Source organism: Mesorhizobium sp. WSM4850, assembly GCF_055811735.1.
The window spans coordinates 1-54,284 of record NZ_JBVVPV010000030.1; the positions used below are offsets into that span (position 1 = coordinate 1).

At 63.4% G+C, this 54,284-nt stretch carries 57 protein-coding genes; 30 read left to right on the plus strand and 27 right to left on the minus strand.

Annotated elements, in window-relative coordinates; translation table 11 throughout:
• Window positions 1–367 precede the first annotated feature (367 nt).
• Complete coding sequence (locus tag AC0L2Z_RS23730) at window positions 368–1,042, plus strand: DUF805 domain-containing protein (RefSeq protein ID WP_287173057.1); 675 nt, start codon at window positions 368–370, stop codon at window positions 1,040–1,042.
• A 60-nt stretch (window positions 1,043–1,102) separates the two neighbouring features.
• On the opposite strand, the gene leuB is transcribed toward AC0L2Z_RS23730, so the two are convergent.
• The 4 genes from leuB to AC0L2Z_RS23750 form a co-directional block, all read right to left on the minus strand.
• The gene (leuB, locus tag AC0L2Z_RS23735; RefSeq protein WP_473629472.1) at window positions 1,103–2,206 is read right to left on the minus strand and encodes a 3-isopropylmalate dehydrogenase; all 1,104 of its coding nucleotides are present in this window, start codon (window positions 2,204–2,206) and stop codon (window positions 1,103–1,105) included.
• A gap of 231 nt (window positions 2,207–2,437) precedes the next feature.
• Complete coding sequence (locus AC0L2Z_RS23740) at window positions 2,438–2,815, minus strand: RidA family protein (RefSeq protein ID WP_473629473.1); 378 nt, start codon at window positions 2,813–2,815, stop codon at window positions 2,438–2,440.
• 150 nt (window positions 2,816–2,965) lie between these two features.
• Window positions 2,966–3,274, minus strand: a complete 309-nt coding sequence (locus AC0L2Z_RS23745; protein ID WP_473609742.1) for a hypothetical protein — start codon at window positions 3,272–3,274, stop codon at window positions 2,966–2,968.
• A 151-nt stretch (window positions 3,275–3,425) separates the two neighbouring features.
• Window positions 3,426–4,649 carry an argininosuccinate synthase gene (locus AC0L2Z_RS23750; RefSeq protein WP_287307724.1) on the minus strand — a complete coding sequence of 408 codons (1,224 nt, stop codon included), beginning with the start codon at window positions 4,647–4,649 and terminating at the stop codon, window positions 3,426–3,428.
• 231 nt (window positions 4,650–4,880) lie between these two features.
• Between AC0L2Z_RS23750 and AC0L2Z_RS23755 the strand changes: the two genes are divergently transcribed.
• Window positions 4,881–5,522 carry a LysE family translocator gene (locus AC0L2Z_RS23755; protein WP_287173053.1) on the plus strand — a complete coding sequence of 214 codons (642 nt, stop codon included), beginning with the start codon at window positions 4,881–4,883 and terminating at the stop codon, window positions 5,520–5,522.
• Here AC0L2Z_RS23755 and AC0L2Z_RS23760 read toward each other — a convergent pair.
• From AC0L2Z_RS23760 to AC0L2Z_RS23780, 5 genes are all read right to left on the minus strand, one after another.
• Window positions 5,494–5,973: a hypothetical protein gene (locus tag AC0L2Z_RS23760; RefSeq protein WP_287173052.1), complete on the minus strand. Its 480-nt coding sequence runs from the start codon at window positions 5,971–5,973 to the stop codon at window positions 5,494–5,496. The genes AC0L2Z_RS23755 and AC0L2Z_RS23760 overlap by 29 nt on opposite strands.
• Window positions 5,970–7,205 (minus strand): dual-specificity RNA methyltransferase RlmN, encoded by a 1,236-nt coding sequence (rlmN, locus tag AC0L2Z_RS23765; protein WP_287075192.1) that lies wholly within the window; start codon window positions 7,203–7,205, stop codon window positions 5,970–5,972. The genes AC0L2Z_RS23760 and rlmN overlap by 4 nt, the downstream gene beginning before the upstream one ends.
• A gap of 177 nt (window positions 7,206–7,382) precedes the next feature.
• Window positions 7,383–7,886, minus strand: coding sequence for an invasion associated locus B family protein (locus AC0L2Z_RS23770; protein ID WP_091592451.1), 504 nt, complete (start codon window positions 7,884–7,886; stop codon window positions 7,383–7,385).
• Between the two features lie 234 nt (window positions 7,887–8,120).
• The gene (locus AC0L2Z_RS23775) at window positions 8,121–8,483 is read right to left on the minus strand and encodes a YkvA family protein (protein ID WP_023803329.1); all 363 of its coding nucleotides are present in this window, start codon (window positions 8,481–8,483) and stop codon (window positions 8,121–8,123) included.
• A 115-nt stretch (window positions 8,484–8,598) separates the two neighbouring features.
• Window positions 8,599–8,940 carry a 4a-hydroxytetrahydrobiopterin dehydratase gene (locus tag AC0L2Z_RS23780; RefSeq protein ID WP_473629474.1) on the minus strand — a complete coding sequence of 114 codons (342 nt, stop codon included), beginning with the start codon at window positions 8,938–8,940 and terminating at the stop codon, window positions 8,599–8,601.
• Window positions 8,941–8,958: 18 nt separating this feature from the next.
• Here AC0L2Z_RS23780 and AC0L2Z_RS23785 point away from each other — a divergent pair, with 18 nt between their 5' ends.
• On the plus strand, window positions 8,959–9,477 hold the full coding sequence (locus AC0L2Z_RS23785) for a low molecular weight protein-tyrosine-phosphatase (RefSeq protein WP_473629475.1): 519 nt from the start codon (window positions 8,959–8,961) through the stop codon (window positions 9,475–9,477).
• On the opposite strand, the gene thpR is transcribed toward AC0L2Z_RS23785, so the two are convergent.
• Both thpR and AC0L2Z_RS23795 read right to left on the minus strand, forming a co-directional pair.
• The gene (gene thpR / locus AC0L2Z_RS23790) at window positions 9,381–9,977 is read right to left on the minus strand and encodes an RNA 2',3'-cyclic phosphodiesterase (RefSeq protein ID WP_027153691.1); all 597 of its coding nucleotides are present in this window, start codon (window positions 9,975–9,977) and stop codon (window positions 9,381–9,383) included. The two genes, AC0L2Z_RS23785 and thpR, sit on opposite strands and share 97 nt — an antisense overlap.
• A 139-nt stretch (window positions 9,978–10,116) precedes the next feature.
• Window positions 10,117–10,761 (minus strand): arylesterase, encoded by a 645-nt coding sequence (locus tag AC0L2Z_RS23795; RefSeq protein ID WP_473629476.1) that lies wholly within the window; start codon window positions 10,759–10,761, stop codon window positions 10,117–10,119.
• An 85-nt stretch (window positions 10,762–10,846) separates the two neighbouring features.
• Between AC0L2Z_RS23795 and AC0L2Z_RS23800 the strand changes: the two genes are divergently transcribed.
• The 4 genes from AC0L2Z_RS23800 (at window position 10,847) to AC0L2Z_RS23815 (ending at window position 15,817) form a co-directional block, all read left to right on the plus strand.
• Window positions 10,847–11,557, plus strand: coding sequence for an ABC transporter ATP-binding protein (locus AC0L2Z_RS23800; protein WP_473629477.1), 711 nt, complete (start codon window positions 10,847–10,849; stop codon window positions 11,555–11,557).
• Window positions 11,557–14,106: an ABC transporter permease gene (locus AC0L2Z_RS23805; RefSeq protein ID WP_473629478.1), complete on the plus strand. Its 2,550-nt coding sequence runs from the start codon at window positions 11,557–11,559 to the stop codon at window positions 14,104–14,106. Before AC0L2Z_RS23800 ends, AC0L2Z_RS23805 begins: the two co-directional genes overlap by 1 nt.
• 241 nt (window positions 14,107–14,347) lie before the next feature.
• The gene (locus tag AC0L2Z_RS23810) at window positions 14,348–15,127 is read left to right on the plus strand and encodes a Bax inhibitor-1/YccA family protein (protein ID WP_128245809.1); all 780 of its coding nucleotides are present in this window, start codon (window positions 14,348–14,350) and stop codon (window positions 15,125–15,127) included.
• A 117-nt stretch (window positions 15,128–15,244) separates the two neighbouring features.
• Entirely contained in the window at window positions 15,245–15,817 is a 573-nt protein-coding gene (locus AC0L2Z_RS23815) for a GNAT family N-acetyltransferase (RefSeq protein WP_091592173.1), read from the plus strand.
• Here the strand turns inward: AC0L2Z_RS23815 and AC0L2Z_RS23820 are convergent, their stop codons facing one another.
• Complete coding sequence (locus tag AC0L2Z_RS23820) at window positions 15,818–16,201, minus strand: DUF2794 domain-containing protein (RefSeq protein ID WP_473629479.1); 384 nt, start codon at window positions 16,199–16,201, stop codon at window positions 15,818–15,820. It abuts the gene before it with no gap.
• A gap of 589 nt (window positions 16,202–16,790) precedes the next feature.
• Complete coding sequence (locus AC0L2Z_RS23825) at window positions 16,791–17,585, minus strand: DUF1223 domain-containing protein (protein ID WP_091592176.1); 795 nt, start codon at window positions 17,583–17,585, stop codon at window positions 16,791–16,793.
• A 178-nt stretch (window positions 17,586–17,763) separates the two neighbouring features.
• Here AC0L2Z_RS23825 and AC0L2Z_RS23830 point away from each other — a divergent pair, with 178 nt between their 5' ends.
• Entirely contained in the window at window positions 17,764–18,459 is a 696-nt protein-coding gene (locus tag AC0L2Z_RS23830) for a ceramidase domain-containing protein (RefSeq protein WP_473629480.1), read from the plus strand.
• Window positions 18,460–18,536: 77 nt separating this feature from the next.
• Here the strand turns inward: AC0L2Z_RS23830 and acnA are convergent, their stop codons facing one another.
• The gene (gene acnA / locus AC0L2Z_RS23835) at window positions 18,537–21,227 is read right to left on the minus strand and encodes an aconitate hydratase AcnA (RefSeq protein WP_473629481.1); all 2,691 of its coding nucleotides are present in this window, start codon (window positions 21,225–21,227) and stop codon (window positions 18,537–18,539) included.
• Window positions 21,228–21,512: 285 nt separating this feature from the next.
• Here acnA and ccmA point away from each other — a divergent pair, with 285 nt between their 5' ends.
• The 4 genes from ccmA (at window position 21,513) to AC0L2Z_RS23855 (ending at window position 23,725) form a co-directional block, all read left to right on the plus strand.
• Window positions 21,513–22,121: a heme ABC exporter ATP-binding protein CcmA gene (gene ccmA, locus AC0L2Z_RS23840; RefSeq protein WP_473629482.1), complete on the plus strand. Its 609-nt coding sequence runs from the start codon at window positions 21,513–21,515 to the stop codon at window positions 22,119–22,121.
• 46 nt (window positions 22,122–22,167) lie between these two features.
• The gene (gene ccmB, locus AC0L2Z_RS23845; RefSeq protein ID WP_023803343.1) at window positions 22,168–22,833 is read left to right on the plus strand and encodes a heme exporter protein CcmB; all 666 of its coding nucleotides are present in this window, start codon (window positions 22,168–22,170) and stop codon (window positions 22,831–22,833) included.
• Between the two features lie 149 nt (window positions 22,834–22,982).
• Complete coding sequence (ccmD, locus tag AC0L2Z_RS23850) at window positions 22,983–23,150, plus strand: heme exporter protein CcmD (protein ID WP_023803344.1); 168 nt, start codon at window positions 22,983–22,985, stop codon at window positions 23,148–23,150.
• Window positions 23,147–23,725: a DsbE family thiol:disulfide interchange protein gene (locus tag AC0L2Z_RS23855; protein ID WP_023803345.1), complete on the plus strand. Its 579-nt coding sequence runs from the start codon at window positions 23,147–23,149 to the stop codon at window positions 23,723–23,725. The genes ccmD and AC0L2Z_RS23855 overlap by 4 nt, the downstream gene beginning before the upstream one ends.
• 89 nt (window positions 23,726–23,814) lie before the next feature.
• Here AC0L2Z_RS23855 and AC0L2Z_RS23860 read toward each other — a convergent pair whose 3' ends face one another.
• Window positions 23,815–23,964 carry a hypothetical protein gene (locus AC0L2Z_RS23860; RefSeq protein ID WP_473629511.1) on the minus strand — a complete coding sequence of 50 codons (150 nt, stop codon included), beginning with the start codon at window positions 23,962–23,964 and terminating at the stop codon, window positions 23,815–23,817.
• A 292-nt stretch (window positions 23,965–24,256) separates the two neighbouring features.
• Here AC0L2Z_RS23860 and AC0L2Z_RS23865 point away from each other — a divergent pair, with 292 nt between their 5' ends.
• The gene (locus AC0L2Z_RS23865) at window positions 24,257–25,171 is read left to right on the plus strand and encodes an SMP-30/gluconolactonase/LRE family protein (protein ID WP_473524083.1); all 915 of its coding nucleotides are present in this window, start codon (window positions 24,257–24,259) and stop codon (window positions 25,169–25,171) included.
• A gap of 211 nt (window positions 25,172–25,382) precedes the next feature.
• On the opposite strand, the gene AC0L2Z_RS23870 is transcribed toward AC0L2Z_RS23865, so the two are convergent.
• The 8 genes from AC0L2Z_RS23870 to AC0L2Z_RS23905 form a co-directional block, all read right to left on the minus strand.
• On the minus strand, window positions 25,383–25,916 hold the full coding sequence (locus AC0L2Z_RS23870) for an NADPH-dependent FMN reductase (protein ID WP_473629510.1): 534 nt from the start codon (window positions 25,914–25,916) through the stop codon (window positions 25,383–25,385).
• Window positions 25,917–25,956: 40 nt separating this feature from the next.
• Complete coding sequence (locus AC0L2Z_RS23875) at window positions 25,957–26,577, minus strand: pyridoxamine 5'-phosphate oxidase family protein (RefSeq protein WP_473629483.1); 621 nt, start codon at window positions 26,575–26,577, stop codon at window positions 25,957–25,959.
• A gap of 18 nt (window positions 26,578–26,595) precedes the next feature.
• Complete coding sequence (locus tag AC0L2Z_RS23880) at window positions 26,596–27,270, minus strand: septation protein A (protein ID WP_023803351.1); 675 nt, start codon at window positions 27,268–27,270, stop codon at window positions 26,596–26,598.
• Between the two features lie 62 nt (window positions 27,271–27,332).
• Entirely contained in the window at window positions 27,333–29,189 is a 1,857-nt protein-coding gene (ftsY, locus tag AC0L2Z_RS23885) for a signal recognition particle-docking protein FtsY (RefSeq protein ID WP_473629484.1), read from the minus strand.
• Between the two features lie 11 nt (window positions 29,190–29,200).
• Window positions 29,201–30,520, minus strand: coding sequence for a tRNA (N(6)-L-threonylcarbamoyladenosine(37)-C(2))-methylthiotransferase MtaB (mtaB, locus tag AC0L2Z_RS23890; RefSeq protein WP_473629485.1), 1,320 nt, complete (start codon window positions 30,518–30,520; stop codon window positions 29,201–29,203).
• Complete coding sequence (gene dapF / locus AC0L2Z_RS23895; protein WP_287248237.1) at window positions 30,520–31,404, minus strand: diaminopimelate epimerase; 885 nt, start codon at window positions 31,402–31,404, stop codon at window positions 30,520–30,522. The genes mtaB and dapF overlap by 1 nt, the downstream gene beginning before the upstream one ends.
• A 176-nt stretch (window positions 31,405–31,580) precedes the next feature.
• Window positions 31,581–31,742 (minus strand): DUF1328 family protein, encoded by a 162-nt coding sequence (locus AC0L2Z_RS23900; RefSeq protein ID WP_023803355.1) that lies wholly within the window; start codon window positions 31,740–31,742, stop codon window positions 31,581–31,583.
• Window positions 31,743–31,837: 95 nt separating this feature from the next.
• On the minus strand, window positions 31,838–32,848 hold the full coding sequence (locus AC0L2Z_RS23905; RefSeq protein WP_473629486.1) for an MBL fold metallo-hydrolase: 1,011 nt from the start codon (window positions 32,846–32,848) through the stop codon (window positions 31,838–31,840).
• A 293-nt stretch (window positions 32,849–33,141) separates the two neighbouring features.
• Between AC0L2Z_RS23905 and AC0L2Z_RS23910 the strand changes: the two genes are divergently transcribed.
• Window positions 33,142–33,681: a protease inhibitor Inh/omp19 family protein gene (locus AC0L2Z_RS23910; protein WP_128170462.1), complete on the plus strand. Its 540-nt coding sequence runs from the start codon at window positions 33,142–33,144 to the stop codon at window positions 33,679–33,681.
• A 140-nt stretch (window positions 33,682–33,821) separates the two neighbouring features.
• Window positions 33,822–35,024 (plus strand): cell division protein ZapE, encoded by a 1,203-nt coding sequence (gene zapE / locus AC0L2Z_RS23915; RefSeq protein ID WP_473629487.1) that lies wholly within the window; start codon window positions 33,822–33,824, stop codon window positions 35,022–35,024.
• Between the two features lie 239 nt (window positions 35,025–35,263).
• On the opposite strand, the gene AC0L2Z_RS23920 is transcribed toward zapE, so the two are convergent.
• Window positions 35,264–35,596 (minus strand): GNAT family N-acetyltransferase, encoded by a 333-nt coding sequence (locus AC0L2Z_RS23920; protein ID WP_473629488.1) that lies wholly within the window; start codon window positions 35,594–35,596, stop codon window positions 35,264–35,266.
• A gap of 335 nt (window positions 35,597–35,931) precedes the next feature.
• Between AC0L2Z_RS23920 and mdh the strand changes: the two genes are divergently transcribed.
• The 11 genes from mdh (at window position 35,932) to lpdA (ending at window position 47,111) form a co-directional block, all read left to right on the plus strand.
• Entirely contained in the window at window positions 35,932–36,900 is a 969-nt protein-coding gene (gene mdh, locus AC0L2Z_RS23925) for a malate dehydrogenase (RefSeq protein WP_473629489.1), read from the plus strand.
• A 47-nt stretch (window positions 36,901–36,947) separates the two neighbouring features.
• Window positions 36,948–38,141, plus strand: coding sequence for an ADP-forming succinate--CoA ligase subunit beta (sucC, locus tag AC0L2Z_RS23930; protein ID WP_473629490.1), 1,194 nt, complete (start codon window positions 36,948–36,950; stop codon window positions 38,139–38,141).
• Window positions 38,142–38,145: 4 nt separating this feature from the next.
• The gene (locus tag AC0L2Z_RS23935) at window positions 38,146–38,517 is read left to right on the plus strand and encodes a cupin domain-containing protein (RefSeq protein ID WP_091592200.1); all 372 of its coding nucleotides are present in this window, start codon (window positions 38,146–38,148) and stop codon (window positions 38,515–38,517) included.
• 16 nt (window positions 38,518–38,533) lie between these two features.
• Window positions 38,534–38,764: a hypothetical protein gene (locus AC0L2Z_RS23940; protein WP_473629491.1), complete on the plus strand. Its 231-nt coding sequence runs from the start codon at window positions 38,534–38,536 to the stop codon at window positions 38,762–38,764.
• Complete coding sequence (locus tag AC0L2Z_RS23945) at window positions 38,754–38,948, plus strand: hypothetical protein (protein ID WP_473629492.1); 195 nt, start codon at window positions 38,754–38,756, stop codon at window positions 38,946–38,948. Before AC0L2Z_RS23940 ends, AC0L2Z_RS23945 begins: the two co-directional genes overlap by 11 nt.
• Before the next feature lie 15 nt (window positions 38,949–38,963).
• Window positions 38,964–39,866 (plus strand): succinate--CoA ligase subunit alpha, encoded by a 903-nt coding sequence (gene sucD, locus AC0L2Z_RS23950; protein WP_023803366.1) that lies wholly within the window; start codon window positions 38,964–38,966, stop codon window positions 39,864–39,866.
• Window positions 39,867–40,014: 148 nt separating this feature from the next.
• Window positions 40,015–42,999 (plus strand): 2-oxoglutarate dehydrogenase E1 component, encoded by a 2,985-nt coding sequence (locus tag AC0L2Z_RS23955; protein WP_473629493.1) that lies wholly within the window; start codon window positions 40,015–40,017, stop codon window positions 42,997–42,999.
• Between the two features lie 50 nt (window positions 43,000–43,049).
• Window positions 43,050–44,357, plus strand: a complete 1,308-nt coding sequence (gene odhB, locus AC0L2Z_RS23960) for a 2-oxoglutarate dehydrogenase complex dihydrolipoyllysine-residue succinyltransferase (protein ID WP_023803368.1) — start codon at window positions 43,050–43,052, stop codon at window positions 44,355–44,357.
• Window positions 44,358–44,425: 68 nt separating this feature from the next.
• Window positions 44,426–44,914 (plus strand): hypothetical protein, encoded by a 489-nt coding sequence (locus tag AC0L2Z_RS23965; RefSeq protein ID WP_091592210.1) that lies wholly within the window; start codon window positions 44,426–44,428, stop codon window positions 44,912–44,914.
• The gene (locus AC0L2Z_RS23970) at window positions 44,911–45,666 is read left to right on the plus strand and encodes an SDR family oxidoreductase (RefSeq protein WP_473629494.1); all 756 of its coding nucleotides are present in this window, start codon (window positions 44,911–44,913) and stop codon (window positions 45,664–45,666) included. The genes AC0L2Z_RS23965 and AC0L2Z_RS23970 overlap by 4 nt, the downstream gene beginning before the upstream one ends.
• 38 nt (window positions 45,667–45,704) lie before the next feature.
• The gene (gene lpdA / locus AC0L2Z_RS23975) at window positions 45,705–47,111 is read left to right on the plus strand and encodes a dihydrolipoyl dehydrogenase (RefSeq protein ID WP_128175390.1); all 1,407 of its coding nucleotides are present in this window, start codon (window positions 45,705–45,707) and stop codon (window positions 47,109–47,111) included.
• A gap of 708 nt (window positions 47,112–47,819) precedes the next feature.
• On the opposite strand, the gene AC0L2Z_RS23980 is transcribed toward lpdA, so the two are convergent.
• On the minus strand, window positions 47,820–48,902 hold the full coding sequence (locus tag AC0L2Z_RS23980) for a TraB/GumN family protein (RefSeq protein WP_473629495.1): 1,083 nt from the start codon (window positions 48,900–48,902) through the stop codon (window positions 47,820–47,822).
• A 113-nt stretch (window positions 48,903–49,015) separates the two neighbouring features.
• Entirely contained in the window at window positions 49,016–49,954 is a 939-nt protein-coding gene (locus AC0L2Z_RS23985; RefSeq protein ID WP_128187221.1) for a tyrosine recombinase XerC, read from the minus strand.
• A gap of 132 nt (window positions 49,955–50,086) precedes the next feature.
• On the opposite strand from AC0L2Z_RS23985, the gene rimM reads away from it, so the two are divergent.
• Window positions 50,087–50,686: a ribosome maturation factor RimM gene (gene rimM / locus AC0L2Z_RS23990; RefSeq protein WP_473629496.1), complete on the plus strand. Its 600-nt coding sequence runs from the start codon at window positions 50,087–50,089 to the stop codon at window positions 50,684–50,686.
• A complete protein-coding gene (gene trmD, locus AC0L2Z_RS23995) occupies window positions 50,683–51,381 on the plus strand; it encodes a tRNA (guanosine(37)-N1)-methyltransferase TrmD (RefSeq protein WP_023800593.1) in 699 nt (232 codons plus the stop codon). The genes rimM and trmD overlap by 4 nt, the downstream gene beginning before the upstream one ends.
• Here the strand turns inward: trmD and AC0L2Z_RS24000 are convergent.
• The gene (locus tag AC0L2Z_RS24000; protein ID WP_473629497.1) at window positions 51,363–52,115 is read right to left on the minus strand and encodes a sulfite exporter TauE/SafE family protein; all 753 of its coding nucleotides are present in this window, start codon (window positions 52,113–52,115) and stop codon (window positions 51,363–51,365) included. The genes trmD and AC0L2Z_RS24000 overlap by 19 nt on opposite strands.
• A gap of 333 nt (window positions 52,116–52,448) precedes the next feature.
• Between AC0L2Z_RS24000 and rplS the strand changes: the two genes are divergently transcribed.
• Entirely contained in the window at window positions 52,449–52,988 is a 540-nt protein-coding gene (gene rplS, locus AC0L2Z_RS24005; RefSeq protein ID WP_023800592.1) for a 50S ribosomal protein L19, read from the plus strand.
• 257 nt (window positions 52,989–53,245) lie between these two features.
• Window positions 53,246–54,043, plus strand: a complete 798-nt coding sequence (locus tag AC0L2Z_RS24010) for a transporter substrate-binding domain-containing protein (protein ID WP_473629498.1) — start codon at window positions 53,246–53,248, stop codon at window positions 54,041–54,043.
• Window positions 54,044–54,284: the final 241 nt, after the last annotated feature.

Here is a 54,284-nt window from a genome sequence, read left to right on the forward strand (position 1 = left end):
GCATCGTTGGCTTATCATGGCCTGCAAGGGCTGGCCCTCGCCAAGGCAATCGATTCAGGTCTGCGCCGCCCCTCATCCGCCTGCCGGCACCTTCTCCCCGTAACGGGGAGAAGCCCGCTGGCCGCAGCCTCGGCGTTCTTTCCGCGATGCCCGCGATTGGCGAAACCGGCGATGACAGCGTCCTTCTCCCCGTCACTATACGGGGAGTGCCCGGCAGGGCGATGAGGGGCGGCGCAGACTTCGACGATTGGTCGTCTCCAACACGAGTGGCGCCCTATCTTTTGTCTGGAGCGATGCTCCCGCGCACGCACCCCTTGCGGTCTGCCGCAACTTTGAACAGTCTGGCCAGCGGGACGAGGGGCAGGACATGCGCGGCGAAGTGCTTCACTATGACGAGGACCAGGGTTTTGGCTTCATCACCGGAGCCGACGGCAACCGCTACACGTTTTCGCGCGAGGATCTGCGCCGTGAGGCGACGATAGGCAGGGGCACAGCCATCGAGTTCCAGCCGGCCGGCGGACGGGCACGCGAGGTTTTTTCGATCCGTGCCCAGGCTGCCAGTCCGCCTGCCGCAACCGCTCAAACCGGCAATGCGCCCGGGGCGCCGCAACAGTTCGGCCGTTTCGCTGACAATGCTCCCGCCACCGACCTTTGGAGCTACTTCCGGCGGGGCCTGACTGAAAATTACTTCAATTTCTCCGGCCGTGCCCGCCGCAAGGAATATTGGGGCTATTGCCTGTTCTGGACGATCGCGCTGATCTTGGTCGTCGGCGTCGGCCTCTTCATCGACGACGTCATGGGCCATCTTGACGATTTGCCGGCAGTGACGGTCGGTCTTTGCGGCGCGTTTGTGCTGGCGACAATCCCGCCTTGGATCGGACTGAACGTGCGTCGCCTGCACGACATCGGCCTGACCGGCTGGCTTTTTCTGGCGGTGCTCATCCCGACCATCGGCTGGCTGATCATCCTGGTCTTCGCGCTGATCCCGACGCAGGCCCGTGAAAATCAGTGGGGCCCGGTGCCGGCGGGGGTCAGGGCCTAGCTGGTCGACACAGCGATTTTGAGGGGCTGGAAGCCAGGCGGACGTCGATCGCCAGCAGGCTTAGCCCAGGAACCTGGCGATGATCGCGTCGCCCATCTCAGCGGTGCCGACCTCGGTCATGCCAGGGGAAAGAATATCCCTAGTGCGCAAGCCCTGGTCGAGCACGGCGGCGATGGCGCTTTCCAGGCGATCGGCCTCAGCCACCATGCCGAAGGAATAGCGCATGGACACGGCGAAGGAGGCGATCATGGCGATCGGGTTGGCGATGCCCTTGCCCGCGATGTCGGGCGCCGAACCGTGCACCGGCTCGTAGAGCGCCTTGCGCTTTTTAGTCTTGGCATCCGGCGCGCCGAGCGACGCCGAGGGCAGCATGCCGATCGAGCCGGTGAGCATGGCGGCGATGTCGGACAGCATGTCGCCGAACAGATTGTCGGTGACGATGACGTCGAATTGTTTCGGCCAGCGCACCAGCTGCATGCCGCCGGCATCGGCCAGCATGTGGTCGAGCTTGACGTCGCCATATCTGGCCTTGTGCGTCTGCGTGACGACCTCGTTCCACAGCACGCCGGATTTCATCACATTGCGCTTTTCCATCGAGGTGACGTGGTTCTTGCGCGTGCGCGCCAATTCGAAGGCAACGCCCGAGATGCGCTCGATCTCGAACGTGTCGTAGACCTGGGTGTCGATGCCGCGCTTCTGGCCGTTGCCGAGATCGATGATCTGCTTCGGCTCGCCGAAATAGACGCCGCCGGTGAGCTCGCGAACGATCAGAATGTCGAGCCCTTCGACCACCTCCTGCTTGAGCGAGGAGGATGCCGCCAGCGCCGGATAGCAGATGGCCGGCCTGAGATTGGCGAACAGCTCCATGTCCTTGCGCAGCCGCAGCAGTCCGGCTTCCGGGCGCACCTCATACGGCACCGCATCCCATTTCGGCCCACCGACGGCGCCGAACAGCACCGCGTCGGCGGCCATCGCCTTGGCCATGTCGGCATCGGAAATCGCCGCGCCATGCGCGTCATAGGCGCAGCCGCCGACCAGCCCCTCATCGGTGACAAAACCGCTGTCGAGCTTGACGTTCATGGCGGCGATCAGCTTCTTCACTTCGGCCATCGCCTCGGGGCCGATGCCGTCGCCAGCGAGCAGAAGAAGATTTTTCGAAGCCATCCGGAACCGTCCTAATTGTGGCGCATGAAATCGGAATCGATTTCGCAAAGCATCATGCGCAGAAACAAAATTCTACAGCGTCCTTTGCGCGTCTAAAGGATGCGCGGCGCTGTCGTGAGCCGCGGCCTTGCTAAACGCCAAGAGGCTCACGCGCAAGCGTTTGGTTCAGAGCATGTTTGTCGATGAACGCGCCTCGACAAGGTCGCGCAAGCTCCTGCACCGCCGTCGAACTCAGCGCTTGAGTGCCGTCACTTCGATCTCGATCTTCATTTCCGGCTTGTTGAGCTGACAGACGATCATCGTTGCCGCCGGCCTGATGTCGCCAAACACCTCGCCCAGGAGCGGAAAGACGATGTCGACGAAAGCCGCGTCGGTGATGTAGTAATGCGCCCGCACCACATCGGCAATCTCAAAACCGCCGTCCTGCAACGCCTTGGCAATCGTCGCCAGGCAATTGCGCGTCTGCGCCTCGACCGTCTCCGGCATTGTCATGGTCGCATAGTCGTAGCCGGCCGTTCCGGAAACGAAACACCAGTCGCCCTGTACCACGGCGCGTGAATAACCGGCGGCCTTCTCGAAGGGCGAGCCGGTGGAGATCAGTTTTCGCATGGTTCCCTCGCATTTTCCTTAGGAAGGTTGAGCCGAAGAAGTGCCTTCCCGCCATAGGCCAGGCAGGGCGGATCGACGGGGCAAAAAACCTTTGATGTGAAACGACGGTAGAGACATCGAGCGCAATGCGCGTAGCCAGCGCCTGACCCGTCACTTCCCCTTAATGACCTTCCAAATCTCGGTCGGTTGATTGAGCTGGAGGCTGTTGATGTCGGACGCGGTAATTCGGCCACTGAGCACCGCATCGCGCAGGCGCTGACAGAAGAGGCTTGGCATGCGTTCCTGGGACACACCCATGAAGGCGGAGGTCTCATGTTTGAGCGTAATGCTCCATACAGCGACAGCGGCGATGCAGCGGTTGTACCCAGCCTCGGGATTCTTCTTCGCGGTGTCCTGCCCAGTCTGGCAACCTGCCAGCGCGCCGACCATCGCCGGCAAAATCAAAAACCCCAATCTCATAGCAAATTCCCCTGCCCATTGCGAAAGCAGTTGGACAAGATCGCCGAGAGGTCAAGCGAGAAAGCGTCTGGTCTAGTCTTTTGATGTCGGTATATTAGGGGATACAAATAAGGAACCCGGCTTTCACCGGGTTCTACATGTCCTATTCTGATTAGCTCTTTCGACTGCGCGCCGCCAGCGTCCTCAGCCTCAGCGCGTTGAGGCGGATAAAACCTTCGGCGTCCTTCTGGTCGTAGGCGCCGCGATCGTCCTCGAAGGTGACCAGCGCGTCGGAATAGAGCGTCTTCTTCGACTTGCGGCCGGTGACGATGACGTTGCCCTTGTAGAGTTTCAGCCGCACCGTGCCTTCCACATCTTCCTGGCTCTTGTCGATCATCGCCTGCAGCATCAGGCGTTCGGGCGCGAACCAGAAGCCGTTGTAGATCAGCTCGGCGTAGCGCGGCATGAACTCGTCCTTGAGGTGGGCGGCGCCACGGTCGAGCGTGATCGATTCGATCGCCCGGTGGGCTGATATCAGGATGGTGCCGCCGGGGGTCTCGTAGACGCCGCGCGATTTCATGCCAACGAAACGGTTCTCGACAAGATCGAGCCGGCCGATGCCGTTGTCGCGGCCGAGATCGTTGAGCGCCGCCAGCATCGTCGCCGGCGACAGTTTTTTGCCGTCGAGCGCGATCGGATCGCCCTTCAGGAATTCGATTTCGATCTCGGTGACCTTGTCCGGCGCGTCCATCGGCGAGATGGTGCGCTGGTGGACGAATTCCGGCGGCTCGCTCCACGGGTCTTCCAGCACTTTGCCTTCGGAGGACGAATGCAGAAGATTGGCGTCGACCGAAAAAGGCGCGTCGCCCTTCTTGTCCTTCGGCACCGGGATCTGGTGCTGCTCGGCGAAGTTGATCAGGTCGGTGCGCGACTTGAACGACCAGTCGCGCCATGGCGCGATGACCTTGATGTCGGGATTGAGCGCATAGGCCGAAAGCTCGAAACGGACCTGATCGTTGCCCTTGCCGGTGGCGCCATGCGCAATCGCATCGGCGCCGGTTTCTTTTGCGATCTCGACCAGGTGCTTGGAGATCAGCGGGCGGGCGATCGAGGTGCCGAGCAAATAGGTGCCTTCATAGACGGCGTTGGCGCGGAACATCGGGAAGACAAAGTCGGAGACGAACTCCTCGCGCACGTCGACGATGCGGATATCCTTGATGCCCATCATCTCGGCCTTGCGCCGCGCCGGCTCCAGCTCGCCGCCCTGGCCGAGATCGGCGGTGAAGGTGACCACCTCGGCGCCAAGCTCGGTCTGCAGCCATTTCAGGATGATGGAGGTGTCGAGGCCGCCGGAATAGGCGAGCACGACCTTCTTGACGGCTTTTGCTTTCGACATTTGGCTGTTCCGCGACAGAGGTTCTCGTCGGGCGAGGTATCACGGCCTTTCCGGGCTGCGCAAGAGACGAACGGTGATCAGGCCGCCGGTGCAGCTGCCGATCTCTCCCCACAAGGGGAGATCGGATGTCCCTGCGCCTTCGCCAACTCCAAGGCGCCGTGCTGGCGAGAAGCTGGTGTCGATAAGGCACCTGCGCTATAGGCTGCGCTTTCTTTATCCAGGGGCCCGCAGATGTCCTTCATTCCCGACACCACCACGCTGATCCAATTCGCCATCGCCACCGTGATCCTGGCGATCACGCCGGGCCCCGACATGACGCTGTTCGTGTCGCGCACGCTGAGCCATGGCCGCGCCACCGGCTTTGCCTCGATGGCCGGCGCGCTGTTCGGCACGCTGATCCACACCACGCTTGTGGTGGTCGGCATCTCGGCGTTGATCGTCGCCTCGCCAGCGGCCTTTTTTGTCCTGAAGATTCTCGGCGCCGCCTATCTCGTCTTCCTGGCGTGGCAGGCGATCACCAAGGGTTCGGCGTTTTCGCCCGAGAAGAAGAGCGGGCCGGAGATTTCGCTGTTTCGCGCCTGGGCGGCAGGGCTCGGCGTCAATCTGCTCAACCCGAAGATCATCCTGTTCTTCATGACCTTCCTGCCGCAGTTCGTCTCGGCCCATGATCCGAACGCGCCCGGAAAACTGTTCTTCCTCGGCGCGATGTTCGTCGTTTTGTCGATCCCGGTAACAGCGCCGATGGTCTTTGCGGCAGAAAAATTCTCGGCCGCGATGAAAGCAAGCCCGCGGGTGACGCGCGCCGTCGACTATCTGTTCGCCGGGGTGTTTTCGGCCTTTGCGCTCAAGATCCTGACCGCCCAGGCGAAGTAGACCTTCCGGCTTGGCGCCAGCTTCCGGCCGAGCGCCCGGCGCTCAGCCAGTAGAAAATGCCGCCGACCATGCCGCTGCCGATCACGGCAGCGACGACGCGCGGGTCGGTGATCTCGAAGTTGGCGTCGGCGGTCTGGTGGGCGAAGCCGAGGAAGACCGCCGCGACCACCGCGCCCGCCAGCGCATAGAACAGCCAGTCGCGCCGTCCGAGGATTTCCGAGACGAGAATCGCCACCGCTGCCGGCATGAAGGCGAAATAGGCGACGAACAGCGCAACGAAGGGGATTGAAAAATACAGCGAAGCCGTCGCCGTAGGGTCCGCGTGCTCCGGCGTATAGCCCAGCGAGGCCAGGAACATGATGTTGAGGAAGGCGCTGGCCGCCAGCGCAGCGACGGCATAGCCGATCAGGATGATGGCGAAGCGGATGAGGTAGGCGACAAGGCGGTTCACGCCTCGCCGTGCCCCGCGATCATCATCGCTTCCAGGGCGAGCCGGTCGACCTTGCGCATGCGCTCGGATTCCGACTTGAGCTGGCCGCAGGCGGCTAGGATATCGCGGCCGCGCGGCGTGCGGATCGGCGAGGCATAGCCGGCATTGTTGATGTAGTCGGCGAATTTCTCGATCGTCTCCCAGTCCGAGCACTGGTAGTTGGTGCCCGGCCACGGATTGAACGGGATCAGATTGATCTTGGCCGGAATGCCCTTGAGCAGCTTGATCAGCCCCTTGGCGTCCTCGATCGAATCGTTGACGTCCTTCAGCATCACATATTCGAAGGTGATGCGGCGGGCGTTCGACAGGCCGGGATAGGCGCGGCAGGCGGCGATCAGCTCTTTCAGCGGATATTTCTTGTTGATCGGCACCAAAAGGTCGCGCAGATCGTCATTGGTGGCGTGCAGCGAGATCGCCAGCATGACACCGATCTCGTCGCCGGTGCGGAAGATCTCCGGCACGACGCCGGAAGTCGACAGCGTGATGCGTCTCTTCGACAGGGAAAGCCCGTCGCCGTCGGACGCGATCAGCAGCGCCTTCTTCACCGCCTCGAAATTGTAGAGCGGCTCGCCCATGCCCATCATGACGATGTTGGACACTTTCCGGCCCTCGGCCGGAACGACGGCGCCATCAGGCGTGTCGCGGTCGGGGAAATCGCCGAGCCGGTCGCGGGCGGTCAGAAGCTGGGCGAGGATTTCCTCTGCGGTCAGGTTACGCACCAGCTTCTGCGTGCCGGTGTGGCAAAAGGAGCAGGTCAGCGTGCAACCGACCTGTGAGGAGATGCAGAGCGTGCCGCGGCCTTCTTCGGGAATGTAGACGGTTTCGATCTCGACCGGCCGGCCGGCACCGCGCGGCGGAAAGCGAAACAGCCATTTGCGCGTGCCGTCGGAGGAAATCTGCTCCTCGACGATCTCGGGCCTGGCGACGGTAAAATGCTTGCCGAGCTCGGCGCGCAGATCCTTGGAGATGTTGAACATACCGGCAAAGTCGGAGACGCCGCGCACATACATCCAGTGCCAGAGCTGCTGGGCGCGCATCCTGGCCTGGCGCTCCGGCACGATGCCTGATGCAACGAGCGCAGCGCCAAGCTCGGCGCGGGTCAGGCCGATCAGCGACGGTTTTTCCGCCGGCGCGGCGCGGGCGCGCAACGCGTCACGGGCGCCGTCAGTGGTAAGGTCGAATGAGAGGGTCATTGTTGCGCCAATATAAGCGATTTACGGCCGATTACAGCATCGTGCCCGAAATGAAGCGCGGCGCATAGCACAGCTTGACGGCGGAGTCATGCAGGGGCGATCTTTACCTTCTTCCCACAAGGGGGAAGGGAGAGTCGCGCCCGGCCCGGCCCGGCCGCTCACTCAAACCCGGCTTGGCTATTTGCACCTGGCGATGGACGACAGCGCCGCCGAAATGCCTTTCAGCGAAAAGACATAGGTGGTGGTGTTGCCGCGGCCGGACTTCGCCTGCACTTTCATGTCGCTGCCGGTTTTCATCGCGGCGATCAGCACCGGCTCCTCGGCGGCGTTTTCGACCCAGGCCGACTTGCCGCGGGTGAACATCGAAAAGCTCTTGCCGTCGATGGTGACGGTGGCCTTGGAGTTTTCCTGGAAATTGTAGCCGGCGATGAATTGCGGCTCGTAAGACACTTGCTGTCCCGGCCGCTGGCTGACGAAGAAGAACATGTCGCCATGGTCAAGCGTCGGCGGCTGCTTGTCGGTCGGCACGGTCAACACATAGCAAACCTTGCCGCCCGACGCCTGGTAGCTGTAGGTGCCCCAGGCATTGTGCTGGCCGATCTTGGTTGCCGACTGCGCCAGAGCCGGCGCTGTCATGGCCACCAGTGCCAGGCTCGAAATTGTAGCAATCAATCCGCGCATCGCTTTTCCCATATATGGTGCGGAGGCAGGCCGGCTCGGCGTCCTGCCCGTCGCTTCATTTTGATTTAATCTGGGTTACCAAACGGTGAAGTTCCCTCAGGAAAAGGACATCCACCCCAGGAAACCGCCGCCATCCTTGCGCCCGTCGCTCGAAAGCGGCAGTTGCAACGTCCAAATCGCGACTTGGATGCCACGAAAGCGGCAAGAGTTTGACTTTTCTGCCTTATCGCCGGCTCAGCCGTTGTCGGCAATCGCCTGTTTGGCGGCGAGCCGATGCGCCGATGTGATGTGGGCTTTGACGGTGGTGATCGCGGCGGTCAGCACGGCGATGTCGTCGGTAAAGCCCAGTCCGAGGACGAAGTCGGGGATGACGTCAGCCGGCAGCACGAAATAGCCGAGCGCCGCCACCAGGATGCCCTTGGCGCGCAGCGGCGTGTTCTTGTCCATGGCGCAGTAATAGGCGGCGACCAGTTCCTCCATGAACGGGATCTGCCGGGCAGCCCGCTTGGCCGTGCGCCAGAATTTCTCGCGCACTTCGCTCTCGTCGCCCGGCTTGCCGCCAAAGCCGAAGAAATCAAAACCTGATTTTTGCGCCATCAGTCTCTCCTAACGAGGCTGCGCATGGCGTTCCACGCGCGCCTGCCAGCGGAAAATGTGGTGAAAACGCCAGTCCACTACAAGAGCCCGGCCGTTCCGCGGCCTGAAAATCGGGCTACGGCGTCGACAGATCTCCAACGACCTGACCGAAATAGCGGTCCATCGTCCTGGCCAGTTCGAAGTCGAGCGCGGTCAGGCCGCCGGCATCATGGGTGTTCAGCGTCACGTTCACCGTGCTGTAGACGTTCGACCAGTCGGGGTGATGGTCGATCTTCTCCGCCGCCAAGGCGACGCGGGTCATGAAGGCGAAGGCTTCGGAAAAATCGCTGAAGGTGAAGCTGCGCGCGATCGAGCCGCCATCCTCGGCCAGCGACCAGCCGTCGAGCCCGGCCAGCGCCTCCCTGCCAGTTTCTCTCTCGCCATGGTCGCTTCCTGTGCTATCTGGATTTGCAGTCATCAGCATAGTGCCGGATCGATGAGCGCCAAGCCGATAAAATCCATTCTCTTTGTCTGTCTCGGCAATATCTGCCGCTCGCCACTGGCGGAGGGCGTGTTGCGCGCGGTCCTGGCAGAGCGCGGCCTCGACCGGGATATCCTGCTCGATTCGGCCGGGACCAGCGACTGGGAAGCCGGTTCGGCACCCGACCCGCGCTCGATCTCGATCGCCAAGCGGCACGGCGTCGATATTTCCGGACAGACGGCGCGCAAGCTGGCGCCGGACGATTTTTCGCGTTTCGACCTCATTCTCGCCATGGACCGATCGAATCTCCGGGATCTTAAAGCGCTGGTGCCTGCCGCCATGCGCGACCGTGTCCATCTGTTCCTCGAGTTCGCCGAGGGAAAGGTGGGCGACGTGCCGGACCCCTATCATCAGGGGCCGGGGGCGTTTGCCTCGGTCTACCGCATGATCCGCGAAGCGTCGGAGGCGCTGGCGACGCGGCTCGAGGCACGGCTGTCGGCGCCCGACAGCGGCCAGGCCTCCTCGACGATGTAGGGTCCGCCGCCGACCGAATCGCGCGACGACATCAGGACGAAGCGGCCGACACGGAAGGGCAGCGTCGAAAAATTGCCGCGCGCCGAAAGATACTGGGCGACGTCGAGCGGGCTCGAATTGCGCAACCTGGCCAGCGTCACATGCGGCATGAATTTGCGCGGGTCGGCGGGGATGCCGAGGCGCTGGCAGATGCGCTCGATCTCGGCTTGTAGGGCCGCAAGATCGGGCGAGAAGGAGACGCCGGCCCACACCGCGTGCGGTTTTTTCTGGCCGAAGGCGCCGACGCCGGACAGTGTCAGCGCGAAGGACGGGCGGTGGACACGGTCGAGCGCGTTGGCGATCTCGTCGGCGACATGGCCCTCGACATCGCCAATGAAGCGCAGCGTCATATGGTAGTTCTCGACGTCGATCCAACGGGCCCCGGGCAGGCCGCCCCGGAGCAGGGACAGCGAAAGGGCGGCATCACGCGGTATTTCGAGGGCGGTGAAAAGACGCGGCATGGCAAGCCTCCTGTCCTCGAATCGAACTCTGCCCCTAGCGAATCATCGAAAATCGAGCGGGGCAAGCGGTTTGTTGGTTGCACCTGGCCTAAAATCAAATCGTGCGGGGAATGCGTAGCATCATCGAAATCCGGTCCCTTCAAGAGTTGCCCTTAACCACGGCAATGGCTTTCTCGACATCCGGCAGTATGCGCTCGACCATGCGGTCGACGCCCTTGGCATTCGGGTGCAGGCCGTCCTCAAGTTGCATAGCTGGTTCGCCGGCGACGCCGTCGAGAAAGAATGGATAGAGCGGGACGCCGTGTTTTTCCGCCAGTTTCGGGAAGATAGCGTCAAAGCCGTTCTGGTAGTCGGCGCCGAGATTGGGGGCGGCGCGCATGCCGGCCAGCAGCACGGCGATGTTGCGCTGCTTCAGCTTCGCCAGCATGGCGTCGAGATTTTTTTGGGTGATATCGGGAGAAACGCCGCGCAGCATGTCGTTGGCACCGAGTTCGAGAATGACAAGCTGCGTGCCGTCCGGCACCGACCAGTCGAGCCGCGACAGGCCACCACTCGACGTATCGCCGGATACGCCGGCATTGGCGACGGTCACATCGTGGCCCTTGGCGCCGAGTGCTGCCTCAAGTTTCCGGGTGAAGCCTTCGTCCGGTCCGAGGCCAAAGCCTGCCATAAGGCTGTCGCCGAAGCCGACGATCTTGAACGGCTCGGCGCGCGCCGAAGAAATGGCGCCGCAAATTCCGAGGAAAAGGACGAAGGCTACGGCAAGTCGGTGTTTGAAAGCCATGCGGCAGGGCCCCATATGACCGAGAACATTATACTGGCGGTAGGCGGAATTCTGCCCTCCCTTTCCCATATAGGACGATTTTATTTTGACAGAAGCCGTCATCGCGCTGAAAAACGTATCGCTGACGCTCGGCGAAGGAGCGTCTTCCGTCCATGTCCTGAAAGGCGTCAGCCTCGACGTGGCAAATGGCGAGGCGACCGGCATCGTCGGGCCGTCGGGCTCGGGAAAGTCGACGCTGCTGATGGTTTTGGCCGGTTTGGAAAGGGTCGATTCGGGTACGGTACGAATCGCCGGCGAATTGCTGAACGGCAAGAGCGAAGATCAGATCGCATCGTTTCGTGGGCGAAACATTGGCATCGTCTTCCAGTCCTTCCACCTCATTCCCAATATGACAGCGCTCGAAAATGTCGCAGTGCCGCTGGAACTAGCCGGCCATGCCGATCCGTTCGGGGTGGCGGCGCGGGAGCTCGAGGCGGTGGGCTTGAGCGATCGCGTCACTCACTATCCCGGCGAATTGTCCGGCGGCGAACAGCAGCGTGTGGCGATCGCCCGGGCACTGGCGCCTTCGCCGCGCATCCTGATCGCCGACGAGCCGACCGGCAATCTGGACCAGGCGACGGGACGGCAGGTAGCCGATCTTCTGTTCGCCAAAGCGGCCGAGCGCGGCATGACGCTGGTGCTGGTCACCCACGATCCGGCGCTCGCCGCACGCTGCTCCCGGCAGGTGTCGATGCGGTCGGGCCGGATCGAGGATGCGCCAGAACCAGTTCCAAAGTCTGGCAAGGTGCCGGCCTGATGCCGCTGTCGCGCACGCTGAAGCTCGCCTTCCGCTTCTCGCTGCGCGAGATGCGCGGCGGGCTGTCCGGCTTCCTGATCTTCCTTGCCTGCATTGCGCTTGGCGTCGCGGCGATCGGCGGTGTCAATTCGGTGGCCCGGGCGATTACCGCCGGTGTCGCCAACGAAGGCCAGTCGCTGCTCGGCGGCGATCTTCGTTTCCAGCTCAATCAGCGCGCCGCGACGCAGGCCGAGCAGGTCTTTCTTGACGGGCTGGGCACGGTCTCGCACAGCGCCAACATGCGCTCGATGGCGCGGCTCGAGGACGGCTCCGACCAGGCGCTGGTCGAGGCCAAGGCGGTCGACGGCGCCTATCCGCTCTATGGCGCGCTGCAGACCGAGCCGGCGCTGTCGAAGCAGGAATTGTTCGGCGAACAATCCGGTGTTTTCGGCGCCGCCGCACCCGACCTTTTGTTCGAGCGGCTGAACCTTCGGATCGGCGACCGGCTGAAGCTGGGCAGCGCCACCTTCGAACTGCGCGCCCGGCTCGTCAACGAGCCGGACGCGGTATCCGACGGCTTCGGCTTTGCGCCGCGGCTGATGATCTCGACGGACGGGCTTGCCGCTTCCGGTTTGATCCAGCCCGGCAGCCTGGTCGAGAACGCCTACAAGGTGCGCCTGCCCGGCGGCACCGGCGAGACGCGCATAAAAGCCATTCAGGATCAGGCGGCGGAGGAGTTTCCCGAGTCCGGCTGGTCGATCCGCACGCGCAGCAATGCAGCACCGTCGTTGTCCGCCAATATCGAACGGTTTTCGCAGTTCCTGACGCTGGTCGGGCTGACGGCGCTGGTGGTCGGCGGCGTCGGCGTGGCCAATGCGGTGCGCGCCTATCTCGACGGCAAGCGCGGCGTCATTGCCACCTTCAAGAGCCTGGGAGCTTCGGGCGGTTTCGTCTTTGCCGTCTACCTGGTGCAGATCCTGATGATCGCCGTGCTTGGCATCACGCTCGGCGTCGTGCTTGGCGCGCTGATGCCGTTCGCGGCGAGCGCGGCGCTGCAGTCGATCATTCCGGTGCCGGCGGAAGGCGGATTCTATCCCGGCGCGCTCGGCATGGCGGCGCTGTTCGGGCTGCTGGTGACGCTGGCTTTCGCCTTGCTGCCGCTCGGCCGGGCGCGCGACGTGCCGGCGACGGCGCTGTTTCGTGAAATGGGTTTTGAGGGCCGCGGTTTTCCGCGCCCGCTCTACACGGCGGCGGCGCTCGGCATCGCGCTGCTGCTGGCGGCGCTGGCCATTCTGTTTTCCGGCGACCGCTACATCGCCTCGATCTTCGTCGGCGCCACCATTTTTGCTTTTTTGGTGCTGCGCCTTGTCGGCGCGCTGGTGCAGTGGGCCGCCAAAAGGAGCCCGCGCGTTGGCTCGACGGTGCTCAGGCTCGCCATCGGCAACATCCATCGGCCGGGCGCCTTGACGCCGTCGGTGGTGCTGTCGCTGGGACTGGGGCTGACGCTTCTGGTGACGCTGGCGCTGATCGACGGCAATCTCAGGCGGCAGATTTCCGGCAGCCTGCCGGAGCGGGCGCCGAACTTCTTCTTCGTCGATATCCAGAGCAGCGATGTCGATGCGTTCTCGGAGCTGGTCGGCAGGGAGGCGCCGCAAGGCACGCTGGTCAAGGTGCCGATGCTGCGCGGCCGGGTGATGGCGCTGAACGGCGTCGACGTCGACAAGGTCAAGGTCCCGGCGGAAGGGGCCTGGGTGCTGCGCGGCGATCGCGGGCTGACCTACGAGGCCAGAATTCCTGCGAATGCGACGCTGACCGAAGGGACATGGTGGCCGGACAATTATGCCGGCGAGCCGCTGGTGTCGTTTTCGGCCGAGGAAGGCAAAGAGATCGGGCTGAAACTCGGCGATACCGTCACCGTCAACGTGCTTGGCCGCAACGTGACAGCGAAGATCGCCAATTTCCGCCAGGTCGAGTGGGAGACGATGGGCATCAATTTCGTCATGGTGTTTTCGCCCAGCACATTTGCCGGCGCGCCGCACAGCTGGCTGGCGACGCTCACCGAAAAGGGCGCGTCGCCGGCCGACGATGCCCGTCTTCTCAACGCTGTCACCCGTGCCTTTCCCGCGGTGACGACAGTCAGGGTCAAGGACGCGCTCGACATCGTCAACCGGCTGGTGGCGCAACTCGGCACCGCTATCAGGGCCGCGGCTGGGGTGGCGCTGATCGCCTCGGTGCTGGTGCTGGCCGGCGCGTTGGCGGCAGGCAACCGCGCCCGCATCCACGATGCGGTGGTGCTGAAGACGCTGGGCGCCACCAGGAAGACGCTGATCGCGGCCTTTTCGCTGGAATACATGCTGATCGGCCTCGCCACCGCGATCTTCGCGCTGGCGGCAGGCGGCATTGCGGCGTGGTTCGTTGTCGCGCGCGTCATGACGCTGCCGTCGCATTTCATGCCCGATGTGGCGGTGGCAACCATTGTCTTTGCCTTGCTGGTCACGGTCGGCATCGGCCTCGCCGGCACCTGGCGGGTGCTGGGCCACAAGGCGGCGCCGGTGCTGCGCAATCTCTGATCTGCAAGGGTCGGCAAGCTCAACGCGACCGGGATTTGGTTAAATCTTGTTAATGTTGGGCTTCGGACGGCCGATAAATCCGGATTTTTGCTACTTCACGAAGCATTACGCCCGGTTACGGTCTTGTTCTTGACGCCAATAACCATCATATTTCGCGGCAGGCATGCTGGAGCCCCGCCAGCGGCGCCTCGGTCCAAATCGACCGGACACCGGACGGGGCAGAAGCAATATGAGGATTTCCATGGCTGAACCCGCTCGCAATTATCAGACGCGTGCCGTGCCCGGCGTCGGCGTCGATGCTGCTATCGACCAGGGCCTGCGCGCTTATATGATCAAGGTCTACAATCTGATGGGGCTTGGCCTCCTCATCACCGGCCTCGCCGCGGTCGGAACGATCATGCTGGCCACCACCACCGATCCGGCTTCGGCGGTCGCTACGCTGCCGAACGGCGATATGCTGACATCCTTCGGCTACGCGATCTTCGGCTCGCCGCTGAAATGGCTGGTGATCTTTGCCCCCCTGGCAGCGGTGCTGTTCCTGTCGTTTCGCGTCCAGTCGATGAGCGTTTCGGCCGCGCAGACGACGTTCTGGGTCTATGCGGGCCTCGTCGGCCTGTCACTGTCGTCGATCTTCCTGGTCTACACCACCGCCAGCATCTCGCAGACCTTCTTCGCCACCGCCGCCGCCTTTGGCGGGCTGTCGCTCTACGGCTACACGACCAAGCGCGATCTTTCCGCGCTCGGTTCGTTCCTGATCATGGGCCTGGTCGGTCTGATCATCGCAAGTGTGATCAACATCTTCCTGCAGTCGTCGGCGCTTTCCTTCGCCGTTTCGGCGATCGGCGTGCTGATCTTCGCAGGGCTGACCGCCTACGACACGCAGAACATCAAGGAGATGTATTTCGAGGGCGACGAGACTGATGTCGCCGGCCGCAAGGCTATCATGGGCGCTCTCAGGCTCTATCTCGACTTCATCAACCTGTTCATGTTCCTGCTGCAGTTCATGGGCGATCGCCGTTAACAACGGGCCCTTGAGTCTGTGGACCAGCGAATTTGGAAAGGGCGGCCCAACGGCCGCCCTTTCCTTCTGTGCCGGCCTTTGCTGTTATAGAAGGCAGATGAACGGCTTGCATAAATTATGAGCAGCATCACGATACGCGGCGCGACAGCGGCCGATCTCGACCGGATCACCGCCATCTATGCCGATGCGGTGATCCACGGCACGGCGAGCTACGAACTGGAGCCGCCTGATCGTGCCGAGATGGGCGAGCGCTTCGACAGTTTGATAGCGGGCGGCTTTCCCTATCTGGTGGCGGAAAAAGCCGGCATCGTGCTCGGTTATGCCTATGCCGGCGCCTTCCGGGCGCGGCCTGCGTACCGGTTCATCGTCGAAGATTCTGTCTATGTCGCGCCCGAGGCCAAGGGCCATGGCATCGGGCTGAAGCTGATGCAAGGGCTGATCGCGGCGGCCGAGGCGGCGGGCTTCCGCCAGATCATCGCGGTGATCGGCGACGGTCGGCCGGACAGTGCCTCGGTCCGGCTGCATGAAAAGCTCGGCTTTCGCCATTCGGGCCGTCTGGAAGCCTCCGGCTACAAGCTCGGACGCTGGCTCGACACGGTGTTCATGCAACTGCCGATCAATGGCGGGTCTCAGGTTCCGCCCGATCCCAACTCACTGCCGGAACGGAGATTCCGGAAGCACAACAAGTAGTTAGGCCTCGACAAGTTTCAGCGTGCGGTCGAACACGCCAAGCACGCGGCCAAGCTCCTGGCCGCGCTTAAGGATGCGGCCGCCGGCGGCGATGACGGCGAAAGCCCCTTGCCGGCGCGCCAGCTTCGGATCCTTGACGATCTGGAACAGCGGCACCTCGCTGGTGCGACGGAAGACGGAAAAGACGGCGCGGTCGGCAAGATGGTCGATGGCGTAGTCGCGCCATTCATTGGCGGCGACCATGCGCCCGTAAAGCCTCAGGATCTGGTCCAATTCACGCCGGTCGAACCGCACCGGCTGGTCGCGTTCACGTCTTGCCTCATGCAGCGGGATCAGTATTGCGGATGCGTCCCCATCCTCCGTCCCACTGCCGTGATCAGTCATGCCTCGATCCCTTCGAATGAATCTTACATTAATCAAAGTTGGCGCTTTCGCCATGGAATTGCAAGCCCGGCTGGGGAGAGGCTGGCGGCGCAACGTTTCCGCGGTGTCCAGTCACGTTTATAAAAACGCCCGTTGAAATTGGTGATGCTTTGCCACAATCCTGCCTTCATTTAACCGCGCTAAAGCCCCAATCTCCGACGAATTTACGGATGTTGCCTGAGACGGTTCGGTCCGGCACTGGCTCGTAAACCCCAAGCCCCCCGCCCACGGGTCTGCGTCGGATCGAACCAACCTCGGTTTCTCCCTTGGAGAAATCGAGTGCGACGATCCCAAAACCTAAATGACCGGCGTCAGAAGCAAGCTGACGTCGGTTTTTTATTTTATTGGCCGAGTGAATGCGCGGCCTTCCCTTCTCCCCTTGTGGGAGAAGGTGTCGCCGAAGGCGACGGATGAGGGATGTTGCAGCTTGGCAATTTGCTTGAATCGCCGCTGCCTCATTCCTTCGACGTTGCGCGCCGATCCACCACCCGGGGCGAGTCGTGGGCCTCGCCCGCCTTTCGGGCCCCACAAGGGGAGAAGGAGAGGGCGTTCAGGGCTTGTGGATCAGGGCGGCGCCCAGGATGGGACCCGGCATGCCGTCCTTGCCCACCGATTGCAGCAGCACGGCGCAGCCGCCTTTCTTGGCAATCACGCTCATTGGCAATTCGTAGCGCTGCGCCTTGCCGTGCCACATGCCGGCGGTCTGGATGCCGGAGACGGCGTTCCAATAGGTCATGCTGCGGCCGGTGTTCTCGCCCTTGCCGATCTTGATGGTCTGCGGCGGGTCGAAATAGACGATGACGACATGGGCATCGCTGGGGCCGCTCCCGGCATCGCCGGCGTCGATGATGACGCGGTCGCTGGTCCGGCTGACGTCGATGGGGACCTGCATGCCTTCGCCGGACGTTTCCATGCGGGCGAGCGCGCCGTCGACTTCCTCGCGGCGGGCGCCGTTGACATGGCTGCGGCCATTGATGACGGCCTGCGGCGTATAGACCGAGCGGCTGCCGAAGGCACGCATATATTCATACTGCCGCTCGGTGTTCTCCTTGCGGCTCAGCGTGTCCTTCCAACCGAGATAATCCCAGTAGTCGACGTGATAGGCGAGCGCGACGATGTTCTCCTTGGCGGCAAGCTCGGCGAAAAATGCATCGGCCGGCAGGCAGGAACTGCAGCCTTGGCTGGTGAAGAGCTCGACCACGCCCAAGGGCTGGCCGACCAGGGATTTATCTGTCTGGGAGCGGTCGGCCTCGCCGGCAAGCGCATTGGCGGCAAGTCCAGCTCCGGCAAGCACCGAGAGGGCCAGCGCAAACGCCGCAAGCCGCAATGGTCTTCGAGGTGTCATGGCCGTTTCGACTCCCGCCGGTGATGGCCGGCTTTGTTCTGGTTGGCGAAATATGTGGCAGAAGCGGCAGTCAACGGGAAGTCACGTTGCGGTGAAATTCTACCGTTGCGACAAACTGCAAGGGCGCAACGGGATGGGCTACACTTCAAGGTAGTTACCGATTCGGGCGACAATCAGCATGTGGCAAACTCTCCTGACGCCGGTCGACCTGTACTGCGAGCGGGTCGGGCCAGAGTTCTGGGCCGAGCCGGTCAACGCACTGACCAATCTGGCTTTTCTTGTCGCCGGGCTGTGGGGTGTCCGGGAGGTGCGCCGGCGTGGCACAGGCATCTTCGCCGAAATGCTGGCCTGGTGGGTGGTGGCGATCGGCATCGGCTCGGCGCTTTTCCACACCTTTGCCAACCATGCCACGGTCTGGGCCGACGTGCTGCCGATCGCCGGGTTCACGCTGGCCTACACGCTGTTCAACCTGCGCCGTTTCCTCGCTATGCAATGGGGCAAGGCGATCGCCATCTTCTTCGCATTCTATGCCGTCACCGGGTTGTTGACCTGGGCCGTGCCGGACTGGCTGAGCCAGGCATCGAACGGCACGACCGGCTACCTGCCGCCCTTCCTGGCGCTCGCCTCCTTCGGCGCCTGGGTGGCGGCGAGCGGCAACCGCGCCGGCTGGTACAATCTGGCGGGCTCGGCGATCTTCGTCGTGTCGGTCATCTTCAGGACGATCGATCCGCTGGTCTGCGGCAGCTTCCCGCTCGGCACGCATTTCCTGTGGCACATCCTCAACGGGCTGATGCTCGGCGTGCTGCTGGCGGCGGCGGCGCGGTTCGGAGGGCCGAAATTAGGGCAGTATGGCAGTAGGGCAGTAGGGCAGTAGGAGTAGGGAATAGGACGAGGCAGCGGAGGCGACTTTTCCCCTACTGCTTACTGCCCTACTCCCCTATACCCTTCACATTATGCGGCCAGATCGCGCAGCACATATTGCAGGATGCCGCCGTTCTTGAAGTAGTCGAGTTCGTCCAGCGTATCGATGCGGCAGATGATCGGAATGTTCTTCACCGTGCCGTCGCCATAAGTGATCTTCGCGATCATCTTCTGACGCGGCTTGATGGCGCTCAGTCCGTCGATTTCGACCAGTTCGTCGCCCTTGAGGTTGAGCGAGGCCCATGAGGTGCCTTCCTCGAAGACGAAGGGGATGACCCCCATGCCGACCAGGTTCGAGCGGTGGATGCGCTCGAAGGACTGAGCGATGACGGCGCGAACACCCAACAGGTTGGTGCCTTTGGCCGCCCAGTCGCGCGACGAGCCGTTGCCGTATTCCACACCGGCGAAGATGACCAGCGGCACGCCTTCCTTCTTGTACTCCATGGCGGCGTCGTAGATCGATTTCTCTTCCTTCGACGGATAGTGGATCGTGTAGCCGCCCTCGCGGCCGTTCTCGCCCAGCATGTGGTTGCGGATGCGGATATTGGCGAAGGTGCCGCGCATCATCACCTCGTGATTGCCGCGCCGTGTGCCGTACTGGTTGAAGTCGGCGACGCCGACGCCATGGTCGGTAAGATACTTGCCGGCCGGAGAGGCCGCCTTGATCGAGCCGGCCGGAGAGATGTGGTCGGTGGTGATCTTGTCGCCGAACAGCCCGAGCACGCGGGCGCCCTTGATGTCGCCGATCGTGCCGAAGCCCGATGTCATGCCAGCGAAGTAGGGCGGGTTCTGCACATAGGTCGAATTGTTGTCCCAGGCATAGGTCTGGCCTTCCGGCGCCTTGACGTTCTGCCAGTATTCGTCGCCCTTGAAGACGTCGGCATATTTGCGGGCGAACAGTTCGCGCGTCACGTTCCTCTCGATGAACTCCTGGATCTCGACCGAGCTCGGCCAGATGTCCCTGAGGTAGACCGGGTTGCCGTCGCGGTCCTCGCCGAGCGGTTCGGTGGTCAGATCTTTGGTCACGGTCCCGGCCAGTGCGTGGGCGACGACCAGCGGCGGCGAAGCGAGGTAGTTCGCCTGCACGTCGGGCGAGACGCGGCCTTCGAAATTGCGGTTGCCGGAAAGCACCGCGGCAGCAATCAAGCCCTTGTCGTTGATGGTTCTGGAGATCGGCGCCGGCAACGGGCCGGAATTGCCGATGCAGGTGGTGCAGCCGAAGCCGACCAGATTGAAGCCGATCTGGTCCAGTTCCTTCTGCAGGCCGGATTTCTCCAGATATTCGGCGACGACCTGGCTGCCCGGCGCCAGCGATGTCTTGACCCACGGCTTCTGCTTGAGTCCGAGCCGGTTGGCGTTGCGTGCCAGCAACCCGGCGCCGATCAGCACGCTCGGGTTCGACGTGTTGGTGCAGGAGGTGATGGCGGCAATGACGACGTCGCCATGGCCAAGGTCGTAGTCGGTGCCCTCGACGGCATAGCGCTTGTCGATTTCGACCGCCTTCTTGTATTCGGTTTCCATCGCCTTGACAAAGCCGGCCGGAATGCCTTCGAGCGCGACCCGGCCCTCTGGACGCTTGGGGCCGGCCATCGACGGCACGACACTGCCGAGATCGAGCTCGAGCAGGTCGGTGAAGACCGGATCGGCCGACCCGGTATCGCGCCACATGCCTTGCGCCTTGGCGTATGCCTCGACCAGCGCGATGCGGTTTTCCTCGCGGCCGGACATGGTGAGGTAGCGGATGGTTTCGCCATCGACCGGAAAGAAGCCGCAGGTCGCGCCATATTCGGGCGCCATATTGCCGATGGTGGCGCGGTCGGCCAGCGTCATGTTGGACAGACCCGGACCGAAGAATTCGACGAACTTGCCGACGACGCCCTTCTTGCGCAGCATCTGGGTGACGGTGAGCACGAGATCGGTGGCGGTGACGCCTTCCCTGAGCCTGCCGGTGAGCCGGAAGCCGATGACTTCGGGCAACAGCATGGAGACGGGCTGGCCAAGCATCGCGGCCTCGGCCTCGATGCCGCCAACGCCCCAGCCGAGCACGCCAAGGCCGTTGATCATGGTGGTGTGCGAATCGGTGCCGACGCAGGTGTCGGGGTAGGCGGTGGTTTCGCCGCCTTCGGAGTTGGTCCACACGACCTGACCGAGATATTCGAGATTGACCTGGTGGCAGATGCCGGTGCCGGGCGGCACGACGCGGAAATTGCGGAAGGCCTGCTGACCCCATTTCAGGAATTTGTAGCGTTCCTCGTTGCGCTCGTATTCAAGCTCGACATTCCGGGCGAAAGCCAGCGGCGTGCCGAACTCATCGACGATGACCGAGTGGTCGATGACCAGGTCGACCGGCACCAGCGGATTGATCTTTTGCGGGTCGCCGCCGAGCGAGGCCATGGCATCGCGCATGGCGGCCAGGTCGACCACGGCCGGAACGCCGGTGAAATCCTGCATCAGCACGCGGGCCGGGCGATAGGCGATCTCGACCCCGGCGGTGCCCCTGTCGGTCAGCCAGCCGGCGACCGCCTGGATGCTCTCCTTGGTGACGGAACGGCCGTCCTCGTTGCGCAACAGGTTCTCCAGCAGCACCTTCATCGAATAGGGCAGTTGGGCGATGCCGGTGAGGCCGTTCTTCTCGGCCTCGACGAGGTCGTAGTAAACATAATCGGAGCCGCCCGCGGTCAGCGTGCGGCGGCAATTGAAACTATCGAGGGATTCTGACACGTGCGATCCGTCCTTGTCTGTTCAGCCTGAAAGGGAACGGACGCCGATGGCATGCAATCACGCGCAAAGGTGCGGGTACGGCCATTTCCGCTGTCCGTTCCCAGCCAACCCGAGCCGTTCAAGGCGGCGCGTGCGCTGGTTCGGCGCTAATTCGCTTCCCGTGCCGACCGCTGGCACGGATGCCCCGCATATAGAGAATTTCCTGGAATAGTTCTAGACAGTCGAACGGCTATTTTGTGCGATGCGGCAGCTGCCGTGGCGCGATGTTTTCGGGACGGGCATGGAATGCGGCTGATCGCCGAAGATCTGGGCGGCGAACGCGGCGGCGAGGCGGTTTTTTCCGGCCTCGACTTTGCCCTTGGCAAAGGCCAGGCGCTGATCGTCACCGGGCCGAACGGCGCGGGAAAATCGACACTGCTCAGGGTCGTTGCCGGGTTGCTGCCGGTGGTGGCAGGCCGTTTGCTTCTTGAAGGTGGCGGTGAGGATTTTCCGTCGGTCGCCTCGGCCTGCCACTATCTCGGCCACCAGAACGCAATGAAGACGGCGCTGAGCGTGGCGGAAAATCTGCGCTTCTGGCGCGATTTTTCGGGCGCGGATTTCTTGAGCGCCGAAGAGGCGCTGGCAATGGTCGGGCTTGACGGTATCGGCCATCTGCCGTTCGGCTATCTCTCCACCGGACAACGCCGCCGCGCGGCGATCGCAAAACTGCTGGTCAGCCGGCGGCCGCTGTGGCTGCTCGACGAGCCGACGGCCGGATTGGACAAGGCTTCGGAAGAGCGATTCGGCCGGCTGATGCGGGAGCACTGTTCGGAGGGCGGAATCATTATTGCGGCGACGCATCTGCCGCTGGGGTTGGAGGGGGCACAAGAATTGAGGATGGGGGAAACTCGGTAATGTCGGCAGGACAGAGGGGGGTGCCTGGGCAAGGGCATCTAAAACCATGCTAGCCCTCTTCCTGCGCGATATCCGCCTGAGTATCCGGGCCGGCGGCGGGGCGCTGACCGGCGTGATCTTCTTTCTCGCGGTGATCGCCACGATCCCGTTCGGCGTCGGGCCGGACCTCAATCTGCTTGCCCGCATCGGCCCGGCGATCCTGTGGATCGGCGCCTTGCTGGCTTGCCTGCTCGGTCTCGACCGATTGTTCCAGGCCGACCGGGAAGACGGCTCGCTCGATCTGCTGGTGCTCGGCGACGACCGGCAGATGCTGGCGCTGACCGTGCTGACAAAATGCCTGGCGCATTGGGCAGGAAGCGTGCTGCCGCTGGTCATCGCGGCACCCCTGCTCGGCCTGTTCATGAACATGGAGCCGATCGGCATCGGCGCCACGGCGCTGACCCTTCTGGTCGGCACGCCGGCGATTACCTTCATCGGCGCTGCCGGTGCGGCGGTGGCGGTGGCACTGCCGCGCGGCGGGCTGCTGATCTCGGTGCTGGTGCTGCCGCTGACCATCCCGGTGCTGATCTTCGGCGTCTCGGCAAGCTATGGCGCGGTGGCGAACCCTGATCCGTTTCTGCAGCCTTTCCTCATTCTTGCCGCGCTGACCTTGTTTCTTGCCGTGCTGGGGCCGGTTGCGGCAGCGTTGGCGCTGCGCCATGGAACCGACTGATTTGGCCGGCCATGGTGGTGATTACAGGGCGTCAAAGGCTGCGGCGCTGCTGTCGATTGCGAAGCCGATGACGCAGGGTTAAAGGAAGGCATGTTGGAACGAAGCGAAATGGTCCGGCTGAAAGGTTTTGCACCGGAGGAGCGACCCCTATGAGCGCGCATGCGCTCTATGTGACCGCTGCCTATGCCATTACGGCCGTGGTGCTGGCCGGGCTGATCGGCTGGATCCTGCTCGACCAGCGTGCACGCAGACGAGACCTCGCCGAGCTGGAAGCGTCCGGCGTGCGGCGGCGCTCCGATAAGGCGGGGAAATCATGAGCATGGAGACGGAAACGCCGGCGCGCTCACGCCGCCTGATCGTGCTGTTGCCGCTGCTGATTTTCCTCGGGCTGGCGGGGCTGTTCCTGACGCAGCTGCTGTCCGGCCGCGACACTTCGGAAGTGCCATCGGCGCTGATCGGCCTGCCGGCGCCGCAGACCAATCTGCCGGCGCTGGAGGGCATGAATTTGCCGGGGCTCGATTCCAGGCAGTTTGCCGGCAAGGTCACGCTCGTCAACGTCTTCGCGTCGTGGTGCGGGCCGTGCCGCGACGAACATCCGCTGCTGCTGGCGCTGTCGCAGGACAAGCGCTTCGTCATCGCCGCCCTCAACTACAAGGACCAGCCGGAAAACGCCCGCCGGTTCCTCGGCGATCTCGGCAACCCGTTCCAGGCGATCGGCGTCGACACGGCAGGGCGCGCGGCGATCGACTGGGGGGTCTACGGCGTGCCGGAAACCTTCGTCGTTGGCAAGGACGGCAAGATCGCCTACAAGCACGTCGGCCCGCTGACGCCGGGCTCAGCACAAGCGCTGCTGCTGCCGGAGATCGAGAAGGCGCTGGCAGCACCCGGCTGATGGCCCCGCCGTTTCGTCATCCTTGGGTCTTCACTCCGCTTTGCGTCGTTACGCCCAAGGATTACGAACGTGATAGGTCGACCGAAGATTCAGCCGTAGACCTGCTTGTGGACCTGGTAGAGCATTTCGCTGCGGTCGGCGCGCATGTCGGCCAGATCGCGGCTGGAAAACGAATCGATTTCGGCGATGAGGCGGTTGTATTGCCGGCGCTTGGCGATGCTGGTGCGAGCGCGGCTCATTAGACTGTCGAGAATCATAGCGAGGTTCCTTCTGTGCCGCATTGTTGCGGCAGGTTGTTCCTCCCTGATCGATACGCAGCATGACATAGTTATGGTGCATCGCAAAAAGAAGATGTTGCAATGCACCATTGCGCTGGGCGCATAGCCGGTTAACGGCGCATGGGCCCGTCCTTCCATCCGTCACTCGAGCAAGGGCCGCATTGCCTGTCCCGATACAACGATCTTGCCATATCGATCGCCGGCTGGCTTGATCGCGCCGGCACCAACGATTTGCATGACCCGGGAGAAAACCATGGCCGAAGACTACGAAATTCTCGATCCACGCTTTGCGCGGCTGTTCAACGGCAACGCACAGGTGGACAAGCTGTTCACCGGATGCCGGTGGGCGGAAGGGCCGGCCTGGTTTGCGGCCGGCCGTTATGTGGTCTGGTCCGACATTCCCAACAACCGCATGCTGCGCTACGACGAGACCGACGGCAGCGTCAGCGTGTTCCGGCAGCCGTCGGGCAATTCCAATGGCAACACCGTCGACCGGCAGGGCCGGCTGGTCACTTGCGAGCATTCGGGCCGCCGCGTCAGCCGCACCGAGCATGACGGCTCGATCACCACCATAGCCGACAAATGGCGCGGCAAGCGGCTGAACTCGCCCAACGATGCGGTGGTCAGGTCCGATGGTTCGATCTGGTTCACCGACCCGACCTACGGCATCGATACGGATTATGAGGGCGACAAGGCCGAGAGCGAGATCGGCGCCTGCCATGTCTACCGGGCCGACCCCGGCACCGGCGAGATCGAAGCGGTGATCACCGACATGGTCAGGCCCAACGGGCTTGCCTTCTCGCTCGACGAGAGCAAGCTCTATGTCGTCGATACCGGCCGCACGCATGGCGCGCAGAATCCGGCGCATATGCGGGTGTTCGATGTCGACGGGGCCGGCAAGAAGATCTCAGGCGGAAAGGTCTTCGCCGATTGCACGGCCGGCCTGTTCGATGGTTTTAGGCTCGACGACCAAGGCCGGATCTGGACCAGTGCCGCCGACGGCATCCATTGCTACGATCCCGACGGAACGCTGATCGGCAAGATCAAGGTGCCGGAAGTCGTCGCCAATTGCGTGTTCGGCGGCGGCAAGCTGAACTGCCTCTACATCGCCGGCACGACCTCGCTCTACATGGTCCGGCTGATGGTCAACGGCGCAAAGACATTTTGAGCGGTCCTGGGGTCTTCGAAGAGGTTGCTGCGCGTGACTGGTTCGTCGGCGAGACCAATGTCGCGGCGTTGAGACCGAAGGGAAATTTGCGAGAGGCTGCGGGACAGCGCCCCGCTCTGCCCTGCCGGGCATCTCCCCCACTTGGGGGCTTCGTCGCCGACGCGCTTAGCGTTCGCTCCGCCCGGGATAACGAAAGCACGGTGGCCGCCGCTTAACGCGACCGGATGAAATCGGCGAAGGCCGAAATGGCGTTGTGCATTGCCAGTTGGCTTGCCGGCTCCGATAGGATTTTGTCCACCTCCGGTGGCCTCTTGCCGAGCAGGGCGATTTCGAGCGCGGTGTCTTCAAAAAGCGCGAAAGACATGGTGCGCATGATCTCGGCCAGAGCCGCGCGGGCAAACAGCGAGCGCGGCGAGGCGTGCACCAGCATGGCCGGCTTGGCGACAGCGGCGTCGCGCGACACCAGCCAGTCGAGCGCGTTCTTCAGCCCGCCCGGCACGCCATGGGCATATTCAGGGCAGGAGACGATCACACCGTCAGCGGCGGTGACCGCGTCGATCAGCGCGGATGCTTGCGGTGGCGTCCGCTCGCCTTCGTCATCCGGATTGAAAATCGGCAAGCGGCCTAGCTCGTCATAGACGATGACGCGGCAGCCAGTCGGCGCATTTTGCGCCAAACCCGCGGTCAACGCCGAATTGGTCGAGGCGGCGCGCAGGCTGCCAGAGATTGCAAGGATGTTGAGCAAAGGAATGGAGATCAGCTTGGACGATTCGTTGCCGGGCACACTACCACATGGTGTGTTTGTATTCTTCGTCCAGCCAGCGATCGGTCGCCTCGGCCGAATCGGCAAGCGCCAGCTGGTCGCGCAGGATCTGGCCGAGCGTCGGCAGCGTCGCGCGGTCGTACCAGGTTTCCGGCTTCCACAGATCGGAGCGCATGAAAGCCTTGGCGCAATGCATGTAGGCGGCCTTGACCGTCACCAGGACGACGCTTTGCGGTTCCTTGCCGTCGACGGCGAGCCGCTCGCGCAAAGCCGCATCGACGGTGATGCGGGCGTCGCCGTTGACGCGCAGCGTCTCGTTCATGCCCGGGATGAGGAAGAGCAGCCCGACCGAAGGGTTGAGAAGAATGTTCTCCAGCGTGTCGAGCCGGTTGTTGCCGGGCCGGTCGGGGATGGCGATGGTCTTCTCGTCGAGCACGGCGGCAAAACCCGGCCTATCGCCCTTCGGCGTCACATCGGCATTGCCGGCGCAGTCCGAGGAGCCAATCAGCACGAAGGGGCTTTTGCCGATGAAGGAACGGCCGTGGCCATCCAGCGCCTTCAGTTCCTTGCGGATCGAGCCGTCGGTCGGCCGAGGCGTCTTGTAGATCGTTCTCAGCTCTTCGCGCGTGGTGACGAATTCCATGCCCTCTCCTTAAAATCGTTACTTGCCGGGCTTCCCTTCCGTTCCGGTCTTGCCTTCAAGCGAATGGCGCATGATCAGCGGCATCTGGCTGAAGGTGAAAAGAAGGGTGATCGGCATGATGCCCCAGACCTTGAAGGTAACCCAGGCGTCGGTGGAAAAATTCCGCCAGACCACTTCGTTGACAAGGGCCAGGAACAGGAAAAACAGGCCCCAGCGGAAGGTGAGTTTCTTCCAGCCCTCGGCATCGAGGCTGAAGGCCGAATCGAAGACGTAGCCGAGCAGCGACTTGCCGAAGAACAGGCCGCCGAGCAGCACGCCGCCGAACAGCATGTTGACGATTGTCGGCTTCATCTTGATGAAGATGTCGTCCTGCAGGTAGAGCGTCAGCGCGCCGAAGACGAAGACGACGACGCCCGACACCATCGGCATGATCGGCAACGTGCGGGTGAGCAGCCAGGACGCGGCCAGCGCGATCGCGGTCGCGGCCATGAACAGGCCGGTAGCGACGAAGATCGGTCCGCCGAATTCGGCCAGCACCGGAAATTTCTGCGACAGCCATGCGCCACGGGCGTTGGCGAAGAAGAACACCATCAACGGGCCGAGCTCCAGCACCAGCTTGAGCAGCGGATTGACGCCTTCCTTCTTCTGTTTCTGCGGGTCGGACGGGTCGCGTTCGAGGATGCGCGGGTTCATAGGCTTTCCTTCTTGCGCATGATCCTGTCCAAAAAGTCTGCAACTTCCTGGGATCAAGCTTGTTATGCCACTCCAGCGATCGCCCTGGCGAACTCGCTTGCGGAGAATGGTTCGAGGTCGTCGACCTGTTCGCCGACGCCGATGAAATAAACCGGCAATTTGTGCTTTGCCGCAATCGCCACCAGAATACCGCCGCGTGCCGTGCCGTCCAGCTTGGTCATCACCAGGCCGTTGACGCCGGCGACATTGCGGAAGATCTCGACCTGGTTGAGCGCGTTCTGGCCGGTGGTGGCGTCGACCGTCTGCAGCACGGTGTGCGGCGCCTCCGGATCGAGCTTGCCCAGCACCCGGACGATCTTTTCGAGTTCCGCCATCAGCTCGGTCTTGTTCTGCAGCCGCCCGGCGGTGTCGATGATCAGCACGTCCGAGCCGGCTTGCCTGGCCTGTTCGAAGGCATCATAGGCGAGGCCGGCGGCGTCGGCGCCGAGCTTCGAGGCGATGACCGGCGACCTGGTGCGCTCGCCCCAGATCTTCAATTGCTCGATCGCCGCGGCGCGGAACGTGTCGCCGGCGGCGAGCATCACCGACAGGCCGCCGTCGGTCAGCTTTGCCGCCAGCTTGCCGATGGTCGTGGTCTTGCCGGTGCCGTTGACGCCGACGACAAGGATGACATGCGGCTTGTGGCTGAGGTCGAGCTCCAGCGGCAAGGCGACATGGGTCAGCACCTTCTCCACCTCGGCCGCCATGATCGCGCGCACTTCCGTCTCGGAGACGTCCTTGCCGTAGCGGCTGGCAGCCAGCGAATCGGTGATGCGCAAAGCCGTCTCCATGCCGAGATCGGCGCGGATCAGCACGTCCTCCAGATCCTGCAGCGTGTCCTCGTCGAGCTTGCGCTTGGTGAAGACGCCGGCGATGTTGCCTGACAGTTCCCGGGAAGAGCGGGCGAGCCCCTCCTTCATGCGCTGGAACCACGAGCGTTTCGGTGCCGGTTCCGGCGCCTTCTGCGGCTCGGCTCTCTGCTCGACCTTCCTGGTGACGGTGACCTTGCCGGCAGCCGGCTTTGGCTCCGGCGGCGGTTGTGGAACGGGCTCGCGCTTTACCTCCCCCGCGATGGGGGAGGTCCCGAGCGAAGCTCGGGGGTGGGGGTGACTGGCGCCGGCGCCGGCGCTGTCACCCAACCCCCCCCCTTCGCGGCGACCCTCCCCATCGAGGCGAGGGTGGGGCGCTGGAATGGCTTCAGGTTCGGGCGCGATCTCGGTAAGGACCGGCTTCGCCTCGATCGGCGCTGGCTGGCGAATGGGGGGCGGGATTTCGGCCGTCGGTGCGGCATCTTGCGCAGGTTCGCGCTGCCCCTCACCCTTACCCTCTCCCCGTGAAGGACGGGGAGAGGGGGGCGTCAGCGCAGCCGCTTCTTCCTCGGCCTCTGCGGGAGTGGTTCCGGCGGCGCGATCAGCACCCTTCTCCCCGTCCCTATACGGGGAGAAGGTGCCGGCAGGCGGATGAGGGGCGGCGCCAGCCGCTGATGATGGAAGCTGAGTGGACGCTTCGACGGACGCAGGTTCGGGTTGTTTCTTCGGGGCGATTTCCGGCTGCTCGGGCTCAGGAACGTCCTGCGGCTCCGGAGTTGGCTCGGGAATGACGGGAGCAGCCGGAATCTGCTCTGGCTCTTCGACCGGATCAGGCTCCGGCTGAGCAGGCTCGGCCTCTTCAACAGGCACCGGCTGTGCCGGAGGCGCAGCTTCTGCTTCGGGCCAAGGCTCTTCGCGTTTCAAAAATTCCGGAACGGCTTGCTCGGCCGCCGGTTTCAGTGCCTCGAGCGCGTCCCATTTGATCGGCGGCAGCGGTGCGGTCTCGTCGATCCGCTCCTCGACCACTTCCTTCTTGCCGAACGAAAATATCTTCTTGAGAAAACCAGCCATGTTCTTGCGTCTCAGGCGGCGCGGGCGGCAAGCGGCGCCGCGATCAGCCGCGAGCCGTCATCGCCGGCGATAGCGGCCTCGACGATTTCGCCCGCCGCACCGTCGGAGACCGCAGCGAGCGTAAACCCTTCGGTGCGGCCGAGCCCGTCGCGCTCGACCAGGATCGACTGGCGTGTTCCGGCGAGCGAGGAAAGGTGGCTGCGATAGGCGGCGTCACCCGCGGCGCGCAGCCGTGCAGCACGCTGCTTGATCAGTTCGCGGCGAAGCTGCGGCATGCGCGCGGCGGGGGTGCCTTCGCGCGGCGAAAACGGAAAAACGTGGAGATGCGTCAGGCCGCATTCCTCGACGATCTCCAACGATTTTTCGAACATGGCGTCCGTCTCGGTCGGGAAGCCGGCGATGATGTCGGCGCCGAAGACGATGCCGGGACGCAATTTGCGCAAATCCTGGCAAAAACGGATCGACTGATCCCGGTTGTGCCGGCGCTTCATCCGTTTCAGGATCATGTCGTCACCGGACTGCAGCGACAGATGCAGATGCGGCATCAGCCGAGGCTCGGTGGCGATGGCGTCGAGCAGATCGTCGTCAGCCTCGATCGAATCGATCGAGGAAAGGCGCAGGCGTTTCACGTCAGGCACCTGCTTCAGGATTGTCTTGACCAATTTGCCGAGCTTCGGGCTGCCCGGCAGGTCGGCGCCGAAACTGGTCATGTCGACGCCGGTCAGCACGATCTCGGCATAGCCATTGCCGCTCAGCCGCTTGACCTGCTCGACCACGGCGCCCATCGGCACCGAGCGCGAATTGCCGCGGCCATAGGGGATGATGCAGAAGGTGCAGCGGTGGTCGCAGCCGTTCTGAACCTGGACGAACGCCCGCGCCCGGCCTTCGATGGCGTCGACCATGTGGCCGGCCGTCTCGCGCACCGAAAAGATATCGTTGACGCGAGCCTTCTCGGTGTCGTTGACGCCGAAATCCGGCAGCGCGCGATAGGAATGCGCCTTCAGCTTTTCCTCGTTGCCAAGGACGAGATCGACCTCGTCCATGGCGACGAAATTCTGCGGCTCGGTCTGCGCGGCGCAGCCGGTGACGATGATGCGGGCGGCCGGATTCTCGCGGCGGGCCTTGCGGATCGACTGTTTTGCCTGGCGCACCGCCTCGCCGGTGACGGCGCAGGTGTTGAAGATGATGGCGCCGCCTTCCAGCGCGCCAAGGCCGGCGCTTTCCGCCTCTCGCCGCATCACCTCGGATTCGTAGGTGTTCAGCCGACAGCCGAAGGTGACGACGTCAACACTTTTGGGAAGAGCGGGACCCTTCTTGGCAAGGGGAGCCATCAGGCGGCGCTTTCGGTGTCGCGGGCCCACACGCCGGTCGCCGGGTCGAAGCTGCCGGAAAATTCCCATTCGGCGGCGCCGGTGAGGATGACGTGGTCGTCGCCGCGCCACTCGACATGCAAGGAGCCACCTCCGGGCGTCACCAGGGAGACGCTGCGTCCGGTCCGCCTGGTGCGCGCCGCGGCGACGACGGCGGCACAAGCCGCCGTGCCGCAGGCCTTGGTCAGGCCGGCGCCGCGCTCCCAGGTGCGGATGACCATCGTCTCGGTCGAGGTCACCCGCGCGATGGTGATGTTGGCTCGTTCGGGGAAGATCGGGTGGTTTTCGAGCAGCGGACCGAAGCGGTCGAGCTCATAGGACCAGACGTCGCGGTCGACCCAGAAGATGGCGTGCGGATTGCCCATCGACACGACCGAGGGCGAGTGCAGCACCGGCGCGTCGATCGGGCCGACCTGCAGCTCGATCATGCGGGTATCGCGGAATTCCTCGGCGAGCGGAATATCCTGCCAGCCAAAACGCGGCTTGCCCATGTCGACCGAGATCAGCCCGTCGGCATGTTCTTCGGCGTTGAGGATGCCGGCGACGGTCTCGAAGGCGAATGTCTTCTGGCCGGTCTCGGCGGCAAGTGCCTGCACCACGCAGCGCATGCCGTTGCCGCAGGCCTGCGCGCCAGTTCCGTCGGAATTCAGGATGTCGATGAAAAAGGCAGTGCCCGGCGTTCTGGCGTCGTGGATCGCCATGATCTGATCGAACTTCGTCGCGGCATCGGCATTGAGCGCAAGGGCGGCAGCCGGCGCCACCCGGTCGGCGCGACCGCGCATGTCGGCAACGATGATTTCGTTGCCGATGCCGTTCATCTTGGCGAAGGGGGCAGTGCTTGCCATGGATCGAAAGGTCTCATGCCGGTTTGGCGCCTATATGGCGGATAGCGGCCGGAATTACCAGTGCGAGACGCCAGCGCGACGTGCGTCGACTTGGACGCACAAAGTACGCTCTGACATTTTTAAACCTGCGCATCGTGCTTCGTGAAAATCGATTCCGATTTTCGGGCGGATGCGGTCTATGCCACCGCCAAGACGCCAAGCATGACCAGCAGGAAGATGATCAACACAATGCCGATGAGAATGCGGGCGCCGGTGGCGGCGGCTCCGGCCAAGGCCGGCATGCCGAGCAGGCTGGCCGCGGCCGCGATTATCAGAAGAATCACAATCCATTTGATCATGGGAAATCCCTCGCAGCCGACGGTTGTGGACCACCACCAACGCGTTTACGACGTCCCGGGTTCCCCCGGGGGCTCTGGGGGGCCGGGTCGCCAGCCTAGAGCGCCGGCACGTCCCAGACTTCGCCGGGACGCAGGGCGCGAAAGCGTTCTTGCGGGACACCTTGATCGTTGAGGGCCTCGCCCAGCTTTCTTGCCGGCTCGTCGATCGGCTCGTTGGTGAGCCGGAACGTGCCCCAATGGCAGCCGGCGGCATAGGCGGCGTTGCACAACAGCATGCCTTGCACCGCCTCCTCCGGGTTCTGGTGGTGTGGCGCCATGAACCAGCGCGGCTCGTAGGCGCCGATCGGCAGGATGGCGAGGCGGAAGCCGCCGTGCCTTGCGGCCATCAGCCGGTAGTTGATGCCATCGTGGAAACCGGTGTCGCCGGCGAAATAGACCTTTCCGCCCGGCGTCTCGACCACAAAACCCGCCCACAGCGCCATGCGCCGGTCGCGGGTGCCGCGCGCCGACCAGTGGTGCACCGGCTCGACATGGACGGCGACGTCCTTGCCGATCTCGACCCGCTCGCCCCAGTCATGCACGGAAAGCCGCATTCCGGGAACGCCATCGTCGATGATGGCGTCGTTGCCGAGCGGCGTCAGCACCAGCGGGTCATGCTTTGTCTTCAGCCGCTTCAGCGTGGCGAGGTCCAGATGGTCGTAGTGGTTATGGCTGACCAATACGAGATCGATCGGCGGCAGGGTGGAAAAGGCGATGCCGGGCGGATTGACCCGTTTCGGCCCGGCAAAGGGGAGCGGCGAGGCGCGCCGCGACCAGACCGGGTCGGTGAGGATGTTCAGGCCGGCTGTCTGGATGAGCAGCGTGGAATGGCCGACCATGGTCAGCCTCAGTTCAGAGCCGTCGATCCGTTTGGCCGGTGTCGCCTGATGAAACGGACTTGGATTCGCCGACGGCCATTTCGAGCGTTCGCCGCCCAGCTGCCACTTCAAAAGATCGGAAAAGCGGGCAGGCAACTTGCCGTTGGGATTGAAGAACAAGGTGCCGTCGAAATGATCGCTGGGCGGCCCGCTATAGTAGCGGTTGGCCGCCCTTTTCCTCGCAGCCAAGATTTCGCCTCCGGCAAGGTTCGGTTTCATCAGAGATAGGACCGAAGCGGGCTGGCGCAAGCATTTGGCGGCCGGACGCCAGGGGCAGGCCTGTCCTGGCAAACCGCTGCGCAGTCTCGCGTCAGACCCCCAGGACAGGTTTTCGGGCGGCACGCATTTGTGGCAAAGTTGCAACAGGTGCCGCCGCAAATGCTATTTTAACCATACAGGGTTGAAATTTTGCCACCTTCTCCGTCTTGGTAAGGGGGATATTGTGCGGACGGCAGCCCGGCCGGACCCGACGGAGGTTTGAAATGAATTTTTCGAAAACCGGTCTGCTGGCCGTATCGCTGGCCGCGCTCTTTGCGAGCGGCTGTTCAACGTCACGGTTCTCGCCGATGGACCAGCAGCCGGCGCCGCTGCAAGCCGCGCCCTCCGGCACGGTGACCGCAAACCAGCTGCCGCCGCCGGCGTCGCCTGGCACCGCCGACCCGTCGAAATTTCCGACGGCGCCGCAAGGCCCTCAGGTCGCCTCGCTGCCGCCGGACGGAACGGCTCCGGCCGGAGCCCCGGATCTTACCGCAAGCAGCGTCGCCGGCGTGTGGAAGGCCAGCGTGTCCGGCCAGAGCTGCCAGGTGGCGACGCCGCAAACCAAATTCGGCTCCGGCTATCGGGCTGGACCACTGCATTGCCCGGCGCCGATCGACGGCATCAAATCCTGGAACGTCGCCGGCAAGCAGTTGACGCTGTACGACGCGAATGGCGGCACGCTGGCACGGCTCTATTCCTCGGGCGGAGAGAAATTCGACGGCCAGACTTCCAACGGCCTGCCGATCTCGCTTACAAGAGGCTGACCCGCCCGCCCTTATTGTTTTTAGGCGATTCCGAAAACCGCTACACGCTTTCCCGGAATTGCTCTCTTTTGTTTTTACGCAATTCCGGACAGAAAACCGCTACACATTTTTCTTGGAATTGCTCCGGAACGACGTGACCGATGCATCTGCGTGACGGCCTTCAGACCCATGCGACCGTCCGGCAGCGTTACGACCATTGGGTCGATACGGGCGTGATCGACCGCGATCCGGCGCAGGAGCGGGTCGTCGCGGCACTCGATCGGTTGATCGACGAGATTTCGGCAAAACGGCTGGCGCACAAATCGAGCGCGCTGGGCTGGCTGTTCGCTCGCAAGCGCGAGACGCGCGAGGCCGTCAAGGGCCTCTATATCCACGGCGGCGTCGGCCGTGGCAAGACCATGCTGATGGACATGTTCTTCGAGCTGGTGCCGGTCCGGCGCAAGCGCCGTGTGCATTTCAACGACTTCATGGCCGATGTGCAGGACCGCATCCAGAAGCACCGGCAGGCGCGTAAAGAGGGCACCGTCAGGGAAGACGACCCGATCGCGCCGGTGGCCCGCGCGTTGGCCGAGGAAGCCTGGGTGCTGTGCTTCGACGAGTTTTCCGTCACCGACATCGCCGATGCGATGATCCTGTCGCGGCTGTTCTCGGCGCTGTTTGCCAACGGCGTCGTGCTGGTCGCCACGTCCAACGTCGCGCCGCAGGATCTCTACGGCGACGGCTTGAACCGCAAGCTTTTCCTTCCCTTCATCGGCATCCTGGAGCGGCATGCGCAGGTGATTGCCCTCGATGCCGACAAGGACTATCGGCTGGACAAGCTCAGCCGCCTGCCGGTCTATGTCACCCCTGCCGATGCCGCGGCCGATGCTGTCCTCGATGAGGCCTGGAAAGTGATGACGCATGGCAGGCCGACCCAGGCAGCGGCCCTGACCGTAAAGGGCCGGCAGGTCGTCGTGCCGCGCGCCGCCGGCGAAGCGGCGCGGTTTTCCTTTGCCGATCTCTGCGAAAACCCGCTCGGTGCCCGAGATTTCCTGGCGATTGCCGGCCGCTTCTCGACCGTCTTCATCGATCATGTGCCGGTGCTTGGCGAAGGCATGCGCAACGAGGCGAAGCGCTTCATCCTGCTGATCGACACGCTCTACGACCATCATGTGCGGCTGGTGGTGAGCGCCGCCGCACCGCCAGCGGAGCTGTATACGGCTAGGCGCGGCAACGAGGTCTTCGAGTTCGAGCGCACCGCGTCGCGGCTGATCGAGATGCAGAGTCACGAATGGCTGGAAGACTGGGTGGAGAGGCAGAAGGCGCGGGTGGTGCCTGCGGAGGCGAGGCAGGTTCGGGCCTGAACCTCGTTTCGTAGCGTTCCGGCACACCCCCTCTGTCCTGCCGGACATCTCCCCCTCAAGGGCCCCTCAAGGGCCCCTCAAGGGCCCCTCAAGGGCCCCTCAAGGGGGGAGATCAGATGTCGCCTCGACCTTCGCCAGTTTCCAGCGTTGTGGAAGAAGCCCGTCGTCAAAACCGCCGATCTCCCCCCATGTGGGGGAGATGTCCGGCAGGACAGAGGGGGGCGCTGTCCCGCCGGCGTCTATAGTCGATACACATACATGACGAACGCCTCCGCCGGCCCGTGCGGCTCCTTGCGCGACTCATAAAGCGCCTGAGCCGCCACATTCTCCGGCTCGGTGCCGACCCAGGCCTCCTCGCAGCCATGCTCCCGGCCGAGCTCAAACATGGCGTCGAGCATCTTCGTCGCTATGGCCTGGCGCTGGAAGGCCGGCGCCACGCCGACTTCGTCGATGTAGAGTTCGCTCACCTTGTCCGGGTGGCGGTGGATGACGGCCGCGCATTGGCCGACGACTGTGCCATCGGCCAATGCCACGATCATGAAATGACCGGGTTCGCGGAGATACGCTGCCAACGATCCAGCCTGACCGGTTCATCGAACACATCTTCGGCGACCCGCATCACAAGGGCGTCATCGCCGGAAAACAGCCTTCTTATTTCCATCTTCATTGCGTAACTTTCCCAAGTCGGCTCAATTCTTTTGACGTTTACGTAAATCCCAATCCATCTAACCGATTGAAAAATCTCACTCCAAAATAATCGTTTGAATATTCTATGCGCCGGGGCTATTGGGTGCGGCGAAATCTTCGCGGCTTCCCCGCCGCATTCCGGTCTCCTTCCTCGACGCCGTCATCCAATTCGTTAAGGGATTTGGGGCGCCGTCACAGTCTAAAGGGAAAACATCCTGACATGGCACGCAACAAGATAGCGCTCATCGGCTCGGGCATGATCGGCGGCACGCTCGCCCACATGATCGGCCTCAAGGATCTCGGCGACGTTGTGCTGTTCGATATCGCTGAGGGCATCCCGCAAGGCAAAGGGCTGGATATCGCGCAGTCGTCGCCGGTTGATGGGTTCGATTCCAGGCTGACCGGCGTCAACGATTATGCCGGCATCGAGGGTGCCGACGTCTGCATCGTCACCGCCGGCGTGCCGCGCAAGCCCGGCATGAGCCGCGACGACCTTCTCGGCATCAATCTGAAGGTCATGGAGCAGGTTGGCGCGGGTCTCAAGAAATACGCGCCGAAAGCCTTCGTCATCTGCATCACCAACCCGCTCGACGCCATGGTCTGGGCGCTGCAGAAGTTTTCCGGCCTGCCGAAGAGCCATGTCGTGGGCATGGCCGGCGTGCTCGACAGTTCGCGCTTTCGCTATTTCCTGGCCGAAGAGTTCAAGGTGTCGGTCGAGGATGTCACCGCCTTCGTGCTCGGCGGCCATGGCGATTCCATGGTGCCGATGATCCGCTATTCGACGGTCGCCGGCATCCCGCTGCCCGACCTCATCAAGATGGGCTGGACCTCGAAGGAAAAGCTCGACCAGATCGTGCAGCGCACCCGCGACGGCGGCGCCGAGATCGTCGGCCTGCTCAAGACCGGCTCGGCCTTCTACGCACCGGCCGCCGCGGCGATCGCCATGGCCGAAGCCTATCTCAAGGACAAGAAGCGCGTGCTGCCCTGTGCTGCGCATCTCTCCGGCCAGTATGGTGTCAAGAACACCTATGTCGGCGTGCCGGTGGTGATCGGCGCCGGCGGCGTCGAGCGCGTCATCGAGATCGAGCTCGGCAAGGCCGAGCAGAAGATGTTCGACAATTCGGTGGCGGCGGTGCAGGGCCTGTGCGAGGCTTGCGTCAAGATCGCTCCGCAACTCGCCGCCAAATGACCCGCTGCCAAGTGACCCGCCAGTAAAGTGATCTGGAGACAACGCGCATGAACATCCATGAATATCAGGGCAAGGCGCTGCTGAAGGGCTTTGGCGCACCGGTGGCCGAAGGCGTACCGGTGTTTAGGGCAAGCGAGGCGGAAGCTGCCGCCAAGGCACTGCCCGGCCCGCTCTATGTGGTAAAAAGCCAGATCCATGCCGGCGGCCGCGGCAAGGGCAAGTTCAGGGAGCTCGGCCCCGATGCCAAGGGCGGCGTCAGGCTGGCGAAATCGGTGGCCGAAGTGGTCGCCAACGCCAAGGAAATGCTTGGCCACACGCTGGTCACCAAGCAGACCGGCCCGGCGGGCAAGCAGGTCAACCGCCTCTACATCGAAGACGGCGCCGACATCGAGCGTGAGCTCTATCTGTCGCTGCTGGTCGATCGCTCGGTCGGCCGCATCGCTTTCGTCGTTTCGACCGAGGGCGGCATGGATATCGAGGCGGTCGCCCACGACACGCCGGAAAAGATCATCACCGTCGCCATCGACCCGGAAAAAGGTGTGACGGCGGATGATTTGAAAGAACTCAACGGCGCGCTGAAGCTCGACGGCGACGCCGCCAAGGACGGCGAGACGTTGTTCCCGATCCTCTACAAAGCCTTCGTCGAGAAGGACATGAGCCTGCTCGAAGTCAACCCGCTGATCGTCATGAAGAATGGCCGGTTGCGTGTGCTCGACGCAAAAGTGTCGTTCGACAACAACGCGCTGTTCCGCCATCCCGACGTGATGGAGCTGCGCGACATCACCGAAGAGGACGAGAAGGAGATCGAGGCGTCGAAATACGACCTCGCCTATGTCGCGCTCGACGGCAATATCGGCTGCATGGTCAATGGCGCCGGCCTTGCCATGGCGACGATGGATATCATCAAGCTCTACGGTGCCGAGCCCGCCAACTTCCTCGATGTCGGCGGCGGTGCGTCGAAGGAGAAGGTGACGGCGGCGTTCAAGATCATCACCAAGGACCCGGCGGTCAAAGGCATCCTGATCAACATCTTTGGCGGCATCATGAAGTGCGACATCATCGCCGAGGGCGTTATCGCGGCGGTCAAGGAAGTCGGCCTGCAAGTGCCGCTGGTGGTGCGGCTGGAAGGCACCAATGCCGAGCTCGGCAAGAAGATCATCAACGACAGCGGGCTCAACGTCGTCTCGGCCGATGACCTCGACGACGCGGCCAAGAAAATCGTGGCGGCGGTGAAGGGCTGATCTGGTGCCTCCGCACAAGATAAACCTGGTCGAGGCGGCGGATCAGAAGATCAAAAAGGTCTTCGATCCGCATATCGCCGGCGACGTCAACGACGCCCAGGTCAAGATCGCCAAGTTCGGCGATATCTTCGATTGGCACGCGCATGACAACGAGGACGAAGCCTTCCTGGTGCTGCGCGGCCGCATCGCCATCGATTTCCGCGACGGCACGGTGGAGCTTGGCAGCGGCGAGTTCATCGTCGTGCCGCGCGCCATTGAGCACCGGCCGCGCTCGCTGAGCGAACAGCCGGTGGTGCTGATGTTCGAGCCGGCGACGACGCTCAACACCGGCAACGCCAAAAGCGACCTCACTGTCGCCGATCTCAAGCGGCTATAGGGGGCTTGTGCGAGAAATGAAGAACATCACTCTGGCGGTCGAAGACGAGGTTCTGGAGCAGGTTAAGCTGGCGGCCGCTGAACAGGGAACGACCGTCGACGCCTTGGTGCGGGAGTTTTTCGCGACAGTGGCCGCGAAGCGCCGTGCCAACGACGGGGCTCGGCAAGCCCTGCTTAGGCTTGCCTACGAGGCTTCAGGCGACATGGGCAGCAAGACTTGGAACCGGGCAGCTCTCCATGACCGCTGAATGCTGCCTCGACACGAACATTCTCGTCTGTGCCACCATCGGACACGATTCCAAGCGCGCGGAGTATGGCGCAATCATCGCCGCCGCCGAGCGCCTTGGCGTCAAGACACTTTACACCGAAGACCTCAACCACGGGCAGGCCTACGGCTCCGCGGTCGCCGTCAACCCCTTCCGCACTCACTGATCAGGTCGCTAAAAAATGTCCATTCTCGTCGACAAGAACACCAAGGTGCTCGTGCAGGGCCTGACCGGCAAGACCGGCACGTTCCATACCGAGCAGGCGCTGGCCTATCACGGGACAAAAATGGTCGGCGGCATCCACCCGAAGAAGGGTGGCGAGACGTGGACCGGCGCCGCGGGCGAGAGCTTGCCGATCTTTTCCACCGTCGCTGAAGGCAAGGCGAAGACCGGCGCCAATGCATCTGTCGTCTATGTGCCGCCGGCAGGCGCCGCCGAGGCGATCCTGGAGGCGATCGAAGCAGAAATCCCGCTGATCATCTGCATCACCGAGGGCATCCCGGTGATCGACATGATCAAGGTCAAGGCGCGGCTCGACCGCTCGACATCGCGGCTGATCGGTCCCAACTGCCCCGGCGTCCTGACCCCCAACGAATGCAAGATCGGCATCATGCCCGGCAACATCTTCCGCAAGGGCTCGGTCGGCGTTGTTTCCCGCTCGGGAACGCTTACCTATGAGGCAGTGTTCCAGACCACCAATGTCGGTCTCGGCCAGACCACCGCCGTCGGCATCGGTGGCGACCCCGTCAAAGGCACGGAGTTCATCGACGTGCTGGAGATGTTCCTCGCCGACGACGAGACCCAGTCGATCATCATGATCGGCGAGATCGGCGGCTCGGCCGAGGAAGACGCCGCGCAGTTCCTCAAGGACGAAGCCAAGCGTGGCCGCAAGAAGCCGATGGCCGGTTTCATCGCCGGGCGCACGGCCCCGGCCGGCCGCACAATGGGTCACGCAGGCGCGGTGATTTCCGGCGGCAAGGGCGGCGCCGAGGACAAGATCGCGGCGATGGAATCGGCCGGAATAAAGGTTTCGCCGTCGCCGGCCCGGCTCGGCACGACGCTGGTCGAAGCGATAAAAGGTTAAGGCAGTAAGGGAGTAGGGCAGTATGGGATTAGGGGAATAGGAAGAACGGGACGAACGATGGCAAGTGCCTGGTTTTCCCTACTGCCCTACTCCCTTACTGCCCTACTCCCCTCCAAAACAGGAGACGGAGCCAGGCTCCGCGGAAAAAATGGCAAGACAAGATCAGGCCAACGACCAATTTTCGCTTACCTCTTTTCTCTATGGCGGCAATGCCGATTATATCGACGCGCTCTACGCCGCCTATGAGGACGATCCCGCTTCGGTCGATCCCGAATGGCAGGATTTCTTCGCGGCGCTCAAGGACGACGCCGGCGATGTCCGCAAGAATGCCAAGGGCGCCTCATGGGCCAAGCCCTCGTGGCCGCTGCAGGCCAATGGCGAACTGGTGTCGGCGCTCGACGGCGATTGGGGCATCGTCGAGAAGCACATCGAGAAGAAGGTCCAGAACAAGGCGGTGATGAACGGCGTCGCCTTTTCCGACGCCGACGTCCATCAGGCGACGCGCGATTCCGTGCGCGCCATCATGATGATCCGCGCCTACCGCATGCGTGGCCATTTGCACGCCAATCTCGACCCGCTCGGCATCGCCAAGCTCGAGGATTACAACGAGCTGTCGCCGGAAAATTACGGCTTCACATCAGCCGACTACGACCGCCCGATCTTCCTCGACAACGTGCTCGGGCTCGAATTCGGCACCATCCGGCAGATGCTCGACATCCTGACCCGCACCTATTGCTCGACGCTCGGCGTCGAGTTCATGCATATTTCCGATCCCGAGGAGAAGGCCTGGATCCAGGCGCGCATCGAGGGCACCGACAAGGAGATCTCCTTCACCGCCGCCGGCAAGAAGGCGATCCTGCAGAAGCTGGTCGAGGCGGAAGGCTTCGAGCAGTTCATCGACGTCAAGTACAAGGGCACCAAGCGCTTCGGCCTCGACGGCGCCGAGGCGCTGATCCCGGCGCTGGAGCAGATCGTCAAGCGCGGCGGCCAGCTCGGCATGAAGGAGATCGTGCTCGGCATGGCGCATCGCGGCCGGCTGAACGTGCTCTCCCAGGTGATGGCCAAGCCGCACCGCGCCATCTTCCACGAGTTCAAGGGCGGCTCGGCCGCGCCCGACGAGGTCGAGGGCTCGGGCGACGTGAAGTACCATCTTGGTGCTTCGTCGGACCGCGAGTTCGACGGCAACAAGGTGCACCTGTCGCTGACCGCCAATCCATCGCACCTGGAAATCGTCGATCCGGTGGTGATGGGCAAGGCGCGGGCCAAGCAGGACTCTCTGTTCGGCCGCAGCCGCGAAGAGATCGTGCCGCTGGAAGAGCGCGCCAAGGTGCTGCCGCTGCTCCTGCATGGTGACGCCGCCTTTGCCGGCCAGGGCGTGATTGCCGAAATCCTCGGCTTGTCCGGCTTGCGCGGCCACCGCGTCGCCGGCACGCTGCACTTCATCATCAACAACCAGATCGGCTTCACCACCAACCCGCGCTTTTCGCGCTCGTCGCCCTATCCGTCGGATGTCGCCAAGATGATCGAGGCGCCGATCTTCCACGTCAATGGCGACGATCCGGAAGCCGTGGTCCATGCCACCAAGGTGGCCATCGAATTCCGCATGAGGTTCCACAAGCCTGTCGTGGTCGACATGTTCTGCTACCGCCGCTTCGGCCACAATGAGGGCGACGAACCGGCCTTCACCCAGCCGATCATGTATCGCAACATCCGCAACCATAAGACGACGGTGCAGATCTATGCCGACCGGCTGATCGCCGAAGGCCACATCGGCCAGTCCGAATTCGACAAGCTGAAGGCCGACTGGCGGGCACATCTCGAGCAGGAATTCGAGGTCGGCCAGCACTATAAGCCCAACAAGGCCGACTGGCTGGATGGCGCCTGGTCGGGCCTGCGCACAGCCGACAACCAGGACGAACAGCGGCGCGGCAAAACCGCCGTGCCGGTCAAGACGCTGAAGGAAATCGGCAAGAAGCTGACCGAGGTGCCGAAGGAATTCGAGGCGCACAGGACGATCATGCGGTTTCTCGAGAACCGCCGCCAGGCGATCGAGTCGGGCGAAGGCATCGACTGGTCGACGGCCGAGGCGCTGGCCTTCGGCGCCATCCTGCTCGACGGCAATCCGGTCCGGCTGTCCGGACAGGATTCGGAGCGCGGCACGTTCTCGCAACGCCACTCCGTGCTCTACGACCAGCGCGACGAGACACGCTACATCCCGCTCAACAATCTGTCGGCGGCGCAGGCCGGTTTCGAGGTCATCAACTCGATGCTGTCGGAAGAGGCCGTGCTCGGCTTCGAATATGGCTACAGCCTGGCCGAGCCGAAGGCGCTGACGCTTTGGGAAGCGCAGTTCGGCGATTTCGCCAACGGCGCCCAGGTGGTGTTCGACCAGTTCATCTCGTCGGGCGAGCGCAAGTGGCTCAGAATGTCGGGCCTCGTCTGCCTGTTGCCGCATGGCTATGAAGGCCAGGGGCCGGAACATTCGTCGGCCAGGCTCGAGCGATTCCTGCAGCTTTGCGCCGAAGACAACATGCAGGTGGCCTACTGCACGACGCCGGCCAACTACTTCCACATCCTGCGCCGGCAGTTGAAGCGGGATTTCCGCAAGCCGCTGATCCTGATGACGCCGAAGTCGCTGCTGCGCCACAAGCGGGCGGTGTCGACACTGCCGGAGATGTCGGGCGAAAGCGCGTTCCACCGGCTGTTGTGGGACGATGCCCAGCAACTCCCCGGCCAGGCGATCAAGCTCACCAAGGATTCGAAGATTCGCCGCGTCGTGCTCTGCTCGGGCAAGGTCTATTACGACCTCTACGAGGAGCGCGAGAAGCGCGGCATCAACGAGATCTACCTGCTGCGCGTCGAACAGCTCTATCCGTTCCCGGCCAAGGCGCTGATCACCGAACTGTCACGCTTCCGCAACGCCGAGATGGTCTGGTGCCAGGAGGAGCCCAAGAATATGGGCGCCTGGTCGTTCATCGATCCGTATCTGGAATGGGTGCTGGCGCATATCGACGCCAAGCACCAGCGGGTGCGCTATACCGGCCGGCCGGCCGCCGCGTCGCCGGCGACCGGGTTGATGTCGAAGCATCTCGCCCAGCTTGCCGCCTTGCTCGAAGACGCGCTCGGTGAATAGAACAGAGTTCGGCGAATAGAACAGAACCGACAGAAGAACGGACAGGCACAATGGCTACCGAAATCCGCGTCCCCACTCTTGGCGAATCCGTCACCGAGGCGACCATCGGCAAATGGTTCAAGAAGGTGGGCGACGCGATCGCCACCGACGAGCCGCTGGTCGAGCTCGAAACCGACAAGGTCACGGTCGAAGTGCCGGCCGCGGCCGCAGGAACGCTCAGCGAGATCGCCGTCAAGGAAGGCGAGACGGTCGAAGTCGGTGCTTTGCTCGGCATGATTTCGGCGGGCAACGGGGCAAAGGCGGCAGCACCCGAAGCCGCGAAGCCGTCAACATCCGAAGCGAAGCAGGACGCGGTATCGCAGGCCTCGGCGCCGACCGCCGCAGCCACCGTCAAGCAAGCCGCGGCCGAGACCGCAAAGATCGCCGGCGATGCCGGGCCGATCGAGGCGCGCGCGATGCCGCCGGCGCCAGCGGCGGCGAAGCTGCTGGCCGAGAGCAATCTCGCGGTCGACCAGATCTCGGGTTCCGGCAAGCGCGGCCAGGTGCTCAAGGGCGACGTGCTCGACGCGATCGCCAGGGGCGCTCCGTCGCAGCCTTCCGAGACGCCGAAGGCCCCTGCGCCGGTCGCCGCCCGTGCGCCGTCCTCGGCCGACGACGCGTCGCGTGAAGAGCGGGTGCGCATGACCAAGCTGCGGCAGACCATCGCCCGCCGCCTCAAGGAAGCGCAGTCGACCGCCGCCATGCTGACCACCTTCAACGAGGTGGACATGAGCGCGGTGATGGCGCTCAGGAGCAAATACAAGGATGTGTTCGAGAAGAAGCACGGCGTGAAGCTGGGCTTCATGGGCTTCTTCACCAAGGCCGTCACCCATGCGCTGAAGGAAATCCCTTCCGTCAATGCCGAGATCGACGGCACCGACATCATCTTCAAGAACTACGCCCATATCGGCGTCGCAGTCGGCACCGAAAAAGGCCTCGTCGTGCCTGTCGTGCGCGATGCCGACCAGATGGGAATAGCCGAGATCGAGAAAGATATCGGCAGGCTGGGCATCGCCGCGCGTGATGGCAAGCTGTCGGTCGCCGACATGCAGGGCGGCACGTTTACGATTTCCAACGGCGGCGTTTACGGGTCGCTGATGTCGACGCCGATCCTCAACGCGCCGCAGTCGGGCATTCTGGGCATGCACAAGATCCAGGAGCGGCCGGTGGTGGTCGGCGGCCAGATCGTGATCCGGCCGATGATGTATCTGGCGCTCTCCTACGATCACCGCATCGTCGACGGCAAGGAAGCGGTGACCTTCCTGGTGCGGGTCAAGGAAAGCCTGGAGGATCCGGAACGGCTGGTGCTCGATCTCTAGGCCCGGTCGAGGTGAGCCGGAGAATGGATCTGCGCCACCGAATGAGTTCCTCTCGTTTGCACTCCGGAATGTTTTTCGCAGCTGTGCTCGCGGCCGGCATTGCGCAGACGGGATCGGCAGCCTTTGCCGCATGCCCGCTCGAACTCGCCGTCTATGGCGATGCCGAAAGTGCGGCCGAGATCGATTTCAGGCCGACCGGGGGATCGGCTGTCGTCACCAACACCTTCAAGATGGTGCTCGACAACGATGTCGTTCTCGACGGGATCGTCATGTGGACGCAAGGCGTGGCGCGGCCGCATGGTTCGCTGATGTACAAATGCCCGACAGGCGACGTCACCGGCGACGAGCTCGCCGCCTGCACGCTGTGGGAGGGGGTGGTCTACAGTGCGGATGACAAGGGCAACATCGCTCTGTTGCCGGCCGAAGGGGTAGATGCTCCGAAGACCCTGATCTTTCCCGACCTCGGACCGTCACTGCAGAGGTCGACCGCCTATGGCGCCAACGGGTTTTCAAAGGTGCCGTGGGATGTTTTTTCGTTGAAGGGCTGTCAGGAATGAGCGCGGCCAAAAAAGTGCTGCTGGTGACCGGCGGCGGCCGCGGCATCGGCGCTGCCACATCCAGGCTTGCCGTCACGGCTGGATACCGTGTTGCGATCAACTACGCATCGAATGAGGCTGCTGCCACGGCGCTTGTCGAGGCAATCGAACAGGCCGGCGGCGAAGCGCTGGCCATCAAGGGCGACGTTGGCAGCGAGGCCGATATCCAGGCGATGTTTGAGAGGATCGATCATGTCTTCGGGCCGCTCGATGCGCTCGTCAACAACGCTGGCATGGTCGACCAGAGGGCGCGTGTCGACGAAATGAGCGGAGCACGGCTGGAGCGCATGATGCGCATCAACGTCATTGGCCCCATGCTCTGTGCCCGCGAAGCGGTGAAGCGCATGTCGACCAGCCATGGCGGCAACGGCGGCGCCATCGTCAATGTCTCCTCGATTGCAGCGAGAATTGGCGGGCCGGGCGAATATGTCGACTACGCTGCCTCGAAGGGCGCGATCGATTCTTTCACGATCGGCCTGGCGCGCGAGGTAGCCGGCGAAGGCATTCGCGTCAACGCGGTCAGTCCAGGGATTGTCGATACCGAAATTCATGCCTCCGGCGGACAGCCGGATCGCGTCGAGAGGATGCGTAACGGCGTGCCGATGCAAAGGGCGGGGACCACCGAAGAGGTCGCCGCGGCAATTCTCTGGCTCCTGTCGGACGGGGCGTCCTATACGACAGGCGCGAATTTGGAAGTGGGCGGCGGCCGCTAATCCCAGCCAAGGCTGAGTGCAGACCAGAAGGACAAATCATGGCTTATGACGTCGTTATCATCGGATCGGGACCAGGCGGCTATGTCTGCGCCATCAAGGCGGCGCAGCTCGGCCTGAAAACGGCGGTGGTCGAGAAGAACCCGACCTTCGGCGGCACCTGCCTCAATATCGGCTGCATCCCATCCAAGGCGCTGCTGCATGCCTCCGAGATTTTTTCTGAGGCCGGCCACTCCTTTGATACACTCGGCGTCGAAATCAGCAAGCCGAAGCTCAATCTGGAAAAGATGATGGCGCACAAGGACGCGACAGTGGCGTCCAACGTCAACGGCGTCGCCTTCCTGTTCAAGAAGAACAAGATCGACAGCTTTCGCGGCACCGGCAAGGTCCTGTCCGCCGGAAAAGTGTCGGTGACCGGCGAGGACGGCAAGGTCGAGGAGATCGAGACCGGGAACATCGTCATCGCCACCGGCTCCGACGTCGCCGGCATTCCGGGGGTAAAGGTCGACATCGACGAGAAGGTAATCATGTCGTCGACCGGCGCGTTGTCGCTGGGCAAGGTGCCGGGCCACCTGGTGGTGGTCGGCGGCGGCGTCATCGGGCTGGAGCTCGGCTCGGTATGGGCGCGGCTCGGCGCCAAGGTGACCGTCGTTGAGTTCCTCGACACCATTCTCGGCGGCATGGACGGCGAGGTCGCCAAACAGTTCCAGCGCATGCTGTCCAAGCAAGGCATCGAATTCAGGCTCGGCGCCAAGGTGACCGGTGTCGCCAAGGCCACAAAGGGCGCCACCGTCACCTTCGAGCCGGTCAAGGGCGGCGCGGCCGAGACGATCGAGGCGGATGGGGTGCTGATCGCGACCGGACGCCGGGCCTATTCGGACAGTCTCGGGCTGAAGGATGCCGGGGTCGAGGTCGACGAGCGCGGCCGAGTCAAGACCGACGGCCATCTCACGACCAATGTCCCCGGCATCTACGCCATCGGCGACGTCATCGCCGGGCCGATGCTCGCCCACAAGGCCGAGGACGAGGGCGTGGCGGTGGCCGAGATCATTGCCGGCCAGGCCGGCCATGTGAATTACGGGGTGATCCCGAACGTCGTCTACACCAGTCCGGAAATCGCCTCGGTGGGGAAAACAGAGGAAGAGCTGAAGTCGGCCGGCATCGACTACAAGGCCGGCAAGTTTCCGTTCAGCGCCAATGGCCGGGCGCGCGCCATGCTGCATACCGACGGCTTCGTGAAGATCCTGGCGGACAAGCAGAGCGACCGCGTGCTCGGCGTCCACATCGTCGGCTTCGGCGCCGGCGAGATGATCCACGAGGCGGCGGTGCTGATGGAGTTCGGCGGCTCGTCGGAAGATCTTGCCCGCACCTGCCACGCCCATCCGACGATGTCGGAAGCGGTGAAGGAAGCGGCACTGGCGACCTTCTTTAAGCCGATCCACATGTAGGCCTTCCCAAGGAACTCCGGCAGCCATCTGACGGCTCAAACAAAAACGGCCCGCTTTTCAGCGGGCCGTTCGTATTTGAAGTCAGCAGCCGATCACTGCGGGGCTGGTGCGGGCGCCGGAGCAGGTGCTGGCTCTGCGGGTGCCGGAGCCGGAGCTGGTTCTGCTGGCGCCGGAGCGGGCGCTGGTTCTGCCGGCGCCGGGGCAGGTGCAGGCTCTGCAGGGGCCGGGGCAGGCGTCGGTTCAGCGGGCGCTGGCGCCGGGGCCGGCGTGGTTGCAGCCGGCGGTTCACCAGGCTCTGGCGCCTCACCGCTTGTTCCAAAAATATAATAAGCGACAATGGCCAGGATAACCACGACCAGGGCAATCAGCCAGCCGGTGCTGCCGCCACCCGACTTGGGAGGGGGGGTCGGAGTGGTGTACGGGTCGTTTGGATTCGCCATAAAAGTGTCCTCCGTGGATGAAAAGTATCAATCAACACACATCAACGCGCAATCGTTGAACAGGTTTCACGCTAGGAATCGAAATCGCCGAAAACAGGGCATTCTTCGCCGGGAATCGTTTGTTTGCAAGCACTTTACTCGCAAAACTCACCGTGATCGAGCCAAATTAGACCTTTCGACCGTCCTGTACTGAGACAAACCTCCGGCGACTCGGGCAAAGCGTCGCCCCGAATCACGCCTTGCCGAGTCTGCAACTCGACCGTGCAACTCAGTCGACGGCAGTGACGGTGTAGCCGGCCTTGCGGAAATCCTCGACCAGGCCCTCCGCGCCAGGGAGGTGCAGGGCGCCGACCGCCATGAACACGTTGCCCTTGGCGAGGATCGGCCTGGCATGGTCGATCATCACCTTGTTGCGGCTGGTGATCATGATTTCCTCGAAGGCGGCATAGCTTGCTGAATCGTCTTCGTCGCCGGGAAGGACGGCACGAAACAGCGGCCAGAGCATGCCGGTGTCGCCGCGCTGGTAAAGCACGATCATGGTTTCATTGACGTCGTTCACCCTGTCGCCGAGCTTCAGGGTGTCGACGAGGCCCTTCATGTGAAACGCAAGCGGCAGCGAGGCCATGGCGCGAAGCTGCTCGGCGACGGTCTCCAACCCATCGACGGCCTTGCCTGAGGCTTTGGCGTCCTCTGCAAGCTTGATGTCGAGCACCGGCGTGCCGCCGGCCTGGCGGGCCAGTTCACAGGCCGGGAGCGCGACCATGGTCGACAGCATCCACGGCTTCATCTTGGCAACGCTCGCCGGTGGAATGCCGCGCGCGTCGAGCGCCTTGTTCACCGCCGCCGCATCGTCCGGCGACAGCAGCGAGGACAGCGTGGTGCTGTCGGTGAACATCATTAGCTCCGGCTCTTTCAGGAACGCCGCCATCATCTTCTGCTTGTCGAGCACCTCCGTGGTCTCGATGACGACAGTGTCGGCGGCGTCAAAGGCCTTTTGCGCGGCGGGCGGCAGCGCGGTCACGCGCGGGTCGGTCATGTGCATGGTGCCGAACAGGAAGGACGGTCTTTCGCCCGCCTTTTCCAGTTTCCACAACAGGCCCTTACCGTTCGGTGTCGCGGCCGCTTCCGTCTCGATCTTGCGGTAGGCGGCCGGGTCGTCCTTCTGCAAGGCCGACAGCATGTCGGCGCCGGCGCAGACCTGGGTTTCAGCCCCTGGGGTTTCAGCGCGCGCCCTGCCGGCGGCGAGCAGAGCGATGACGAGGAAAGAGAGGAAAAACAGGACGTTCAGCGCGACGAGCAGCTTCAGCGAAGCAAAGGCGGTGCGGTCGGCCATAGCAATGACGCGTTTCATGGCTCGCTTTTAGAGACAAAGAACGGCGAAACGGTTAACCGGCGCGGCAAAATTGTCTCGGACATCGTTCCACGGCGCATACCCTGGCTGCAACTTGCGAAATCATGCGTCGGCTACGCCCGCGGGTGGGCCGCTTCATAGATTTCGAGCAGCCTCGCGGTGTCGACGCCGGTATAGATCTGCGTCGTCGACAGGCTGGCGTGGCCCAAAAGTTCCTGGATGGTGCGCAGGTCGCCGCCGCGCCCAAGCAGATGTGTGGCGAAGGAATGGCGCAACGCATGCGGCGTGGCGGTGTCCGGCAGATTGAGCGCCGAGCGCAGCTTGGCCATGTCGCGCTGGACGATGGCCGGGTTGAGCGGGCCGCCGCGGGCGCCGCGAAACAGCAGACCCTTCGGATCGAGATGATAGGGGCAGAGCCGGCGGTATTGGGCGATCGCCCGCAGCGCGATCGGCAGCACCGGCACCAGCCGCGTCTTGCCGCCCTTGCCGGTGACGCGCAGCACCGTTTCATCAGGCGACGACAGATCGCCGCCGGACAGGCCGAGCGCCTCGGAAATGCGCAGGCCCGAGCCGTAGAGCAGCGTCAGCACGGCGGCGTTGCGGGCGGCGATCCACGGTTGCTCCGCCAGCTGGCCTTCCACCGAAACGACGTGTTTCGCATCGCTTGCCGTCAGCGGCTTGGGTAGCGACTTCGGCTGCCGCGGCGCGCGCAGTGCCGCAGCACCCGCCGCATTGACGAGGCCGCGCCGCTCCAGAAAGCGCAGCAGCGAGCGGATGCCGGCGAGCCCCCGCCCGAGCGTGCGGGCGCCGGCGCCTCCGGCACGGCGGGCAGCCAGAAAGCCGCGCAGATCGGCCGGGCGCAGATCGGCTATATCCGAGATGCCGGGCGAGCCGCCGCAATGGCCGGTCAGGAAGTGCAGGAACTGGCGCGTGTCGCGCTCATAGGCTTCCACGGTTTCCGGCGACAGCCGGCGCTCGCGCGCCAGCATCTTGAGCCAGCTTTCGCGGGCCGCCTGAAGGTCTGGCTTGGCCGGGATGAGGAATTCCTGCATTGCGCTCTTCCGATATGCCGCTCTTCCATTTCCGGGCGATCTTCCGGCAGCCGGGTTAGGAAGCGGTGAAGAGCCGCGTCATTGAAATGACAAGAGCGTGGAGCTAGAGCAAGGCAAAGGATTTTTCCACCAATGACCAAACCGCAAAACCCTGTCCAGATGGCCGTGATCGGCGCCGCCCATGGCATCAAGGGCGAATTGCGCGTGAAAACCTTCACCGGCGATCCGCTGGCGCTGGCCGACTACGGGCCGCTCTATGCCAGGGACGGCCGCGCCTTCCAGATCGTCGACATCAGGCCGACCAATAACGTCGTGGTGGTGCGCTTCAAAGGTATCAGCGACCGAAACGCTGCCGAGGCGCTCGCCGGCACGGAATTATTCGTCGACCGCTCGATGCTGCCGGACGACGGCGAAGAGGACGAGTTCTATCATGCCGATCTCGTCGGTCTAACGGTCCGCGACGATACCGGTGCCGACATCGGCAAGGTCGTCGCCGTGCATAATTTCGGCGGCGGCGATATTCTCGACGTGACATTGGCGGGGCGCAAAGGCGTGCTGATCCCGTTCACGCAGGCTGCCGTTCCTGACGTGTCGATCAAGGACGGCTACGTCCGCATCGATCCGACGGCGGCGGGCTTGATCGATGACGAAGACAGCGATGCTCCCGGCAGCGATGGTTTCGACCCGAAGGGCAGGCCGCGCGGGCCGAAGGACGCCGGGGGCAACCGGTGAGTTTTTCCGCCTCGGTGCTGACGCTCTATCCCGAAATGTTTCCCGGTGCACTCGGCGTGTCGCTGGCCGGCCGGGCGCTGGAGGCCGGCACATGGTCGCTGGAAGCAATCCAGATCCGCGATTTCGCCACCGATCGCCATCGCACCGTCGACGACACGCCGGCCGGCGGCGGCGCCGGCATGGTGATGCGCGCCGACGTTCTGGCCAAGGCGATCGACCATAGCTCGCCACCGGGCGATCCACGGCCACGGCTGCTGATGAGCCCGCGTGGAAAACCGCTGACGCAGGTGCGTGTGCGCGAACTGGCCGCGGGGCCGGGCGCGGTGATCGTCTGCGGACGCTTCGAAGGCGTCGACCAGCGGGTGATTGACGCGCGGGGGCTGGAGGAGGTCTCGGTCGGCGACTTCATCCTCTCCGGCGGCGAGCCGGCAGCGCTGGTGCTGCTCGACGCCGTGGTGCGGCTGTTGCCCGGCGTGATGGGCAATACGGTGTCGGGCGATGAAGAGAGCTTTGAAAACGGCCTGCTCGAACATCCGCACTACACGCGTCCGCAGGAATTCGAGGGCCGGCAAATCCCCGAGGTTCTCACCTCGGGCAATCATCAGAAGATCGCCGCGTGGCGGCGCGCCGAATCGGAAAGATTGACGAAAGAGCGGCGGCCGGACCTGTTAGCCGCTCAGCCCCTGGTGAAGTAATAGAAGGTAAGAAACACGCCGACCCCGACGACGAAGCCACGCACGGCAATTTGCGGCACGCGCTTGGCGATCCAGACGCCGGCATAGCCGCCCAGCGCGCCGCCCGGTATCATGACGATCGCCTGCCGCCAGGCGATGAGGTCGCCGGAGACGAAGACCAGGATGGCTACTGCCGCGATGACCACGGCCAGCAGGTTCTTCAGCGCGTTGAGGCGGTGATAGTCGCCGGCCTGGGTGAGGCCGAGCGTCGCCAGCATCATGACGCCCATGCCGGCGCCGAAGAAGCCGCCATAGACGGCGGTGGCGAACTGCGCCAGGGAACCGACCAGCGAACCCACCGCGGCCTGACGGCCCGGCTTGGGCGCCGGCTTCAGCCACGGCCCAGCGGCGAACAGCGCGGTTGCCGCGAGCAGCAGCCAGGGCACCAGGACGCGGAACGACGGATTGTCGAGCGCCAGAAGGATGAGCGCACCGGCCAGCGCGCCAAAAGCCGAGATAAGGCCGAGCAGCAACGCGGTGCGCCAGAAATGCTTGATGTCGGACCAGTAGGCGAGCGTCGAGGTGATGTAGCCGGGAAATTGCGTCAGCGACGAGGTGGCGTTGGCGACGATCGGCGGCAAGCCGACCAGCGACATGGCGCCGAAGGTTATGAATGTCCCGCCGCCGGCTATGGCGTTGACGGCACCTGAGAGAAAGCCCGCGAAAAAGAGCAGGGCCGCATCGAGAACTGGCATGGAGGGTGTTGCCGCCGGAGGAAAGTCACGTTCTGCCCGACTTAAAAAGCTTGGGCCTTCAACGCAACCCCTGTGCCGGAAGATTGCGACGTTGACCAACGACCAAAAAAGAACGCGGCAAAGGCGTGACAAAGCGTCGAAATAGCTGTATGTGCGCGCCGAACCGGGAGAAAATCTGCCGGACCCGTCAACAATGACGGTGTAGTCGTCCCTGCCCGATGTTCTCGAACCCAGATGTTCTCGAACAAAGGGCATAGCCGAGCGGTCAATGGAACTGCAAGGCGAGTGTCGGACGCTCTGACTGTCGGAAGAACAAGAAGTGGATTTGTAGAGATGGATATCCTCCGTCAGCTCGAGGCCGAACAGGCCGCCAAGATCGAAGCCAAGCGCAAGCTTCCCGAATTCCAGCCCGGCGACACCGTACGCGTCCAGGTCCGCGTGACCGAAGGCACCCGCACCCGCGTCCAGGCCTATGAGGGCGTCGTCATCGCCCGCGCCGGCGCCGGTTTCCAGGAGAATTTCACCGTTCGCAAGATTTCCTACGGCGAAGGCGTGGAGCGCGTGTTCCCAGTCTTTTCGCCGATGGTCGAGGGCGTCGAGATCGTGCGCCGCGGCAAGGTGCGCCGCGCCAAGCTCTATTACCTGCGCGATCGTCGCGGCAAGTCGGCCCGCATTTCGGAAAACACCGGCGTGCGCGCCCGCAAGCTGAACGATGAGGAGCGCGATGCGCTGAACGCCGAGAAGGCCCGCATCGAGGCCGAGAAGGTGGCAGCCGCCCAGGCGCTGGCCGCCGAGAAGGCCGCGCAGGAAGCCGCCGAGAAGAAGGCCGCCGACGAGGCCGCCAAGGCCGAGGAAGCCGCTGCCGCCGAATAAGGCGAATTCAAAAACCATGTTTCGGAAAGGCGGCTTCGGCCGCCTTTTTTGCCTCGCGGAATGGGTTTCGATTTTGCCGGGCCGCCGGTGCGCAATCGAAACGGATCGTTCCGTAATGCCGTTGAAAGCATGGAATCCATTTTCGCGCGAAGCCGCATCAAGCCGGCTTGCAAGGCGCCTGCGGAAAGCTAAAGTCGGCGCCGGATTTCCTGCAAGCCTCGACAATGTCGAGGCCGTTCAAATGCTCGGGGTGTACCATGATCAAATCGAAACTGATGTTGGCCGGCCTGTTGGCTCTGGTACTTGCGCCCGTCGCCGGCCTGGCGCAGGCGCTGCCCGATCTCGGCGGCAAGAAGGTGGTGGTGGTGACGGAAAACGCCTATCCGCCGCTGCAGTTCATCGACGCCAAGACCGGCAAGCAGATAGGCTGGGAATATGACGCGATGAACGAGATCGCCAAGCGGCTGAATTTCCAGGTCGAATACCAGAACACCTCTTGGGACGCGATGATCCAGGCAGTTTCCGACAACCAGTACAACATCGGCATGACCGGCATCACCATCAAGGACGATCGCAAGCAGAAGGTCGATTTCTCCGACCCCTATATGCGCTCGGAACAGTTCATGCTGGTGCGCGGCGACGAGAAGCGCTTCACCGACGCCAAGACGCTCGGCGCCTTCAAGGACGGGCTGATCGGCGCGCAAGCCGGCACCACGCCGTTCTACACCACTGTCTACAGCGTCCTCGACGGCAATGAGCAGAACCCGCGCATAAAACTGTTCGAGACGTTCGGCGCCACGGTGCAGGCGCTGAAGACCGGCGACGTCGATGTCGTGCTGACCGACGGCACTGCCGGCAAGGGCTATGTCGAGGCGTCCAATGGCGGGCTGAAGCTGATCGGCGGACCACTCGGCACCGAGGATTTCGGCTTTATTTTTCCGAAAGGCTCGGATCTGGTGAAACCGGTCAATGCGGCCATCGCCGCGCTGAAGGCCGACGGCACGCTCGATGCGCTCAACAAGAAATGGTTCCTTGATTACAAGATGGGGCAGTAGGACTTTTGTCGCGGACGTTGCGGGACGCGCAGGAACTCGCGCTGACTCTGTGCCCGTGCACCCCTCTCTGTCCTGCCGGACATCTCCCCCTCAAGGGGGGAGATTGGCTTTCGCATCGGCTTTCGCCAATTTTCAGCGTTGCAGAATGGGCGGCGACGTCAAGGCTGCCGATCTCCCCCCTTGAGGGGGAGATGGCCGGCAGGCCAGAGGGGGGTGGCCTGGCGCGACATTGGTTCGTCGG

What these genes read in the sequence shown, in the direction of transcription:
- AC0L2Z_RS23730 (WP_287173057.1), top strand. Translation starts at nt 368, where the DNA reads ATGCGCGGCGAAGTGCTTCACTATGACGAGGACCAGGGTTTTGGCTTC.
- leuB (WP_473629472.1), bottom strand. Translation starts at nt 2,206, where the DNA reads ATGGCTTCGAAAAATCTTCTTCTGCTCGCTGGCGACGGCATCGGCCCC.
- AC0L2Z_RS23740 (WP_473629473.1), bottom strand. Translation starts at nt 2,815, where the DNA reads ATGCGAAAACTGATCTCCACCGGCTCGCCCTTCGAGAAGGCCGCCGGT.
- AC0L2Z_RS23745 (WP_473609742.1), bottom strand. Translation starts at nt 3,274, where the DNA reads ATGAGATTGGGGTTTTTGATTTTGCCGGCGATGGTCGGCGCGCTGGCA.
- AC0L2Z_RS23750 (WP_287307724.1), bottom strand. Translation starts at nt 4,649, where the DNA reads ATGTCGAAAGCAAAAGCCGTCAAGAAGGTCGTGCTCGCCTATTCCGGC.
- AC0L2Z_RS23755 (WP_287173053.1), top strand. Translation starts at nt 4,881, where the DNA reads ATGTCCTTCATTCCCGACACCACCACGCTGATCCAATTCGCCATCGCC.
- rlmN (WP_287075192.1), bottom strand. Translation starts at nt 7,205, where the DNA reads ATGACCCTCTCATTCGACCTTACCACTGACGGCGCCCGTGACGCGTTG.
- AC0L2Z_RS23770 (WP_091592451.1), bottom strand. Translation starts at nt 7,886, where the DNA reads ATGCGCGGATTGATTGCTACAATTTCGAGCCTGGCACTGGTGGCCATG.
- AC0L2Z_RS23775 (WP_023803329.1), bottom strand. Translation starts at nt 8,483, where the DNA reads ATGGCGCAAAAATCAGGTTTTGATTTCTTCGGCTTTGGCGGCAAGCCG.
- AC0L2Z_RS23780 (WP_473629474.1), bottom strand. Translation starts at nt 8,940, where the DNA reads ATGACTGCAAATCCAGATAGCACAGGAAGCGACCATGGCGAGAGAGAA.
- AC0L2Z_RS23785 (WP_473629475.1), top strand. Translation starts at nt 8,959, where the DNA reads ATGAGCGCCAAGCCGATAAAATCCATTCTCTTTGTCTGTCTCGGCAAT.
- thpR (WP_027153691.1), bottom strand. Translation starts at nt 9,977, where the DNA reads ATGCCGCGTCTTTTCACCGCCCTCGAAATACCGCGTGATGCCGCCCTT.
- AC0L2Z_RS23795 (WP_473629476.1), bottom strand. Translation starts at nt 10,761, where the DNA reads ATGGCTTTCAAACACCGACTTGCCGTAGCCTTCGTCCTTTTCCTCGGA.
- AC0L2Z_RS23805 (WP_473629478.1), top strand. Translation starts at nt 11,557, where the DNA reads ATGCCGCTGTCGCGCACGCTGAAGCTCGCCTTCCGCTTCTCGCTGCGC.
- AC0L2Z_RS23810 (WP_128245809.1), top strand. Translation starts at nt 14,348, where the DNA reads ATGGCTGAACCCGCTCGCAATTATCAGACGCGTGCCGTGCCCGGCGTC.
- AC0L2Z_RS23815 (WP_091592173.1), top strand. Translation starts at nt 15,245, where the DNA reads ATGAGCAGCATCACGATACGCGGCGCGACAGCGGCCGATCTCGACCGG.
- AC0L2Z_RS23820 (WP_473629479.1), bottom strand. Translation starts at nt 16,201, where the DNA reads ATGACTGATCACGGCAGTGGGACGGAGGATGGGGACGCATCCGCAATA.
- AC0L2Z_RS23825 (WP_091592176.1), bottom strand. Translation starts at nt 17,585, where the DNA reads ATGACACCTCGAAGACCATTGCGGCTTGCGGCGTTTGCGCTGGCCCTC.
- AC0L2Z_RS23830 (WP_473629480.1), top strand. Translation starts at nt 17,764, where the DNA reads ATGTGGCAAACTCTCCTGACGCCGGTCGACCTGTACTGCGAGCGGGTC.
- ccmA (WP_473629482.1), top strand. Translation starts at nt 21,513, where the DNA reads ATGCGGCTGATCGCCGAAGATCTGGGCGGCGAACGCGGCGGCGAGGCG.
- ccmB (WP_023803343.1), top strand. Translation starts at nt 22,168, where the DNA reads ATGCTAGCCCTCTTCCTGCGCGATATCCGCCTGAGTATCCGGGCCGGC.
- ccmD (WP_023803344.1), top strand. Translation starts at nt 22,983, where the DNA reads ATGAGCGCGCATGCGCTCTATGTGACCGCTGCCTATGCCATTACGGCC.
- AC0L2Z_RS23855 (WP_023803345.1), top strand. Translation starts at nt 23,147, where the DNA reads ATGAGCATGGAGACGGAAACGCCGGCGCGCTCACGCCGCCTGATCGTG.
- AC0L2Z_RS23860 (WP_473629511.1), bottom strand. Translation starts at nt 23,964, where the DNA reads ATGAGCCGCGCTCGCACCAGCATCGCCAAGCGCCGGCAATACAACCGC.
- AC0L2Z_RS23865 (WP_473524083.1), top strand. Translation starts at nt 24,257, where the DNA reads ATGGCCGAAGACTACGAAATTCTCGATCCACGCTTTGCGCGGCTGTTC.
- AC0L2Z_RS23875 (WP_473629483.1), bottom strand. Translation starts at nt 26,577, where the DNA reads ATGGAATTCGTCACCACGCGCGAAGAGCTGAGAACGATCTACAAGACG.
- AC0L2Z_RS23880 (WP_023803351.1), bottom strand. Translation starts at nt 27,270, where the DNA reads ATGAACCCGCGCATCCTCGAACGCGACCCGTCCGACCCGCAGAAACAG.
- ftsY (WP_473629484.1), bottom strand. Translation starts at nt 29,189, where the DNA reads ATGGCTGGTTTTCTCAAGAAGATATTTTCGTTCGGCAAGAAGGAAGTG.
- mtaB (WP_473629485.1), bottom strand. Translation starts at nt 30,520, where the DNA reads ATGGCTCCCCTTGCCAAGAAGGGTCCCGCTCTTCCCAAAAGTGTTGAC.
- dapF (WP_287248237.1), bottom strand. Translation starts at nt 31,404, where the DNA reads ATGGCAAGCACTGCCCCCTTCGCCAAGATGAACGGCATCGGCAACGAA.
- AC0L2Z_RS23900 (WP_023803355.1), bottom strand. Translation starts at nt 31,742, where the DNA reads ATGATCAAATGGATTGTGATTCTTCTGATAATCGCGGCCGCGGCCAGC.
- AC0L2Z_RS23910 (WP_128170462.1), top strand. Translation starts at nt 33,142, where the DNA reads ATGAATTTTTCGAAAACCGGTCTGCTGGCCGTATCGCTGGCCGCGCTC.
- zapE (WP_473629487.1), top strand. Translation starts at nt 33,822, where the DNA reads ATGCATCTGCGTGACGGCCTTCAGACCCATGCGACCGTCCGGCAGCGT.
- mdh (WP_473629489.1), top strand. Translation starts at nt 35,932, where the DNA reads ATGGCACGCAACAAGATAGCGCTCATCGGCTCGGGCATGATCGGCGGC.
- sucC (WP_473629490.1), top strand. Translation starts at nt 36,948, where the DNA reads ATGAACATCCATGAATATCAGGGCAAGGCGCTGCTGAAGGGCTTTGGC.
- AC0L2Z_RS23940 (WP_473629491.1), top strand. Translation starts at nt 38,534, where the DNA reads ATGAAGAACATCACTCTGGCGGTCGAAGACGAGGTTCTGGAGCAGGTT.
- AC0L2Z_RS23945 (WP_473629492.1), top strand. Translation starts at nt 38,754, where the DNA reads ATGACCGCTGAATGCTGCCTCGACACGAACATTCTCGTCTGTGCCACC.
- sucD (WP_023803366.1), top strand. Translation starts at nt 38,964, where the DNA reads ATGTCCATTCTCGTCGACAAGAACACCAAGGTGCTCGTGCAGGGCCTG.
- AC0L2Z_RS23955 (WP_473629493.1), top strand. Translation starts at nt 40,015, where the DNA reads ATGGCAAGACAAGATCAGGCCAACGACCAATTTTCGCTTACCTCTTTT.
- odhB (WP_023803368.1), top strand. Translation starts at nt 43,050, where the DNA reads ATGGCTACCGAAATCCGCGTCCCCACTCTTGGCGAATCCGTCACCGAG.
- AC0L2Z_RS23965 (WP_091592210.1), top strand. Translation starts at nt 44,426, where the DNA reads ATGTTTTTCGCAGCTGTGCTCGCGGCCGGCATTGCGCAGACGGGATCG.
- AC0L2Z_RS23970 (WP_473629494.1), top strand. Translation starts at nt 44,911, where the DNA reads ATGAGCGCGGCCAAAAAAGTGCTGCTGGTGACCGGCGGCGGCCGCGGC.
- lpdA (WP_128175390.1), top strand. Translation starts at nt 45,705, where the DNA reads ATGGCTTATGACGTCGTTATCATCGGATCGGGACCAGGCGGCTATGTC.
- AC0L2Z_RS23980 (WP_473629495.1), bottom strand. Translation starts at nt 48,902, where the DNA reads ATGAAACGCGTCATTGCTATGGCCGACCGCACCGCCTTTGCTTCGCTG.
- AC0L2Z_RS23985 (WP_128187221.1), bottom strand. Translation starts at nt 49,954, where the DNA reads ATGCAGGAATTCCTCATCCCGGCCAAGCCAGACCTTCAGGCGGCCCGC.
- rimM (WP_473629496.1), top strand. Translation starts at nt 50,087, where the DNA reads ATGACCAAACCGCAAAACCCTGTCCAGATGGCCGTGATCGGCGCCGCC.
- AC0L2Z_RS24000 (WP_473629497.1), bottom strand. Translation starts at nt 52,115, where the DNA reads ATGCCAGTTCTCGATGCGGCCCTGCTCTTTTTCGCGGGCTTTCTCTCA.
- rplS (WP_023800592.1), top strand. Translation starts at nt 52,449, where the DNA reads ATGGATATCCTCCGTCAGCTCGAGGCCGAACAGGCCGCCAAGATCGAA.
- AC0L2Z_RS24010 (WP_473629498.1), top strand. Translation starts at nt 53,246, where the DNA reads ATGATCAAATCGAAACTGATGTTGGCCGGCCTGTTGGCTCTGGTACTT.